The following is a 57,671-nucleotide window of genomic DNA, read 5'->3' as shown; positions in this document are numbered from 1 at the left end:
GTCTGTTCAGTTTTTATTGGCTCCTGATCAAAGAACGCGGGCTACTCGGCAAATCGCGCTGGAATTCCGTCTATGCGTGGGTGATCCGTGTCATCGACAACGATATAACTCCCCTTTTTGATCCGGTTGTAGTTGAGCGCGAGAAACACCGAGCCCTCGCTACCCCTCATCCAATGTGGCGAGATAGGACTTTGCTTGGAGGTGATGAGTGAACGGTGCTAATGCAACTGTAGCCAGGCCGCCCTGTGCAGTCCTGAGAAAGATCGCTGTTGATGATCGAAATGATCTTGCAGTTACATACATAACCGGCGAAAACGGTAAATCAATGCCGCTTTCTAGGTATGAGGACAACATATGGGACTTTTCCCCGTATGTTCTCAACAAAAATACGTCAAACCTCTATGTGAATTTTGACCATCCACTTTCCGATGAAGTGAGATCCATCGACAAATCAGAGACTAGTTTGCTAATAGCCGCTAAGTCTTTTATATATACTCGTTGGCTCGCCAAGTCACCGCGATCAACCAAGCACATAAAAGCAGCAACACTAATTTCGTGCTGGACGAACGTGAAGCCGCTTCTTCGTTGGATGTGCGGGCAATCCATCACGGGCTTTGATGAGCTGACTCCTGTGCGGTGTGCTGCGTATGCTTTATATGTAGGCGCGGATAAGTCTGTTAAGCAGAGACAAAAAGTTGCTCTATTAGAAGTTTTGGAATTGATATACGCTTTTAGAACTCATTTGCCAAAACCAATGAGTGAGCATCCGTGGCCAGAGGAAACTGCGTTCAGTCTTGCAGGGGCTCGACGTACAGGTGGTATGTATGATGTCCGGACTGAGATTATTCCAAAGCGCTTATATGCCGATCTCGGGCGAAAATCCTTAGAGTTCATAGAGCATGAGTCGGATCGAATTCTGCATATCTGGGATACATTCCACTCCTGTTATTCACAAGAGATGGAGCTTGCTGAGTATCATGCAAGGGTGAGACTGGAAAAAGGTGCGAAGAGCTCCTATCAGACGCTAGAGTCAGTGTCTTATGATATCGCGAGGGCAAGGGCACTTTCTAAAATGCAGTCTTTGCTTGACGCGAACGGACTGCGATTTTTAACGGATCTTGATGATGAGGTCAGGATTCTGCGTACGTGCTGCTACATCGTCGTTGCCATGTTTAGCGGTATGCGGGACTCCGAAATTATTTCGTTAAAACATAATTGCTTTGAGCGCTCATTCGATATGGATGGCGAAGAATTTTGCTGGATACATGGGCTCACATACAAGCTGGAGGAGCAGCCAAAACCTGCAAAATGGATGGTTCCACCTGTCGTCGAAAAGGCTGTGAATGTGGCAGCGGGGTTGCGGAGATCTCTTCTGCCCTACATCGGTAAAAGAAGATTGTATCTGTACGAACTAGCCAAAGATGAGGGACTAAAATCAAAAGTCGTCAATGATGCCACTCTCTTGGGTAGCAGCCTTTTTCTTGGCTGGAAAGCGCTTGGCACGCGGCCTGAATTTCTACAGAACGTACTAACAAATACGCTCCTCAAAAAGGTTGCAGAGCGTTTTGAGCTAGTGGTGTTGAATGATGACTTGGGTGAAGTTCTTGATCGTACTACGATAACTCCGGAGAAACTGTGGCCGCTCGCAACACACCAGTTTCGGAGAACATTTGCTGTTTTTGTCGCCAGGAACGTACTTGGCGATGTTCGGTATCTGCGACACCATTTCAAACATTGGTCAATGGATATGACTCTGCACTATGCAAAAGACCCGCTATTTGATGACACGCTTCTTGAATCTGTATTGTCAAAAAGGGACGAATTGCAGGTAAGTATCGTTTCTGGATGGCTGGCTCCGAGCCAGAAGCTTTCTGGCGGTAGGGCTGACCATATCGTGCGCTTCAGAGGGAGACCCGAGGTGAAGACAGCAAAAGACCCTAAAGCTCTGGTCAGGGCTGTTGGCGAAGGTGTTTTTATCCGTGGCACCGGCCACTCTTGGTGTTTGGCAACGACTAAGGGATGCGGCGGGGAGGGGCTTTACGATGCGATTCGTTGCGTTGGCTGCGGTGAGGGTGTCATCGACCAGGGACACTTGCTCATATGGCGGCGCATTAGAGATCAGCAGGCTGAGGTGCTCTCATGGCCAGATCTTGGCGATCCGGCCTGGGAGCGAGCCACAAGGCACTTGCGAGAGGCAGAGCGGGTGCTAGGCGAACTTGGAGACCCAGTTGAGCCGTATTCCTTACCAGAACGTCCATCGCGTCTCATACCAGCAGTAGAGGCGGTGTAGCATGGGAAATGACCAGACAAGGCGTGCAATCGAGTTGGCTATCTCAAGGATTACCAAGGGGCGTCCCAAGCAGGTTCAGCTGAGTCGTAAGCTAAGTATCGCCTCCGTCGCCGAAGAGGCAGGCATAAGCAATGCGACGATACACAACCGGTATCCAGACCTTGCAGAGTTAATTCGTCAAAAGACCAACAAGGAGTCGCGAGAAAAGCTCGTCAAGAAGGAGAAAGCCCTTCAGGGGGCAGATCTGCTGATTAAGGAGTTGCGTGACATACTGGCTGAGCGAGATGCAGATCTGAAGAGGATAGCCATCGTGAATCTGCGGCTTTGTACAGAGAAGAAAGCACTTCAGGAGCAAAACGCTCTGCTGGCCAAGGAGAACAAGCAATTGGAAGGTGTAAACCGTGATCTGCTATTTAAGATCAACAGTCCTAGAAGTCAGGTGAAGTCGATTCGATGAATGCCTAGACGGATCGTAACCGTCTGGCCAACTCACTTCTCAGCGCACAGGTCAGCTCGAACAAGAACGAATGGAGGGCAAAGCCTTGCCCGCAGGTATACCCATTGAATAAGCCAGTATCTGACGTAACTCATGTGGAGCTTGGCAGCGGGTCGCAATCGACGATGGCTTCATTGTATACTTCTGCTCCGCATACCCCTTGAGATACAGGAACATCAGCATGACTGTACTCCAAACGATCTACTGGCAGCCTACGCCGCCTTAGCGCTACGCCCCCCCGCAACACTCTGCTTCCGCTAGCCTCGCTCGCGGGTGCGTACTGCTGTACGCCTGGTTTTATACCTTAAGCACACAGCAAAAAATCCTCAAAATTTGAATTTGTATCGATTCGCTCGCCTTCCTTTGGCGTGCGCGATGCTTTGCCTTGGATATTTTCTATGCTGCAAAAACTTAGACAAACGTGGTTTTCCAACGTCCGTGGCGACGTGCTCGCGGGGCTGGTGGTCGCACTCGCGCTGATCCCGGAAGCCATCGCCTTTTCCATCATCGCCGGGGTAGATCCCAAAGTCGGTCTCTACGCCTCCTTCTGTATCTGTGCTGTCATCGCCTTTGTCGGCGGACGCCCCGGAATGATCTCGGCGGCGACAGGCGCCATGGCACTGCTGATGGTTACGCTGGTAAAAGAGCATGGACTCCAGTACCTGCTGGCCGCGACTCTACTATGTGGCGTACTTCAAATCCTTGCCGGCTACCTGAAGCTTGGCTCGTTGATGCGCTTTGTTTCACGCTCGGTAGTCACCGGCTTCGTAAACGCATTGGCGATTCTGATTTTTATGGCGCAATTGCCTGAGCTGACCAATGTCACCTGGCATGTCTATGCCATGACCGCTGCGGGCTTGGGAATCATCTACCTGTTTCCGTATGTGCCGAAAATCGGCAAGCTGATTCCCTCTCCATTGGTGTGCATTCTGACGCTGACGGCCATCGCCATTTACCTCGGTTTGGATATCCGCACCGTCGGTGACATGGGCCAACTGCCTGATACGCTCCCGATCTTCCTCTGGCCTGAAGTTCCGCTGAATTTTGAAACCCTGCGCATCATTTTCCCGTACTCGGCTGCGTTGGCAGTAGTGGGTCTACTCGAATCAATGATGACCGCGACCATCGTCGACGACCTTACCGATACCACCAGCAACAAGAACCGCGAGTGCAAAGGCCAGGGTGTGGCCAACATCGCTGCCGGCATGCTTGGCGGCATGGCAGGTTGCGCCATGATCGGCCAGTCGATCATCAACGTGAAATCTGGTGGCCGCACCCGTCTCTCGACATTGTGTGCCGGCGTTTTCCTGCTGCTGATGGTGGTATTTCTTGGCGAATGGCTCTCCAAAATCCCTATGGCGGCACTCGTGGCTGTGATGATCATGGTATCCATCGGCACCTTTAGCTGGGATTCTTTGCGTAATCTGAAAGAGCATCCGCTGTCGACCAACCTCGTCATGGTGGCGACCGTCGTTGTCGTCGTGGCCACTCACAACCTGGCCTACGGCGTACTGGTAGGTGTGCTGCTGGCCTCCCTGTTCTTCGCAAACAAGGTCGGGCACTACCTAGATATCAAGAGCACTCTGGAAGAGACGGAATCGCATCGGACTTACCACGTCGTGGGCCAGGTGTTCTTTAGCTCTGCGGACAAGTTCACTGAAGTTTTTGACTTCAAGGAAGCGCTCAACAAGGTCACCATCGATCTCACACAGGCGCATTTCTGGGATATCACCGCCGTCGCAGCCCTGGATAAGGTCGTGATCAAGTTCCGCCGCGAAGGCGCTGAGGTTGAAGTGCTCGGTCTCAATGAAGCCAGCGCAACAATCGTTGACCGCTTCGGTGTGCATGACAAACCCGGTGCCATCGACAAGCTCATGAGCCACTAAGGAGAACGACAATGACCCACGTAATGGCATGCATTGATAACTCACAATCCTCATTGGCGGTCTGCGATTACGCAGCATGGGCCTCGCAACGACTCAGCGCTCCCCTGACCTTGCTTCATGTGCTGGATAAGGAAAAATATCCTGCATCCGCTGACCTCAGCGGCAATATCGGCCTCGGTAGCAGAGAACATCTACTGGAAGAGTTGGCCACGCTGGATGCGCAGCGTGCAAAACTGGCCTTGGAACATGGACAGCACATGCTTGAAAAAGCTCGCGAGCGAACAGTCATCTCTGGCGCCATGTCACCTGATCTGAAGCAGCGCCATGGACATCTAGTCGAGAGCCTGAGCGATCTCCAAAACGATATTCGATTACTGGTGATCGGAAGAGTCGGAGAGGACAGCACGCGCAGTGCCCAAAGTCTTGGCAGCCAGATTGAAGCGGTAGTCCGAACTATCCACCGCCCCATCCTGATTACAACCAGCCATTTCAGGAAACCTGAAACGGTCATGGTGGCATTTGACGGCAGCGCTACAGGCCACAAGACCGTACAGATGCTTGCTTCAAGCCCGCTGTGCGAAGGCCTGCCAATTCATATCGTCATGGTTGGTACGGACTCTGAAGAAAATCAGAATGAGCTAGAGAAAGCACGAACCACACTCGCCAGTTCTGGCCCGCTAGTGCATGCCGAGATCCGCCCAGGCGAAGTAGAGTCGGTACTTCATGCGTATCAGGCAGAGCACTGCATTGACCTCTTGGTCATGGGGGCGTACGGGCACTCACGCATCAGGCAGTTTCTGGTGGGCAGCACGACCACGACGATGCTGCGAACATCCACTTTACCCGTATTGCTGCTTCGCTGAACCAGTTCCACTGGCCACAGTATTTCCAGAGCTGCGGAAATACCGTGGCCACCCTGGACGATGACTAACTGATCTTGCCGTAACGAGACCACATGCAACTCATAACTGAAATTGTTCACCCCGAGCTGAAATCCAAACAGGGCAGAGTATTCCGTCGACACGCAGCACGCGGCATCGTGATGCGGGATGAACAGATCCTGTTGCTGTTCACGGAGCGCTATAACGATTTCAGCTTTCCTGGAGGCGGCCTTGATGGTGACGAAGACATTGTCGCAGGCCTGAAGCGTGAGCTTGAGGAAGAGACTGGTGCTCGTCAAATACAGGTGCTCCAGCACTACGGTTACATCGAGGAGTACCGGCCCTACTGGAAACCAGAATATGACCTGATGCACATGACCTCGCATTTTTATCTATGCGAAATCGCTCCCCAGCTAGCGCCCGTGAGAATGGAAAGCCACGAAATCGCGAATGGTATGCGGCCTGTGTGGATCAACCTGCATGAAGCCATCGTGCACAATGAGGCCGTTATGCAGCGTCACGAGTCTTCGATGGGGCAATCAATTCTGCGCGAAACCTACATGCTGAGAAAAGTCGCTTCCGAATTGTTGATGCCAATCAGCCTTTGAGCTGACTATTTGGCGAAGTCCACTTAGCGGTCTCAGGCAAGCATCCAATGCTGCGGGAGTTATTGCGTGATTGCGCTCGCCCGCTGTGTCGGCACCTAACCACCGTGCGGTCTATGAGTATCAGAATGAATAATTTTTATTCTGAAACGTGAACGTCCTGTAACAGAAAAACAGTTACCTGCCGTTTCGCGCAATATTTATTGGGGATAGAGGGGTGTAACAATAAATATGATTACCTTTTTCACGGAAAATTCCACAGGCTGTCGCAGTTATTACCGACAGAACCTAGGGCAGTCGCATTAATTTCCATCAGCAGTCGGAGGTATTATGAAAATCTGGAGCGCCGATTGGGGCCTTCGCCAGTCAGATGTCGCATCTATTTCAGAAACCGACACTGTGGGAGATGAAACCGCGTAAACCCAAGAGACAAATCGTTCGATATTCACGCCAGCCGCTACAGCTACGGCCCTGCAGTGGATGGAGCCGCGCAAGCCCAAGAGATAGATCCCCTGATATTCACACCAGCCGCTGCTGCAGAATCCCTGCAGTAGGTGGCACTGCGTATACCCAAGAGACAGATCGCCCGATATTCGCGCCAGCCGCTACAGAAGCAGCCCTGCAGGAGATGAAACCTCGTAAAACCAAGAGATAGATCGCACGATATTCGCGCCAGCCGCTACAGCAGCAGCCCTGCAGGAGGTGGCACTGCGTATACCCAAGAGACAGATCGCCCGATATTCGCGCCAGCCGCTACAGCAGCAGCCCTGCGGGAGATGAAACCTCGTAAAACCAAGAGATAGATCGCTCGATATTCGCGCCAGCCGCTACAGCAGCAGCCCTGCGGGAGATGAAACCTCGTAAAACCAAGAGATAGATCGCTCGATATTCGCGCCAGCCGCTACAGCAGCAGACCTGCGGGAGATGAAACCTCGTAAAACCAAGAGATAGATCGCTCGATATTCGCGCCAGCCGCTACAGCAGCAGCCCTGCAGGAGATGAAACCTCTTAAAACCAAGAGATAGATCGCTCGATATTCGCGCCAGCCGCTACAGCAGCAGCCCTGCAGGAGATGAAACCTCTTAAAACCAAGAGATAGATCGCTCGATATTCGCGCCAGCCGCTACAGCAGCAGCCCTGCAGGAGATGAAACCTCTTAAAACCAAGAGATAGATCGCTCGATATTCGCGCCAGCCGCTACAGCAGCAGCCCTGCAGGAGATGAAACCTCTTAAAACCAAGAGATAGATCGCTCGATATTCACGGCTGCAGCTGCTGCAGGGGCCCTGCGAGGATCAAACCCCGCAAACCCCAGAGACAAAACTCGCGATATTCAGTGCATGAACTAGGTGAGCCTGACCCAAGAGGCTTTACGCTCAATCTTGGCTTTTCACTTGCGCCACCGAGGCATGACGGCGCCAAGAGATGAAAACGGCAATAACCAAGAGATAGATCGCGACATATTCAAAAGTGTTCAGAATTCAACCAGTCGAAACCCACATATCCACAGGTAAAAGTGGGATGCCAAGAGATAAAAAGCCCCTTAATAGACCATGACCGAGAGATAGATCCGGCGATAATCGGTGGAGGGCACGCAACCATGACGTATTTTTCTAAAAAGCCGAGAGATAAATCAGCTGATATTCAGAACGTAAAAGAGACAAACCCCTGTTAAACCGAGAGATAAACCCAGCGATAACAAGGAGATAAATCACTTCTTATTCGGGTCCAGCCCCAATGAAGACTGGGGTTTTAAGAATCTCCCTTCTCTTCTTTTCTCCTTCTCCTTCAATTCTTTCATCTCACTGAAGCACACCAGCCTGGTCGCTGCTGCTGTCGAGATCATCGAGGTTGAAAGCCAGTTTGATTAGTTCGGAGTTTTGGGTCGCTGCGATCAGGGCGAGATCGCCAAAAACATCACAAACCGGCCAACAAATGAACCACAGGCGGAAAGTTTTTTTCAAGCAGGGTCTTTCGGCTATAACGCACGGCCCGCTGGGGGTTGAGGGCTATACGACGTATGGAGTCGCTCAGGAAAGCATGAATAACGCCTGATTCATCTCTTGATTAAACGCCGTTTTATCTCTTACCCCTGTTGCGAGCCTGCGCCAGGGACGTCTATCGTTCGCTTCAATTGCTACGAGCCATCCTCCCCCAAAGGAGTTACCGGATGTCGAATCCCTCTGTTGTCACGGAAGAGAAAATCAAACTCTTCGGTAAAGAAGGCGCTTTCACGCCTAAACCGACACCTCCGGTAAACCGTCCAACTGAAGCTCTGCGGCTGTTCCAAGGTTTCTTGTGTAACAGTGATCTGGAGCGCAATGGTCTGGGGAATGTGATTGCCTTGTGGGAGCAGATCCCCAAGTACAGCGGCGAGCACCTGAATACCAAAGACGGCACGGTTCCTAACGATCACGTTATTGATTTCAACATTGGTGACCAAGCAGCACGCATCACACTTTTCCCTGGCACCTACTACCCGAACCGGAAAAACTCCAAGCCGCAACGTCGGTATCCTGGTGTTAAAGAGCAAGCCGTTGAACAAGCCATCATTCACCATGCATGTCTTCAGGCCGAAACGCACTCGGTCAAGGGCGAAGTTGCTTACTACGTGAAGTTCTCCATCAGTGGCCTAGCCCGTACGCTGAAGGCGATGGGTAGCACCCTGAGCAACACGCAGATTCGCGAAGCGTTAGAGGTCTTGTCCAGCAGCATCATGACAATCGGTTCAGGCGAAAACCTGCTCAAAGACAACCGCGACCCCATCTTGCCCGGTTTTGAGCGCAACAAAGATGAGCTTGAGGTCTCGAATGGGGATGATGTGTGGAGGGTTAAACTCCATCCACTGATCGCTCACGCGATCCTAAACGTCACCTATCGTCAATTTCCAATGGGGATCATTAAGAACTACACCCCACCTGGTGCATACCTGATCAGGTACATGCACTACATTGCCCCCAACATTTCCACATCGACGCCATTCTCGTTCAGGTTGTGTGAGATGAAGCGTCTCACTGCAGGACTGAACCATGTGCGAATAGCGGGGAGCATGGCTGCGCTGACCAAAGAATTGAACAAAATGAAAGTCGATGGATTGCTTGAGGATTATGACATCGAGGAGATTTTTCCAGTTCGTCGACCACGTGGGCGCCCCACTCCAATTGACTTTGAAGTGACCTTGTATCCGGGCAAGGAATGGATCAAAAACGTAAAAGCCGCTTCTACGCGGGTTTCTGTGACTGAGCAATCTCTCGGATTGCGCAGGAGTGAGCGCGGCCAAAGGCAATTAACTTTGCCAAACTTCTGAAAATCCAAATGCCCGAGATCTATGATCTCGTCCCTTTTGCATTTGGATCGTACGATCCGCGCAGTGCGCTTTTAGATCATTGCTCTTTCTTTCACGCTGATTGCTCTACCCCGCCACCAAGGCGCTAGGAAGCAACGCTTCCCCTAGGTTGCACTAATGCACCTGGCACCTGGCACCTACCGTTTGGGTTCATCGCCAGTCTTGCGAAGTCTTCGGACTAGATCTTCGATCTGCTCTCGCATGTAACCCATATTGGTTTGAGCAGCGATCAGCTCTGTCTCCAGCTGAACATTGCGCCAGCGAATTTTCTGGTAGATGTCGACCACACGCACGACACTGGAGCGCTCAGGTTCATCGAAGCGTGATGCGACGTCTATTCGATTCTCCAGCCGATCCAAAATATCCGCAGGAATTTCAAACTCGTCATCAGATGTAAACCAAGACACGGCAAATGCCCCTACAGCTGTATAAAAACACAGCATGAGGAATTATGTTGTGCTTGCCAAGCCTATGGCATGGACATGCTGATTAACGGTTTTGCCATTGGTGGCAACTGGACGCTGGATTAGCTGGGGCTCGCCATCAGGCTCAACTCAGGCAGCAGAGAGCATGGCCTGATGTGTTCCATGGCTATTTCAGGGTATTACTGCTCGATTCCACGGTACTCCGCGTACCAGTTCCACCAGCGCTGCAGCATTAACAGCGCTTCGGGGTCTACAGGTTGGCTAGCTTCGGGGGTTTGCCCAGCTGTTGCTGTAAAATCCTGCTCGTTGTCGTCAGCAACCCGCCAATGAGTCACCCCTCCAATTCCCATCTGCATTCCCTGATGCCACCAGTTCGCGCCGCTGAGATGGAACCGACAGATGAACATATCGCCACCATACGCCGGGCTGTACACCACATAGCGCAGGTGGGAGCGGAAGTCATTCCAAGGCAGCGCATCGGTACAAGCCACCCACACCGGCCCCAATGCCAATACCAGCTCACCTGGGTTGATCTGCGCCATGTAGCGAAGGTCAGGCTTGCTCATCTGATCCCCGATAACTGAATCACCCTCGACTGCCATACCATCACGATTTATTCCGAATGCGAGACAGCAAATTGTACTTTCGCTTCTTACTTGAAGCAGTGAGACATCGACTTGTTGACGTCCTCAGCACGCGGGGTACCTCGCCATGAGTCTCTTGGTGCTCGAACGACTCTCTGTGGCCACGATTGAAGCCTTTGCGGTACCAAGACTTACCTACCTGCTCAAACGCCTCCAAAAGCTTCGCACGCAGCTCCACACGCTTTTTGGCGTTGTAATCCGGACTAAGCTCACCTCCGGTCAGCAACGCTTCGATGTCCTTAAGTGTTTTGTTGATAGAGGCGCCTGCTTTTGATCCACCATCATCAAACTCAATCTTACCGTCGTTCTTTTTGCCCACTCAGGGTTACCTCTACTCATCAGATTCAAGATTTAGCGTACGTATACGCACTAGGCCCAACGCGGAGCTGGGCTTGAGATGTAAGGGTCATGGCAGGAACAGCATAGTCACATGCCAGGGCCTTTCATGGTTGGAGCTGGTTTCTTATTCTCACCTAGGTCAACTGTGAGGGTCCGCTTATCCGACAGGAGACTGAGCGTCACACCTGCATTCCATGCTTCGCACATCTTGGCGCCAACAAGCTCAAATTGAGGGTTGTCCTCAATGTACTCAATCATTTCTTTACGAGCATCACTCACTCCGTCAGCGATCTCCTGCATCGTTCTCTCTACGACTCGTTCGGACATACCGCACATAACACGGCCATACTGTGAAAGCCTTTTGTGCTTCGGAAATGCCTTACTGCCTTCCATGAGCATCGCCATCATGTCCTGAGGCTTGTAGGGAGTAGTCGTCACGATGTCGTACGCTGGCGCCAACTTGATTATCGCGTCATCACCAGTGTGGTCGTATATGAGGGAGGCATTTTTTCCGTGAAAATCACCTCCTTTAACCGCTGCCGACAGCGCAACGTTTTTGAAGAACTGCAGCAGCGATTCTTGGATTAGTGGCGGGTCAACCAATTGCTTAATCTGGCGAGCGCAGCCCTCATAACTACCATCGTATTTACGGTTTGAGGACCAACCCGACAGGACACAAAAATCTTCCATGCCCAAGTAGCCTTCATCACTAACATCGAAGCGCTCTACGATTAGAAACTTACCGCCATCGCTCAGCTGCACATTCGGGATGTTCAACCCAGAGAGTTCCGCTGCCCTCATGCAAAAGAATTCATTCGCTGCCAGCTCAGGATAATCCTCTTCACGCCATGCCTTGATAATGTGCGTGGTGCCTTTGCGGGTTATCCGCTCAAAGTCATCCGCTGCTTCATCACGGACCAGAACTTTAGGTTGAACCCCACTTATGCCGCTGAAGATTGCATACCGTGAAAGAAGATCCTCAAATAGCCCCTGAGCACCATCATAGACCAGCAATTCGTTGATCGAGGTCCCTGGCACAGCCGCCTCTGACTCTCCCCCAACAACTACGCGCCCCAACTGGTGGGGGCCAACGATACCGAGCAGATCAAGGTCATCAAAGCCACGAATGACCTTGGAAAACATTTGCTGCAGTCTGGTCTTAAGCATCCCCTCTGGCAGGTGCATGTCGAACGGAGGATGCAATCCATACTCCCAGACGTAATCGTCTCGGCGCAGAGGCATCGTCAGTGATACGGCTTGGCTGTCCTCAGCAGAGTTGCGATACCTGAAAGAGGTACCTTGTTTGGCAGTATCCGCTCGGGACAACTCTCCAACCGAGACCCCACGCACAGAGACATTTAAAGCTTTATTGGTCATGTAAATTGCTCACCTTTAAATCGTCGAGCGTTGGACGTCGGCGCATTGGCACTGCCGCTAAGGTATGCCCAAGAAGGTTCAAAATGGCTTCCACCTTTCGTATTCCGATCTCGGCAATCGTGTTGTTCTCGATGCTTGAAATCGTCGAACGGCTCATGCCCAACTGGCCTGCCAGTTCCGCCTGACTAAGGCCCTTCTCTTTGCGAAGGTTTTTGATAGTGCTGCCGATTGCTTCCATGTTGCACCGTATAGAATGCATTTATGGTCATAGACTAGCATATGCATCGGATACAGTGCATTTTTAGGCATTATAAGAGGTGAGCTGCTGTATGCGAAGGGCGGTACGCCGCATTGCATTGGCCGTTTTGCGGAAGGCGTGAGTGTGATTCGATTGTGAAAGCCACACCCTGGTAAGACCCAAGCCCGAAGCATGGCGGGCTTGTTGATCCAGCGAAGCGTCCTGTCACTGCCTAATGGTGCGCTGGGGCCTTCCATTCGCTGGCTTCATCGGCGATTTCATCGCCTGCCCCACGCGGGTATTCACCTCGTGTCTGCCTCCAGCAAAGGTAGCTCAGGTAGTTATCATTACGCTCTCCTATCTGGTGCCAAGAATTCATCCAGCAATCTTGGGAATACGCGTTCCACGAGAAGAAAATGGCGAGATCGCCCCAATGCTTGATCTCTGGGTGTAGGGTTCTCAGCTGTTCAAGCTCGACCCGAGTGTCGGCGTCGTAGTCGCCGTTAGCTGTTTCAGCTGCCGTGTTATTCACGAACGTTGATGCTTCAAAACGGAATGGCAGTCGAATTTCCTATGTGAGCACAAAGATTTTCTGTAGCTCGTTTATGACAGCCTGCATTGCGAGCGCGTAGACGTCTGGATGCTGTTTATCGAACGGTGGGAGATGCTCGGTTTCTACCCATTGACCTCGAATATCACCCTTAGCGAGCCAAGCGTTTTTACCCGTCTGTGCCTGCGTCCAAGCGTGAGCGCTGATGCCCCTTGCCGCTATTTGCTTACTCGTGATGAAGCCTTGTTTACGCAACAGAGCAACCACGATCAACGCTGATTCTTTCCACGGTGTCAGCTTTATCGGCGAAGGGACACCTGCTGGAAGGTTGGTTGCGAGTATAGGTACCCGGCATCTTTCACTAGGGTTCCAATCGAACAGAAACGGCTCTGCGCAATGAACGCGGTTACGGTTCTCAGTGGCCACCAATTGATGTTCCAACTGAAAGGTGAATTCGTCACCCCTAACTGTTCTGCTAATGCGCGGCTGTATGACCCTCACACCCTGCCGCTCCAGCATCTTCGCGATACCTGCACTTGCATCTGTAATTCTACTGACGATTACGAGCCGATGGTCTGGGCCTGGGCGCTCGTAATAATCGTTTCCGTGCCAAGGCAGTATTTGATCTGCCACTTTAGCGTTAAGCGCTATCTTAGCCTCCACGCCGATCTGGCGGCCATCCTGGTGCACTGCCAACACGTCGAAACCAGCAGCCTCTGGGTAGCAGATCCAACCATCTAAGTTGTTGAACTCACGAATGAAGATGTCGCAGAGTTCTGACTCTTTCTTAATATTTTCCAGCACGTCCTTGCGCGCACTCTCAATGTTGCGCACTTGAATACTGCGATTTTTCTGTTCTTGCTTGAGAATGGTCGCCATCGTGAATTTCCCTATGTTGAGCCAAGCTCAGCCTCTAAATCATCGAGCTTGGCTGCAGTAGACACGTCTGGCTCCGAGTCCGGGGCTATAGAAAGCCTCACAGCGATGTAAGCCAGAGCCTTGATCCGAGCTGATCGAGGTCACCCCACTTTGTCGAAGATACATGGCGCCTCCAACTTGTTTGGGTGATCCGCAATAGGAACCGATACGGTCTCATCCTTCAGTATGAACCTCACCCAAAGCCTTGGGTTTAAAGCAATCTTGAAAAGCTAGGCACCCAATGGCTACGCCTACACATGACTAAAATTATCACGTACAGTATTACGATACATTTTTTTTGGTGCAGAGCGCATTCATGAGCCAGTCCAATTACCCCTTCGACACCTTCAGGCGGTTTTCAGAGGTGCTCGAATTCAGAGCCGGTCAAATGGGCGCAAAAGCGTTTTCGTTGGGTAGTGAAATCGTTAACGCCGCAGCGGCTGTGGATGAGGCTGGTCCGTTGACCTGGGCGTTAGCAATTCACGCTGATGCATTGGCTCGGCTTGGAGGACTGTCACCCCATGGGGCGAACATGTTGCCCTTCACCATGGTGGAAGATGACAGCTCTCCTTACGGCAATCTTTGTGTAATGCAGAGTGGGTCAATCAATGCCAGTAAGGGTATGGCTCTGCTTGATTCAGCTCTGGAACACTGTATCTGCGTCGGTATGAAAGACCTCGGATACACGCCAGAAGAATGGCTAGCGCTACCAAGTCATCAACAAGTCATTCCTATTGAACCCTATCTAGAAAACCTCCAAACGCAGTGGGTAACCGAGGCACTAGAGTCGAATGACCGAGTGCAACTCGTGATAAATCTGCCGAATCTCTACACAAAAACCTTGCTTCAACAAACCATGCTTGATCAAAGAATGGGGACCGTTGAGCAACCTGAAAAACCACAAATTAGCAGGGCCGTTTCTTTCGGCTCTATGCGATAAGGATTACACACTCTTATGGATGAAAATTCCCGTAATAACCACGGCCTATCTGATGCTGAATTGGATGCTCAACTAACGGCCTTAAACATGGAAGACGCTCTAACAAGCCGACAAACAGGGAGGACACCGGAAGGCGGTTTCAAGGCCAACGTGAACGATGTGATTGCAAATGCTTTTTTGCAAATCGAGCAGCGGTCAGAGCGGGACGAAACCGTCGATGCCGCAGTGAAAGCTGCAGCCCATGGCGTTAAGGTGCTCGCCCCTATTTTGCAAGCAGTAAGCAAACACGGTGCCTCTCCCGAGCAAGCGAACACGCTGATGGGGAAAGTGCTGATGCGCACAAATGTAGGCACGAACAAAGTGCTGGAGGCATATGGGCTGCGAGAAGGCGAGGCGCCAGCATGGCTTTCAGCCACAGTCTCGGGCCAAGTGATCAAGCTGATCACCAACAGTCTTGTTGAGGGGAATACGTCAGTCCTGGACAAGCCAGATGACAGCTTTATTCAGCCCCTGATCGACTACGCGCAAGCGGCAACCAAACTCGGCGCCGTCGCTTACCCTTCAGCGAGCCCTGACCTTGAAATAGCCAACGCTCTGATGATGGCCACATGTAACGTCATGGCCGAGTATCAGTGCTTCAACTACTTTCACGCCGACTCGAAGAAAATTGCTCAGGAAATAAGCACTTACTTCAATGAGCGTGTAGTTCAAGGCACCCTCGACGACTTGACTGATCGCTTCACCCTCAAGCCTACCGAGCGCTCCTACATGGCGAATAGCCTGCTCAGTAGTGCCGGGGAAATGATGGCGCAGTCATGGAAAGCCGGTATCACAGATACGATTGCAAACCTGCGAGAAATGCCAAAAGAAGCACGACAAGAAGCAACCGTAAACGGGTATCCGTTATCTGCTGTCATTGAGCGCTTTGAATCCGTGTATCAGGGTATCGAGCTTTCCTGTGAAAGTGCCATTCGCACCCTGAATCCTGGCCGCGAGTTGTCGAAAGCAGCCATGGATCAAAACAAAGAACAGCGCCTTGGCTAAATACCCTCTACGCGCCTGTCTCATCGCTTGCGTAGCGGCTCTATGGGTTGGCAGCTCTTTCGGTGCCGACCGCATTCGCCCGCTAAGCACTCAATGCATTGAGCGGGCGTCTGCCAAATATGGAATTCACACTGACATTCTTTTTGCAATTTTGATGGTAGAAGGCGGAACTGTGGGGAGGGACAGTAGGGCGAACAGCAATGGCACCTATGATATAGGGCTATTTCAAATTAACTCGATGCACCGCAAAGAACTCGCATCAATTGGAGTTGATGAACAGCGACTACGTAATGATGGTTGCGTCAACGCAATGGTAGCTGCGCGCCACTTAAGAAGTGTTATCACGCCAAGTATATTGGCTAACGTTCGAAATCAAGATGATTATCTTCGAATGATTGCCAATTATCATTCAGCAACTCCAAAATTCAACAAAATCTACGCTGATAAATTATTGAAAGCGTTTACCAAGCTCTATGCGAGTGATCAAAAATGAAGAACGAACAGAATCCAGCGAGCGGGCTAATCGAATTTGGCGTATTTCTAGTTCTCACAATTGCTCTCGTATATGGATTATGGTGGGCATTGCGCCCAATCATAATGTGGTTCAGTTTTTACTCCTCTTTTTTTGTTTTCAAGTATGTGTATGCGCACCTTTCTTTTTTAATGACAGATGCTGAATACAGCTCGCTGATTAACTCGCTTAAAAATATTCCAAAAATCAAACCTTCTGGTTATGGGATAGAAGCGCTTTACAAACTCTTCTTGTTGCATGGCTATGTCCTCAGGTGGCCCGTCGCGGCATTGATGATTTACTTTGGCTGGAAGACCCGTAAAGGTATCAAACGGTTTAAATACCGTAGGCAGATTAACAACGTATATGACCTTATAGAAATTCAAGCTGAGCACTTCCCCGCTAGCGCGATCATTAAAGGCAAAAACTTGCTGGACATGCATCTCTATGATGGGCCATGGCGTACTTATGCCATACCAATCGACTTTGGATTAGACAACCAACTTCTTTGGACGCACGCTAAAGGAAAAACAGGGGTTTTGGACCCAAAGGCAAGTGTGGATGAGGAAAAGATGATCCCCATTCCGCCTTTCAGCAAAGATGAAAAGCTTCAAGAGTTTAAATATAAGCGGTCAAAACTACCCCACTATCGGTATACCGCGCTCAACCTCCCTCGCGCCAACAAGGCATTTTCTGCGCAGTTAGGACCACTGTGGACAGGGTCAAAATCACTGCCACCGATGGAGAGGGGGCTTTACGCAGCGTTCTGCGCTCAGGCGGCTGGTAACGCAGGCGAAGCTATGAAGCTGATTAACCAAATGGCTTTTTCGTTCGTCGAGGCAAAATACGATAAGGCTTGGAACCCGACTACGCCCCATCACTGCGACATTACAGGCGCCGATGAGTTAATCGCCAAGTATGAAAGCCGTGAAGACATAAAGGCAGTCACGGACATACACGCCCATCGCTACAACGTCTTGTATGGCGTTCTGGATCTTGCCCGCTCCAATGGGCGGTTGTTCCACTCAAACTTCTTATGGTTGCGCCCCGTCAACCGCACCTTATTCATCCTTCTCTGCTCCCATGGTGGCCAGTGTCCTTACTGGGAGGTTGCTGGTCTATGGGCTCACTATCAGGTCGAGCACCTGATGAAGAAGAAACTGCTTAAACCAGCGGTGGCCAGCGCTGTATATGCGTACCTGGACACCATGATGAAAGAGCATTGGATTGATCCTGGCGATTACAGCGAAGACGCACAGCGCCGCATGGTAGAAGACGCAAACAAAACCATCAGGGATGCTAATGAGGCCTCAACCGGCCCTGTTAATTCGACTGGATTCGTAGCCCCTCAGAAGCAACAACGCACACAAAGCGCGCAAGCACGGAAGCCGCAAGAGGACGATGAACCATGAGTGCGAAAAGCTCAATTATTCAAAAAAGCCAAGAGATCAATCTTGAAAAGGTTGTAGTCGATCATCGATCTTTTTACGGGAAAATTTGGGACGCTTTTCAACAGCCCAACATTCCTTTTATTTATGCGTGCCTAGTGGCGCCTATTCTGATCATTTTCCCTGCTTGGTTTTTTCTGTTTGCAGTCGTTTACGCAATCTTGCAATTGGCCGTGAACATCAAGCCTGATGTGTTGCCAATTCACTTGCCACTGGGTGCTGACATACCAGACAAGCACGACCCCAAACCCGGCGTTAATCGTGGATGGTATACATCACGTGGCAGCTTTTATATTGGTTTCTGCCGAATTACCATGCTCGAAATATGGGCAAACTTTAAATCGTTAACGCAGCACTTCATTTTATTCGGCACAACAGGCGCGGGAAAAACTGAAAGCATAGTTTCTTATATAGTCAATTATCTAAGCGTCGGGAGCGGCGTAGCGTTCCAGGACGCAAAAGCTGCACCTAAAGCAATGTTTCAAGTTGCAACTTTCTGCCGGATTTTTGGCCGCGACTTCGACTTCCGTGTCACGAACTATATCAAAAGCCAAAATCCAGAAAACGTTGACCCAGCATCAAGAAGCTCGAACGATGCTGGTATTTTTGCTAGAGGCACACCCGACTCCAATACGCAGCTCCTGGTATCGCTTATGCCGCCAAGTGGCGGCGATAACAAGATCTTCTCAGAGCGAGCCATTGCACTAGTTGCCGCAATCATGCCTGGACTGAATGACCTGCGGAATATGGGCAAGCTCCAGATTGACCCTGCTGTCATTCGTCGATTCATGGGATTCAAAGATTTCGTAGGACTCTGTCACAACAACTTCATCGGTAAGAGTTCCCGCGATGCGTTGGTAGGTTACCTGAGTTCACTTTCTGGCTACGACGAAAAGAAGCCTATTGATAAGCAAAACGAAGAGGTCACCCGTCAATTCGGTTTTGCTCAGGCATATTTCACACGAGCACTGGCATCTCTCTCGGACACCTACGGCCACATCTACCTAACTGGTCAAGGTGAGATCGACTATCAGGACGCAGTCTTGAATGGCCGAATTATCATGACGCTTCTGCCTAGTATGGAAAAGTCAGGCGACGAGCTGGCAAACCTCGGCAAAATCGTTTTGACCGCAACACGTAACGGTATGGTTGTCGGACTCGGGACCGTGTTTGAAGGCAGCGCTGAGAAGGTTGTTCACAACCTACCTACAAACTCAGACATCCCTTACGGGATCATGAATGATGAAAATGCGTACATGCTGGTTGAGGGTCAGGAGATGATCAACGCCCAAGCTCGTGGCCTCGGGTTTGGCGTGCTTACTGGGACGCAAGATGCGCCTGGCATGCTTCTCAACATTGAAAAAACAACCAAACAAATCCTCGCTAACTCGGCATTCAAGCAAATCATGTACTTGGATGACGACGACACCACAAAGCTCGCGTGTGAGCTATCTGGGGAAGCCACTGTTCTCGAACGAGGGCATTACAGCATTGAGGGCTCCCTCGGAAATATTTACGCCTCTCAGCAAGTGAATGTTGGAAAGCGCTATCGCTTGAACCCCACCGCTATCCGTAAACAGGGGCTTGGCCAAGCCTTCATCATGTACCAAGGTGACATTCACCAAGCTCAAGTTTTCAACCACGGGATTCAGGAAAAGAGCGATGACCCAAAGATGTGCTACCTGAAGCATTGGTGGCCCGTACGCATGGCGAAAGTTCACATCCCATCCCAGCTGGAAATTGGCAAGCTTGTGGAGATATGCCCGCTGCCTGAGTGGGTTGAACTCGGTGAAATGATTAGCGACGAGTCGCGGTCACTCCTACGCGAGATGACCATTTACTTCGGCTCGATGATTGCCATACGTGACATTCAGGCACGAGTAGCAACAAGCCCTGAACTGAAAGCCGTCAATGACGAGATGATGGCGTCTGAGATGTCTGTCCAGCACTTGGATGTGCTGGGTAACCTCGATGCTGGGCTCGATTTGGAAGATGAAAATGAGGAGCTGAGTGGTGTCCTGGGGGCTATCCATGGCGCGACCATAAAAAACCCGAACGATGTCGTGAGCCTATTCATCAAGTTGGCCGAAGACAGGGATGCCCCAGAGAACATGATTCGCATCGCCGCCAGCCAATCCGGCATTGGCGACTTCCTCAACAGTAACCAAGGGCTTGATCTCTCCAAATCCGATGATGATTCCTCTGGATCAGGATCTGCAGGTGGTGGCGGTTCGAATATGCCGCATGCATCGACCGATGAGTCAGTGGACCAGATGCTCGACTCCTACTTTGATGACATGCCGGAGTCCATACCACTTGAGGCCTATCAACAAGGCGAACCAACCCACGATTTCAACATCAGGCATGGCAACAACTCAGCCGTTGATGCTGAGGGTTTCGATGACAACTTCGCCGATGAAGTAGGGTCTGGCTTCGCATCTCGTGAAGACAAGTCGGAGATGGCTTTGGTTGTAGAGCGCAATTTAGCCCTCATGCCGTGGATGGCGAATGTGGTCGACTACAGTGCAACCCGAAACGATCTAATTGAGACCGAGGCGTTCTTCAATGGTGATGACCTCGAAGCTGCGCAAGAAAGTGTCGATACCGGCCTGGATCTCCTCGCCACCCGAATGAGTTACCCAACAACACGGATGGACGACATGACCACGCCAAATCTGAGTTTGATTCGGTCGCTGCTGGAAAAGCCTAATTGACGCCGATAGCCCCTCAAAGCGAACGACCTTTGGGTCTGTTCGCTTTTTAACGTATCGCTCCTCACGCACCCCTCACAGCTCCTCTACGGCGGTTCATTCCTATGACAGATCAAACATCGAACGCACCCTTGCTCTATAAACCAGAAATGCATTGGATTGGAATAGCTCTGGCCATAGTGCCATTTTTAGTGGTTGCCATTGTCATCAGCCTTGGCCCGCCCTACCCGTTTCTCTGGCTTTTATTTGTGCCTTGCTTTCCTGCTTTGGGGAGTGCGCTGATCACTTTCTTCTCCACCAGAATCGAGCTGCACCCAAAGCACTTGACGTATGCCAGCGGTGTTTTTAGACGCCTGACATTTGATTTGCCCATTACTCGGGTCGAATCGGTTGTCATGGATCAGTCGCTGCTGGGTCGTTATCTTGGTTATGGGCAGGTAACCGTCATTGCCATTGGCAGCACGCCGGTTACAACGCCATGTATCAAACAACCAGCCAAATTTCTCGAAGCCATGCAGTCGGCCATGGCTCAGCGTGTTGAGTGAGGCTGACTGGCAGAGTGTCTTTGCTCGTACCCTGCATGCAATGCAGCGGCTGTTTTCGGATTGCGGCTATCGCCCCAGTGGGTTGTGAATCTGTGTTGGACCGCCCATTGCTGGTAGGCAGTAAAGCTGGGGGGATATGCTTAGTCTGTCTGCCTGGTGCCACTCACACCGCCTACAGACAAAACCAATTGTGTGGGTCCAATCGAGTGAACGCTATGACCCCAGAAAACTTGGAAGAAATGTGGAAAGCAATTGAGCCCGTAGCGAAGCAAAACTTCTTTGAAGGCTTCAGGGCGGGAGAAGCCAGCGGGTATCTCAAAGGGTTGGAGGCTGGCTATTTGGTAGGCCATCAAGAAGGTAAGCAAGAGGGTTTTGAGTTAGCTCTGGACGTCTGTAAGACTGCAGTATCAGACGGTCTGCGTCACGGGTCTCCTGTGTGTGGATACCTGATGCAGACCTTCAAACAAGACTTGCCTGATTATGTGACCGACGAAGAGTTCGCGGAAGAGCTTCTGAAAGAGATGTAACCGGCGCCAAAGATAGGCCAGTGCAATGCTGGCCTATTCATCCTCCCCGAGCCGAATAAGCCCAGTTCACCAAACAGCTATGTGACCTGTTTGCAAAGCTACAACGACCTAGGGTCAAAACCAGTTGAACGACTCAAGCAACGTACCGAGCACCAAAAGGAACCCTTCGCGCTTTCGAATCTTCTTACTGCCGTCATCATGCTTTCTCGTAGTGGTTGGCGTTGGCACTGCCACTTTGATGAACACTTTGGCAGACGGCTCCATATCGATTGGGACATCATAGAAAGCGTGCTGGGCTGTTACACCGTCAACTTTAATCCACGGTTGATCATCCATCTCGAAGCGTGCCTGGGGCTCAAGACTACGAAAAGTGACACGTTTCACTCATGCTCCTTTGAGGTGTTGCGATACGGGGCTGATGACGGAGGACTCAATACGGATGATGTGGGCCGGAAAACTGGTGGCCACATGAGCAGCGATAATTTCGTGTCGTGCCAGAGATAGGGGGCCAGCCAATCCAGTGCATTTTCTGCATGACACAGAGTGATCCTTGTACCTTTGGGCTGCCTTCTTGTCCGCTTCCTCCTTGCCTAAGGAAGCAATACCGACTTCAATCAGACCACCTACGATGCTCCATAAGCTCATTTGTGTTGCTCCCTTCACGCATAGACCAGTGAGATAGAGTTTTTTCTATCTCAAGCAAAATCAATTTATTTTCCTGAGTACAGCTGTCTCATGGTTTCGTCGGCTTTGGCGTAACGCTTCACTGTATTACTCACTGCCGTTCGATCTGCTCCCGCCGCACGCATTGCATCGGCCTGGGACATACCTTCTACGAGAACCAAGCGTGCGGCACGATTGGAGGCGCTTTTAGGGTCGCCGCGCATTAGCTTTACCAAAGTGTCGAACTGCTCGCCTGTCATTGCATCATTCTCCGAATATGTCGCCATTGGCGCTGGGTCACCTGATGACCCGGCTCCACGTTCAAAACGAGGCTGAAAGTACCTGGTCTATGGCCTCACAATCTCAGTTGAGAGCCCAGAGTGGATTATCACAAAGTGCAATGTATACCCCTAGGCGTATACCTGCAAGAGCCGTGGCGCCAACCTGGGATGAATGTAGGTTCACAGAATAGCTGCGCTTTTAACGACATAAACGAGACGAGGCTAAATCGTATTAGCAAAATAAAAGATTGCTTTCTCCTAAACCTTCCGGACACCGGGCCAACCGCCCATAAGTAAGAGTGTCAATCCGGTCGTGAATGGCGCAACCACGCAAGCAAGTACGGGTGCGCGTCGATGGCGGGGGAGAGAGCCAACGTTCGCCGCCCCAACAATCAGGACAAACATGGCCCAGAAGAGAAATGCTAATGCCACCCCAGCTAGAACGCCCTGTGCCCTGTCGTTGGCCGAAGACAGGACACCCGCAAGCATTGATCCAAAAAGGACACTGATTTCCATTTTCCCCGGTCTCATTACCATTTCCTCTACTTTTCCTACAGTTCCGTGTGTTCGTTGCGTTCTCGCTGCTCACAATCAGCGATGACCGCGTTTGTTGCCTGGATGACCTCATCCAACCGGCGCCGAACGATCTGCAAGTCAGATGGTTCCAGAAGGTCACCAATAGCCAATAACGCGCTTAACTCCTTTGCGGCTTGTGAAGCCACTTGTTCCAACGAGGTAGGCCCTTGTCTGTCTGCCATGCCCTTACCTGCCTGAGTTCTGTTGATTTATGTCCACTTTTATCTGTTGCGTATCAGTTTTGCTTTTCCATTCCTCAAAGCGCTTCCTAAATTCTGCTATTCCCTTTTGAGTTTTTTTTTCAAGCTCTGCCCTAGTGTCGGGATCAACTTCTTGACTCATGGGATTTCCTTGGTGAGAGTTACATTGGTTGCCGGTCCAGCGTGCTAGGGCATTTGACTTGCCCTCTCCCGCAGCGCGGCTTCTGTCAGCAAGCTGCTAGACGGTTTCCACCGCGAGGGAATGCTTTAGGTGCCACTCGAAGGCCTCCCGCTTCTCTTGCAAATCTTGGCCACATTGAGGATTGCTGGCGTGGTGATTGATATGTGTTGAGATTGCCTGGTTGAGCAGGCTCCATGCATCGATGAGGGTCTGCCGCGACGGTGTCGTCATCAGCATTAGCCGACCAACAATTTCCTGATTGAAACTGCGATCTTTGTCTACGCCATGAGCTGCGATTGTTAGGCTGTGTTGTAGTTCGTTAGTAATGCGAATGCCGAAGGATGTATTCGCCTGCTGAAGTACAACTGGAAGGCAATCAAGAGTTGGATAACGAATGAGGCTCTCACAAAGCAGGTGGGCAATATAAGAGTTGATGCTTCGGCCTTGAGCTACTGCTCCAGATTTCACGACACTGTGAAGTTCCGACGTGTACCTCACAGGGTATGCGTACTTTTCGACTCGCTTCATACCCACCTTAGTCAGATTATCCATTGAAGCGCTGCCCTTTCGAGCAGCACAGATGGAGGATTAGTCAGCTTTTAGCCAGCTTTGAACAACATCTTTACCGTACTGAGCGTTCCATGCTTTCAGAGTTTTGTTATTGCCACCCTTGGTTTCCACAATTGAACCATCGTGTGGATTTACATAGGTCAACAAGGCACGAGGCTTACGTGTCTTAGGCTCTGCAGTTCTGAATGCTGCCGGACGGGTCGATTGAGGATCAAGAATATTAATGATATCGCGAAGTGATTTATGATTCTCGTCCAGTAAAATGCGTAGCTTAGATTCGAACTCATTGTCCCGCGCAAACTCTGGATCTTCCTCAATAGCAGCCATCCGCTCCATAGCCGACTTAACTGTTTGTTCGAGTTCTTTATATTCTCTGATCAAGCTCATTTTAGCACCTAATTAATCTTTGCAACTCGGTAGTTGCAATTCAATTCTTCGAGGTATTGATTTATCAATTCAGGGGAGGATGCTTTTAGCGAGTCCCTTCCCTTGCCACCAGCTAGGATGTAAGGCAACGCTTGTGACAGGAACAGGTTGCTTTCATACAGAAACTGACTGGCTACCCCAGCGTTTTTTACAAAAGGTATTACATCATCACAGTTGCCGCCCTTACAAGCTCTCAACCATGGGTCTAGCCTCGGATCTCTTGGCGCGATGAAATACAGTGCGCGAATAGCCCGCGTCATCGCAACGTAAAACAGACGCCGCTCATCTTGGAGATGGGATTCGATTTTACTCTTGTCGATGGATCTCGGGATGATGGGGAACGAGCCCTGCCAAAGGCTAGGCATTATCACGCAAAGCCATTCCATCCCTTTAGCTCGATGACAGCTGGTAATTAAGAGGGCAGTCGTCTCTTGCTTTGCTTTGTCAGACGTATCGAGCAGGTCCTGTAGGTGATTCATGAACTCGGGTAGAGATTTGCCCTTTGAGTTCACTTTCACGTATTCGATGAACGCCTCGACAAGACTGATGATCTCGTCGGCCTCCTCCCGCTTCCCAGCCTCTTGGACTATGCACTTTTCAATGTCCAAGAAATACAGCAGCTCCTTCAACAGGATTGCCGCCTTTGGAAAGCTTCGACCTTTGCCGATTGCTCGCAGCTTTCGCCATAGTTTTCCGCGATAAACAACCCGCTCGGCCTGAGCCTGGTTTTGAGCAGCAACGTGATTGGAGACAAATCTACTGAAACCCAAACCATCTTCAGGTTCCTGTAGAACGAGCTTGGTCAGAATACCGCTTTTCTCCCAGCCCAAGTTCAAGGATGGGACATCAATGAATTTTCGAGCCTCGATAATCGAGCCGATGTCTGGCTCGCCAGCATAGGGGTTTATCGCTGCCTGGCCAGCGGCCAGTTTCATCCAGCCTATGAGGGACGCTACCCATTTGTTTTCAAGAACTGAAGCCTCATCTCCTCCTTCAATTCTGAACGGGATACCGTGCTGCAACAGGTCAAACTGACTGGCCGCTGATTTCGAGTATGAGCGCACCAGCACAACCATCTCAGTAAGACTCCCTCCATCGGCAAGCCACTTCTCAACAATGCTGACAATCTTTGGCTTACCGCTTACGGGCTGGTCATATTCGAGAAAGAGCTTTGTGTCAGGTGCCTTTTCGCCCGAAACACACATTTTGTCAGCACGGTCTGAGTTACCAGCAATCACGTAATTTGAGGCGCATGACAGGGCGTGGCCATAACGCCATGTACGGTTCAGCGTGTAGGTGGTAGCACCTGGGAAGTCATCGTGGAACCGGCGAAGGATGTATTCAGCTTTTGCGCCGCGCCAGCCGTAAATAGTTTGATCATCGTCGCCCACAGCCATTACTTTGGCCTGCATACCTGCAGATACTAAGCCCGCCGTAAAACGAATCAGGGCTTGCTGGCTCTCGCAGATGTCCTGGTACTCATCAATGATGATGTGGTCGAACCCGCCCCGAAGATAAGCTGCAGCTGCGGGGTTTTCCAACATGATGGTTACCGGGTCGTAGATCAGGTCAGAGAAGAACCTGACCTTCTTCTGATGACGCTCTTTCTCGAACTGGCGGTACCACTGGACGAACCAGTCATACCGAGCTGGCCAGTCCCCATCAGCGAAAACCTCAGCCGGAGGTTTTAGATCGCTTTTGACTCGGTCAACGAAGCTCAAAAAGTCACGAGCCACAATACGCGGGTATTTGTGGCCATGCTTCTTACATGCGGTCTCGATCACTTCTACAGTGAACTTGATGGCTTTGGACGGCTCACCACTGAACGCCCATTGCTCAGCGTATCCACCAAGGATCAGTCTACGAAGGGTGATTGTTCCAAGACTATGGAATGTTACCGATTGAGGTGCGTTGCGCTTGCCTAGCCGTCTTTCTAGGCTGGCGCGTAGGTTCTTTGCAGCCCCAAGATTAAACATGACCGCAATGACTCGGGTAGGATCAAATCGTCCCGCTTCAACCAGTCGAGCAATGCGCTCCACCATGGTTGTGGATTTTCCAGAGCCTGCCACAGCCAGAACTAAAGCGGGCTCTTCAAATGGATGGTGAACAATTTCTTGCTGCTGCGGGGAAAGAGCCAAGGCAAATCATTCCAAACGAATCTTAAGAGGGCTATCGGAGTTAGGCGCGAAGCCTGGACCTCACCGCACACCCCTACGGCATTTAGTCCATCAATCTTTCGGGCAGATGCTCAAAAAGTTACCGCGATATTTTTTCTTCATGTTGTAGTACTTTTTGAGGGGATTGACGCACTCGGCTAGATTTCCCCCGCCAGCCAAGCAGAGAACTGCTTCGCAAGACTCAGTTTGATCTTTCGATAGTTCCTTCGGTACCAAGACGGGAGCCGGGAGTGGAGATGAACTCTTTTTCGAGTCATCTGCAGAAACTGACATCGATGTGGCAAGCGCCGCAAAAAGCGAATACGCAATTAGTATTTTCATGTGATCACCGTCCGGTGGTGCTAAACGATTTACCGCCCTGCGCATCTTTGTAAGCAATGATGATCTGGCGTAGGTTTGCGATGACGCGCACGTCTGCCGATGATCCTGCTTGGTAGCCTGCGTCGGCAACCCAAAGCACTGGCGGTCGGCGCTGTTCGGTGAAAGCGACCATCAGTGGTAAAGCTGGTCGTGTACCGATGATTACTGGGGCAGGCCAACCGACAGTGCTTGCGATGCTTTTTAAGAAAATTTCCAGCTCGCCATTGAAGCCACCCTCAAGCAAGAGCGGTGCCCGCATCTCAGGAGGTACTTTTGTCAGATCGATCTTTAACTCCTGCGTGACGCGGTTTCGTTGACTGCGAACTGACTGAGCCAGCGACGCCTGCTCTGCTGCACGCGCAACACGCTGAGCCGCATCATTCAATTCTTGAACTGCTGGGTCGCCCTCGGTCATCAAAGGTCGCGGTTCTTTGTTAGCACAACTTGCCAACGTCATTGCCGAGACCAGCACGCATAGCTTTAAAGTGAATTTGATCTGCACCTGCTTGCTCCATTTACTATATTTAATGATATTGCACGTAGCAAAAACGAAAGATACCGAAATTTTGGCGACTTGTCATGGACACAAAAAACCCGCCGAAGCGGGTTTTGTGTTGCTACGTGTTATCAACCAAATCGCATGCTGGTCCGACTCCCCTCCTCTTGACTATCCGAGTGATCAAAGTCAGCCACATGGTTGCGCTCAAACCCCATAGGTTCATCTGCGAGATCACGATCACCGTTTGCCGCAATCTCCTGTTCCAGCTCTGACAGCTGAACCCTGCGATCTTCCTCGGCACGCAAGATAGACATTCGGGCTTCAAAGGGGTCAGTGGTATCGGTTGAGTTGAAGTCTTGAGCGGCAAACCAGCTGTTCAACTCTCGTTGCCGGTCTTTCATGTCAACAAATTCCGCCTCTTGAGGCCACTCCGCGTCGAGCCTGAAATCCTTCACAAGCTCGTAACTGGCTTCGAGCTTCTTCTTCTCGTGTAGCAAGTTTTGAGAACGGAACTCTGTATCGTAGATCTCCCGGATGATTTGACCCATGGATTGAGGGCTTTTCGAAATACCAAATCGCCCTGGTAGTAAAGCATCGTCCACTACTGCACGAATGAAGCTTTGCTTGGTGACAAGGTCGTTTTGTACGACGTACTCGATCTTTCCGATTGAGATTCCCAGTCTCTCGTAATCTTTGTTGAATTTCATGAGCCTGGCCTCGGCAATCGGAAGGCGCTGAAGAATTGCCTCTCCTGCCTCCGTTGCCCTGAGCACCGTTGTGGAACCATCATGACCCAGCTTCGTTACGGCTCCAGTGACCGTAACTACTTTGCGCCCACCCGTGTCCTTAGGCAGTGCCTCGGCAACTATCAACTCAGATGCAATACGTTTTCCGCAATTGTTGATCGCTTGACTCAAGCGCCGTGCTTCACTCGACTTGGTGTACAAATCGCTTTGCCATGCTCGGCGCCTGCGCTCGGCCTTGTTGACCTGGTCGTCCAATTCAACTTTTTCGCGGATCTTCGGATTCCCAGTTGTAACAGCCATTACCTCGGCATAGCCAAGATCGATCTCCTCGCTAACTTCGCGGCCAGCCTTGGTTGGATCGCCTAAAGCCTGCGCAATGAAATTGGCCTTACGCTGATTCCCACCCCACATGAACAGGTCGAACGAATCCTTGGTGGTGTAACGGTAGTTGCGAACATTTTCAAAAAACTTGTTGCCCTGGCGCTCGATCCGCCCCCGTCGCTGCGCTATGTCAGATGGCCTCCATGGACAATCGACATCATGCATCGCAACTAGCCGCTCCTGGATGTTGGTCCCTACACCCATTTTTTCAGTCGAACCAATGATTACTCGGATCTCGCCTTTGCGGACTTTCTCGAACAGGGTCTCTTTTTCAACATCGTTTTTGGCTTCATGAACAAAAGCAATTTCATTGTCCGGAACCCCTCTTGCCACCAGCAGGTCCCGAAGCTTTTGGTAGGTCGTGAACGAACCGTCTGCTTTAGGAGTGCCCTGATCCATGAACACGATCTGAGCGGCATTCACATCTCCGTGAGCTTCCCACTCGAAGTGGACGTTCTTGGCTACCTCGCCCAGCTTGAGGCTGGCGTCGTCTGGAATGAGTGGGCTCACCAGTCGCATGTCCAGCGCAGCTTTACGTCCAGCAGTCGCAATGGCCAGCATGTTGTCTTCATGAGGTTTCACCTTGCCTGTACGCACCTTCGTTGCACGTATGGCCAGATGCTTCATAAAGTCTTTCTGAAAATCACTCTGATCGACAGAGATGATTATCAGCTCAACATCAGGTACAGGGAGGTTCAAATCATTTGGATTTTTTACGTCTGCGAATGAGCGGAACAGCTTGATCATTTCCGGCAGGTTGACGAACCTTGCGAAGCGCTCGTTCACTCTGAACCCGCCACCCTCAGGTAAGGGCTCAAGGGCTGTTACAACATCACCAAAGCGCTTAGCCCACTCATCAAAGTCATGGATACCCTGGTCGATGAAGAGGTCAGGGCGAAGCACGGAGCCGTGCACGTACAATTCGCAAATGGTGTTGGCGACTGGTGTACCTGTAAAGGCATTAATTCCAAAGCTGCGACCATGCAAATCACGCATGTACTCGGCCAGCATTTTGTAGTTTTCCGCTCGTTGAGAGCCCCCACGCGTGACACCAAGCACATCCATGTTGGAGTTGATGGCAAGGTTTTTAAACAGGTGCGTCTCATCGACGTTGATCAGGTCGATACCCAACTTGTCGATGGTAAGAACGCCTGTCTTGCGCTGTGCGTCTTCGAAGACCCTTTTAACGTTGTCGAGCTTAGATACCTGTGTCTTCAGATGGGCTTCCAGTTGACGCTTAATACGGCCATCAGTCCCCTCGATCTTTGCACTGATTTTGTCGATGTTCTTCAGTAGCTCCCGTGATTGGATTTCGAGTGGTGCCTGGAGACGATTCATCATCCCGTGAGTGAACACGACCAGATCCCAATCGTTGTTTCGGGTGCGGGCAAGGAACCGCTGGCGAGCAGCCCCCTTCAAGTCATCAGCGGTGACCTGCAGTATGCGTGCAGACGGGAACATCTGTTTCGCTTCACGGGTGATCTGTCCAAGCATGTGGTTAGGTACCGCAATCGCGGGCTTGTTGCACATGCCTACTTGCTTGAGTTTGATTCCGATGGCGACCATTTCAAAAGTCTTACCCGCTCCAACGCAATGAGCTGCCATGCAGTTTTTGCCCATCAGGGCCATGGCTGCAGCATCTCTCTGGTGATCTCGCGGGTGCCATGTAGCAGCTAGACCTGGGAACGTCAGACGTGAGCCATCTATCTTAGGTAGCGCAATAGTGTTGCAGTTGGCGTTGTACATCTCGGTGTAACGATGGATTCGATCTACATCGCGGCCTACCCACGTTCTGAACGCAGACTCGATGTCTTCCTGCTTGGTGCGGGAAGCCATGGTGCGTTCGTCATTAACTGAAGATTTGCCATCAGCGCTTTTATCGTAATGCGTTGGCTTCTGTGCGTTGAGCTGCATTTCCAGCAGCTTTTCGAAAGAGCAATCTTTTGTACCGTGTAGGGTGCTACGACGGGTTTCATGGTTGGTCTTGAATGAGCTTGAAACCTCAACAGTCCACAAACCGACCTCAGCGGTGTGGCTCACGCTAAAATCCCGAGGTGACAGCTCTTGACCGAACAGCTCGCTAACAAATGCTTCAATGTCGCGCTCTGGAATCCAGCCGACGCCTAAGCGAAGCGAGATGTCCTCGAAGGGAATTGGAGAGGGTTGAGCTTCACGCAACTTTTCAACGTTGACATGGAGTTCTGGCATTGTCTCCAGCGCTTGCTCGGCATCAGCTAACTTGCGCACGACGTTGCCGCTCAGATACTGGTGCTGCGCTTCGTACTCGTGAGTTTGCGGATTCAGGAATACCAGATCCCCAAGCAACTTCTGCTTGATCTGATCAACATCTTGTCCGAGTGCTTCGGACATGAACTCGAAGTCGATACGCCCCTTGATGTCCAAGGAGTGGAAATAGGCGTCCTCTGCCGTCTCAATGTTAGGGACCAGCTCAGCACCTATGACACGCTTATCGAACGTATCTGCCAGCGCCAACACCTGCTCTTCTTCATCATCCCAAATCTCAAGCGCGCAGACTTCAGCAGACCCTGCGTCATCACCATAAATGCGAACGTTCTTATTGGTGTTTACGGCACCATGTTTTTTGGTGAACGCGTCGTACAGACCTTTCGTCTTTTCCTGAGCTGCACCCAAAACCACATCGCTGCCATTGAGTTGGGCTGAGATCAACTCACGGCATGCATCACGCAATTCGATGTACGCAACCATGGTGGCCGCTCGTTTCCCGGAAAATTTCGTTTCCGCGACAACATGCTCAAAGCCCAGCAGTACACCTTCCTCATCGAATTTGTGAGCGATGTCTACTATTTCAAGAATGCGTCCATCGTCGACAATGATGTTGTCGCCAACAAAATTGGATTGCCGTTGTTCAATGCGGGCAAAACTGCTCCAGTCCTCATCTTGATATTCTTTTTGATTGGTGGAAATGCTCTGCTCGGTAGGCTCCCAAGCTGCTTTGTGGGCGATGCCTTCCGGCATAAACGCAGTGACTCGCGCATCGATCTGCACTTGCAATGCGTCGAAGCGATCAACAATGGTCTGTGCCTGGAGTTGCTTGTTGTGCAGGACTGGCTTTGGTCCAAAAGCAGTTCCGACCATTTCGTACTTACCAAGCACATTTTGGGGGTTGTCCAAAAAATACCGGTTGATGGACTCGCTACCCTCCTCATCCGGATACATCAGGCCAGTTGACTCATCGAGGGACACCCTGACCGATTCGGTGAAGTCGTATGCTGGCTTAGTACCTTCGGGTCTGCGCTGAAGGAACAGAATGTCAGTCGCAACGCTCGCATTGAGGTGCATGAACGCTTCGCACGGTAAGCGTACGGCGCCGATTAAGTCGGCCCGGTTGAGCATCTCTTTTCGGACAGTGTCGTCGAGCTTGTCCAACGAACCAGCTGACGTAATGACTGCCGAAATCCCACCTGGCTTAAGCTGATCAAGGCTTCGCAGGTTGAAATAGTCATGGATATGGTGAGCGTCGGGGTAATTCGAATCATGAATTTTGGATGATCCGAAAGGGACGTTCCCAATCACTGCGTCGAAGTCACGCGCTAGGATTGCGTGCTCATATTTGGCGTTAATGATCCTGGCATCAGGCGCAACTGCAGAGGCAAGCCGCGCAGTGATTGGGTCACATTCGACACCTATCAACGTAGCGTGACATTGTACCTTGTCAGGAGCTGACGCAAAAAAGGCAGCTGAGCCGCAACCAGCGTCTAAAAACTTGCCGCCCGCGCTGACGCCAGCCCGCATAACACCGTTCCAGATTGCCGAGCACAATTGAGGTGGGGTGTAGTAGGACTCAAGTCGGTTATCCAAATATGACCGCTGAAAATCAGCCGGTGTCATTCCCAAAGATTGTGCAATTTGGTTACCAGCATAGTTGGCATGACTCTGGCGGTGGTCTACGCGAAGCTTCTCACCCTCCACGCCCCAGCCCCTGAACGATGACAAAACGCGCTTGCTCACATCCCCGTGTGCCTCTCCTGATTCAACTGATACCAGTGCGGCGAAGATCGCGTTGGTCGAAGGTGTATGACCCTGTGTATCGAGCATGTGCTGCAGCGTAGAGCCGCGCCAAACGCGATCAATCGCGAACGCTGGCACTTCACCATCGTCACTGAAGGAGGACGTGCTCGGTTCGGATGGGGAATTACCTTCAGGTCCGCTTACTGCACCGACAGCACTCACTACAGTTACAGGGTTCTCTATGTGCTCCGCAGAGCCATTTGAACGCTCTGGTGCGGCGTCTATCGCTTGAGCACCCTGTTCGGCCTGTACGCGCTTCAGGAGCGCCTTCATTTGCCCATAAGGGGTGTGTTGCATACGAGTAATAAGCGGAGTGACCAAAAGCTTACGCTCGATGTCGTTCAGCTCTTGTTCGTACTCTTTGCGGTACCGACTATCAGCAATCGCCATACGCATCTGTTCATCGACACTGGCTGTGACGATGACCGAAGCATTCAGCTTTCGATTTTCTTCGATGTAGGCGCTTGCAAGGCTGTCTTGAGGGTCTATTCCCGCGTAGTAGATGCCATCAAGGAATTTACCATTCTCATTCGCATGACCCAGCAAGGGCCGAGAGGCATTCATAACAAGCCACCCTTCGGGGAAGCTTGGTTGAGACTCAGCTGTAGCTACTACGGATTTCAGGCTTTGCAGCTGATCATCCAACGCAGACTTCGCTGGTTCAATAGCGGGAATTGGCTCAACCGCGTCTGACGCCACCTTCGCTGGTGCCTGCTCCTGTGCCTGAGACTCAGAAGATTTAGCCGTCGCTACCGTTTCAGGATTACGACCAGTGATTAAGTGCGGCCAAATGGCAGCTACTTCTTCGAGTAACTGCATCCCCACAAAGGCGATAGGGGTGGATAGAGTGTCGCGCACCTCGAAGATCGGTAGAACCTGGCCCTTACCGTGGCCAGTAATGTGTAAACCCCCATTGCCTACGCCGATTACTACTGACTCACCAAACGGAGAGCGGTAGAGATACTCAGGGGCTCCGGTGCTTGGCTCTTCATCCGCAACAAACTCAAAGCCTGAACTGGTCAGCAGGCCGCCAAGGCCTTCATCTCCAGTCATGCGCCGAGTAATGGATGCAGCCAGCACTGAGTCATTTTGAGAGGCGAAGTTGAAGGCATGAGCTAAATTGGCCTCCTCCCCCGCGTAATGGGTAGCAAAGTGCTCGACGATATTGTCGCGCATGCCCATATGATGCAGCTCTCGCCGCTGATCTTGGGTCAAATAGAGAGAGGCTGCTCGCCCACCTGACATGCCAGCGAGCGCATGCTCGAATGCTTCACGATCAACCCCATTGCCATTCATGCCAGTTTGATAAAGGGCGTAAGCGGTGTCGTATTCACGGCGGTTGAAAGCTTCGCGGGTATCCCAGTAATCGTCGGATTCTAGGTCTTGGCTTTTCTGTACCTGGGGCTCATCACTTAGCTCTAAAACAGGCGCAGCTATGTCCTGGTCAAACGGGTTTTCAAGATCTGATGCGCCACTCACCCCCGTGCCGTAGTTCTCACTAACAGCGTCGTACTCCAGCTGGCTGAAACCTTCGCTGGTGCGCGCTTCGGGTATTTGAATTGGCTCGGATTCTGGCGCAAGCAAAGGCTCAGAACTTTCAGCGGCAGGCAGAGCGGCTTTAATTGCCTCTGCCTCATTCGGTTGGGTTAGTGCTTCGCTTTTCCCTGATGTTCCTCGCGCAGCGTCTGTATCTGCAGGCTCAGATTGCTCAGCAGAGTCTCCGCCGCGAACGACTTCGCCTGGTTGTTCCACGCTGCTCGTACCAGATGCGTTGCTTCTCGATTGAGTGGATTCAGTTTCCGGTACTCCTTCTCCAGCTGCCGGGCTCTGTCGATCAGAATCTCCTCCTGTTCGTTCAGATAACTGGTCAACGTCCCCGACTGGTGTAGGGACAACATCATCTGAGGATTGCTTTCGTACATCAGGCTGTGGAGCGTCCTTGACCAGTACCCCATTGGCTCCAGCACCGCCATCATTGAGGCCTCTAGCGGTATTGCGAGCTGTAATTCCTGTAGGTCGGCTTCTTGGCTCTGTGTTTGTTTCATGCTTAACACCTGTTTCTTGGCGCTGTTTAATATCAAATTTGGCAGCTGGCGAAATTTCCTCAACAGGCAGATCCACTACCGAACAGTTGGGAAAGCTACTCCGAAGATCGGTCAATCGAAAACCAGTATGACTCCGCGTCCAGTACTGCTTGTTAGGGAACCTTAGATCACGAGAAAAACCAAGTTCGGTAAGTATGGCAAGCGTCTGCTGGTCCTGAAGGCCTGGGCCAGCGAAAAGAAGAGTGTGATTCTTTTTGGGTGATCTATCTCGACCAAGTACGAGCTTCATCCCGTAGCTTTTGAAGTCGAGCCATTTCATTGTTTGACTCATATACACCATCCAACACAGGACAAGCCGAGGGGCAATGCCGCTCGGCTAGATAACATTGAGAGTGAATGGGCTTAGCCCATGCGGGGTGCATGGCGCTGGGCAGAAAGCGCTTCAGCTTGCTTAAGCAAATCGTCAACGTCGTCAAATTCATCAAGACCGCTGCCTAATTGCTCGATGATTTGCACATCCATATCCAGCCCCTCCAAGTCATATTCGGCTGGGTTGAATTCTTGGCTCGCGTTTTCTGGGGCACTTTTTACGACTGCTGCTTGTTGAGATTTCTCGGCAATCAACGGTTGTTGCGGTGCTTTCTCCTCAGGGAAATCGTTCAACTCAAGCGCTTTCTCACGGGACATCGCCGGACTTTGAGAGGCTTGCGAGCTTGGCGCGGCTATGGCTTGGTCAGGCGCAGCATTTGGCACACCAGCAGCTAAGTTTTTACGGGCCTCGATGCGCTCGATTTCGTTGGAGAAAAGAGGGACCTTCGCGGAGGCCTTGCCCCCTGGAACAGGGACAGTATCAACAACAGCGAATTTGTTGGTGCGCGTCATTTTTACATGAAGAAACGTCTCGCGATGACCTGCAAATGAACCTCCTCCATCCTTTTGGATTTCATAGGCTTGCGGAACGCTGTAGTACTCGCGGGAGATTTTTTCGTTGGATGTGACTTTGTCGCGACCGACATTGATGACTAAACCCGGCACCACAGCGATGTCTACTTTCTGCAGTTCTTGGATGGGCGTTCCTGCGCCTATCAGGTTCTTCATCACCGTATTTAATGTGATCACACCCTGGGTTTTTTCAATACGCTCTAGCAATTCTTTATCTGTTGGGAAGCGGACACCCTTCTGCTTATCGTTGGGGTCAACAAACATCGCTCCGACGCCAAAAACCTTGAAGCTTTGGTCTGCAAAGCGAACCGTTACCATGGGGGTCAGGCCGCGATTAGCACCATTACCCCAGATTGGCTTACCTACCATGTCGTGGGTAATACCAGATGACTCCTCGGCATCCCACTGCTTGAGGTGGTGCAAGATTGATGCTGACAGACCTGTTTGTACTTCAGAACCATTCAAAATGGTGCCAGAGCTTTTTGGGTCGTATGCAATAACTTGAGCACCCACCATGTTTGATCCCGGCGTAGTTCTCACTGGAAGCGGTTGCATTACAGCATTCAAGCAAAAGCTGTTCTGATCATAAGTGTGAAAGTACTTCGCCTTAAACACCGGGGCACCGGGATGCTGTGGGCTGCGCTCCACCTTGTCTGCACGCATAAGGTCGCCTGCCTTTGGCACGGCTTGGCCAGCAGATGACTTAACCGCAATTACTGCAACACGCTCATTGGTATCCATACGAACCCCAACGACCTTGAACACATCATGGTTGGTTGGCGAGTGAACCGGGTCATGCTGAACCTGGATCATGAAGACCTTCGGGTCTGAAGCTTTTTGTTCCTTTTTCAGCGTCTCTTTAAATAGCGCATTGATGTCTACCATTTATTACTCCTAACGCAAGCCGGGTTGGGCTCTCATGGGGAAGTGGGATTCTTGCTCTTCGATGTTTACGGACGCTTGGAAGGCGTCCGCTAATGCCAAACTGAGATGCCCCGTCTCAATCTCAATTGGCATATTGGTTTCAACGGAAGGATCGTCGTCCCTAAAGTCCGACTCCTCTCCCTGATTGGAAATTAAGCTTTCGTCAATCCATGCGCCAAAGTGCTCAGCAGCACGCTCTTCGTAGTGCTGAGAGACCGCTTTATCGTCTTTTTTTGTGGAGATGCGGACGGCGATACCTGGCTTACGCAGCTTGGCCATGTCCACCCCCTGCTCTTTCAGGTATGCCTCTGCCTTTTCAGCATCAAGCCCTGCCTCATAAAGCTCTTTGTTGTCCAGTTGTCCGCCCAGTCGCTGAATTTCTTCCAGTAGTGCACTGACAGAATACGTGCGGGACTCGGACTGCAGCTCCTCCTCTGTCGCCCCGCGTAGCAGCGCTTCGTTGACGACCAGCTTCGAATCCAAACCATTTGGTTTTACGCCGACCACTGACAGCGGTAGAGATTTCCCCTCAAAATCGACATCTTCAAGTAGCTCAGCCATGCCGGAACTGGCTTGGCTGGCAATACTCGTGAGATAGGAGATCCCCGACTTAGCCATCACATACTGCTGCTGGTATCGCGCAAGGTTCAGCTCAACATCACCTTTCAATTCGAGTTTGCCGTACTGACCTGGAGTTGGAACCACCCCCTTCATGACAAAGTCATTCCAACAGTCTTTTCCTGCTGCAAGCAGCTCAGCCTGTAGGTTTGTTTTCAGTTCAACGGGTAGCAAAACAATCCGGCAACCTGGGAGGTCAACGCGAGATATAGAGTCGACCAGCTCTGCAAAGCGTTGAGGCTCGATCTGGGCCACATTCTTGGTGAGATGCTCAGCGAGCTGAGGAGGTATGTCGAGTTTTGCCAGAATCAGACCGTCAATTCGGATACCAGCGAATTTTGCGAGGGTTGCGTAATGATGCAGCTGAACCTCGTAGTCCAACTCGATTGAGTCAGAAAAGGTATTTGGGACCTTGTAATCAACAACAAACCGTTTGCCGTTCAAAATGACAATATCGTCAGGGTTACCGACCATGAACTCATAGCCCGGTAATTTTTTGGCAACCGACAACGCATTCATGGCCGCTAGATCGACCGAGCCAAATGATTTCTTCAGAAATACCTGACGTGCAAGGTCTTCAAGGGCGTTGCCCCTGCGCATGTGAAACGTTTCAAAGGAAGGCAAGCGTTTCATCAGCTTGCCTTCCACCACGTCTTTTATGGTGCTGAACCCTGAAGACGTTTCACCACGATAGAAACTGATTAGCGCGCCCATTTCTGAGCCGCCGATACCATGTAACCTTTTAGCGTGCCATGTGGCTCGGGGCCCGTGATACCGAGTGATGCCATCCACCCACCGATTAGCATCTGCCTGCGCAATAACAGGCAACTGAGGCAGGGCTTCAAGTATCTGTCTCATATAATATTATTAAACCTTGCTAAACGGCTCAAAAAAAAGGGCGCTTCCGCCACCATCTCCCATCGTGATGGTAGGCGCAAGGCCCTGCTGCGTCAATTATTTGGAGCCGCCAGTCGATAGCCTAACGGTTGCTCCCGTTGCTGGCCGTAAGCCCGGTGCAGAGGCCAAAGATTAATAAAATGGGGGGGGTGGGTGCAGTTAGTTACTGATCTGTTCAGTTTTATATTGCTTCACAGGTGATGTCGATGCCACTAAGCAGTTGCCCGCAAGTAACACCGTCGATAGCGCTTAGATTGAATAGCGTTGCTACCTGAAAGTCACCAGCTTCTTTCGTATTAATCGTGTAGGCGATAACACTCAAGTGTTTAAATTTTTCCATCAATATTACCTCGTCCATGAAGTTTGCAAATCGTGTTCCGCTCCTTTTAAAGTCTTCGTGACCTTCAGGGAGGTTGCGTTCCCAAACTGACTCAACAGCATCAGTCACTTCTTTTTTCGCTCTAGACATAGCCAAGAAACCGGTATGTTCAATACCTCGCTCTGGGTCATCCGGAGCAAACCCTGCTTTATTCCTTAACCAATTTCCAATATCCACTGGCACTTGGACAATAGCTGGGGTTAAATCATGTTTAGGCGCTTCTTTGAGGAGGTATGCCTCGCCTGGATTCCTATGACCGTATAAAAATGTCATTCCACTTGATGGAAATTTGACGCTGGGAAATCGACTTTCTATACCCTCCAAAGCAAGCGTTGGCATTATCGGCCTACGATCCTTGCCTGCCTGATACCACAGAACCGTGGTCAGATTGATTTTTGACATACCTACTCCACTAGACACACGGTAAAACCGGGCTTACTAAACGCAATGTACATCTATACTATACCTATTTCCACCGATTCAGGAATTGCGACGTGCGTAAGAAAACACTCAAATCCAGCGTCACTGAGGAGAACGGAGACCTTTCTCAACCAGTCATGCTGCGAGGGAGTAACCTTGACCAATTCGCTAGCACCCAGCAATTAGGTCTCATCGAACGAGCTACTGCTTTTGGCATGAATACGGCAGCGATGTACGGCCTTAAAAACGCTGATTTGCCGCTGAAAGCACCACTGGCCATTTTGCTGCGTCTGTATGCCGCATACCCAGAACATCTTCCTAAAATGTGGACGCCGTCTTTTACTGAGTTCATCTTGCTTGTACAGAAAGCTGAGCCGGGATTCAAAGAGTACTCTGCAGGGCCTCTATTAGGCATCGACAAGAATTCAATATATCGAATCCGAAATGAAGGATTTGATGTTTGTAAAGAGTCTACAAAGATTCTAGTTACTTTGATCTATAAATTACTGAAGGAAAACTTATCCAACTGGTCAGTTATTAAGGACACAGTGCAAGTTGAAGCTGAGTCACGCGGGTTAGACCCTGAACTAATCTGGAAGAAAGGGAAATGGAAAAGCTCATCGACGGAAGATGAAGAGTCAGAAGCTAAGACCACACCGACCAAAGTAACCAGTCCCCGAAAAAGCATGAAAACTGCGCAAGAGACTCCGGTTAAAGGTCAGGCGATTAACAAGAAAATTGTATGGACGGACTCAAAACGGAGTTAGATCATGACTGAAGGTGAAGGTATATGCTTTGCGTCTGATGCCCTTTCAGACCTGGTTGAATCCCTAAACCGCTGCAAAAGAGAAGCGCTGCGCCCTGGCTCGATAGGTCGTAGCGCTTTTTTCAGCTCAACAGGCATCCAAATTTTTGGCGATTCGTCAGAGCTTCTCATCAAGGCTCTATCAGACTGGGATGTGATGGAGAGCGCCGAGCACGGCAATGTGCCTCGCTACCCGGCTCTTATCGAGGCAGACGCAGGGTTGCTATCCGCAATTGATGACTTGAACTCCAGTAAGCTGGCGTTCAAAGCCGCTGCGACAAGCATTGAAGCGGCCACTGATAAGGACCGCCAACGCAAGTTGAGAGAAGTTTTTAAAAAACTACATCTGGGTCGTGCGCATTCACTGCAGTGTTGGCGGGAAGTCAGGGTTTTCCGCTGCCCGAGCCTACAAACTGTCGGTTTCACCACATCGACCAAATCATTCAGCAGCAAAGCAATGACCCGAGTTCAAGCCATCAGAGAGCTTGAGAAAAGAGATGCTGATCGCGAAATACGAGCAATTGAGCGAACAGCCTATCAGTCGGTACGGTGGGTCAACCCAGTGTCGCCATATATTCGGGTCAATCTGTCATACCGAGCGGAAAATAGAAATCTCATCAACGCTACCTTCCACGCTAGCTTACCCATCATCATTGAGAAAGGGGCATGGCCAGCAAAGCTGAATTTCAACCAACCTAAGGAAACACCACAGGACCGAAAAGGCGGCGCTCAAGCGGGAGAGGTAGTACAGCTCCTATTTAGAAAAGACGCTTACCTGGCACTCAGCTAAGTCTCAGCCCATGCGCATCGAGAACGACTTTTCTTCTTTGTATTCAGCGAGAGACCGGAGTATATCGCGGGGGCTGGGCATCAGATCCTGAATATCATTTGCCCGACAATCGTAGACGGGACGGTCCTTTGTGATAAAAGACCAGTCTTGGGATTCGACAAGAATATCAGCTGGAGAATCTCGACCGTTCAGGCGTAAAGCGGAGACCTGTCTCGGCCCGCATAGCAGAAATGCATCGAAGCTATCGATCATCTCTTGAATAGTTTTATCGGTACTTTCAGGTTGCATAATTTACCACGCCATTATCTAGTTCTACACCGCGAATGGGGTTAACTGTAGTGGTCTAATGAAACCGGACACCCATTTAGGCGAGAATGCTCGCCAGATCGAGGTGTCAGATGACCAAACAACGCCGCTCCTTTACTCCTGAATTCAAGCGCGAGGCTGCCGACCTTGTGCTCAAGCAAAACTACAGCTACATCGAAGCCAGCCGTTCACTCGGCATTGGTGAGTCGGCATTGCGCCGCTGGGTTGACCAGATTCAGAAAGAACATAAAGGCGTCACCCCGCAGAACAAAGCACTGACTCCTGAACAGCAAAAAATTCAGGAGCTGGAAGCTCGGATTGCTCGGCTTGAGCGAGAGAAATCAATATTAAAAAAGGCTACCGCGCTCTTGATGTCGGAAGATCACGAGCGTTCGCGCTGATTGACCAGTTGAGCGCACATGAGCCGGTTGATTGGCTGTGCAAGGTGTTTGACGTCACTCGCTCGTGTTACTACGCCCAGCGCCTGCGGCGCCGCTCACCCGCTGTTGAACGGCTTCGATTGCGTAGGCGTGTCAGTGAGCTGTTCTCACAAAGTCGCAGTGCTGCGGGCAGTCGCAGCATTTTGTCGCTGATGCGTGAAGACGGTGAGCAGATCGGTCGATTCAAAGTGCGCAGCTTGATGCGCGAGCTTGATTTAGTCAGCAAACAACCCGGCTCCCATGCCTACAAACGAGCAACAGTAGAAAGACTGGATATCCCGAACACATTGAACCGCGAGTTCGACGTGCCAGCGCCCAATCAAGTCTGGTGCGGCGATATCACCTACATTTGGGCGCAAGGAAAGTGGCATTACCTGGCTGTCGTCCTGGATCTTTGTACGCGTCGGATCGTGGGCTGGGCGCTGTCGGAAAAGCCAGACGCTGAGCTGGTGATCAAAGCGCTAGATATGGCTTACGAGCAGCGTGGCAGGCCTTCGGATCTGCTATTCCACTCGGACCAGGGATCGCAATATGCAAGCCGACTCTTTCGCCAGCGGTTGTGGCGATACCGCATGCGCCAGAGCATGAGTCGACGAGGAAACTGCTGGGATAACGCACCGATGGAGCGCGTATTTCGCAGCTTGAAAACAGAATGGATACCGACCGTGGGCTATCGAACTGCGCAGGAAGCACAGCGCGATATCAGCCATTTTTTGATGCATCGCTACAATTGGATTAGGCCTCATCAATTCAACGATGGGTTGGCTCCAGCGCGGGCCGAGGAAAAACTTAAAGTCGTGTCCGGGATAAGTTGACCACTACAAACCACCCCCAGACTACGCAGTCCATCGATTACCATTACGACCTTCCCTGCCTCTAAGAGTTCCGTGATCGTAGGTGGTAGCGCTACTAAGCCCACCCACTCACACGGCGCACCTTCCTCATCAACCAGTTCAAGGATGAGGTCTCTGCGCCCCATTCTGGCGATCAAGTCGCAACGCCCGAGAGTTAGATCATCACCAATGTAGCCTGCCTGACCATTTAAAATAATGGTTGGTGCATTGTTGCCCCCAACGCCTACCAGATATTCACACAAAATCAAAGCACCGTCTCCTGTCAATTCTTAAGCCACGACGTTACTACTTACGAAGCAGCTCTATCGCTATTTGCTCTGTTGCTTCCTGCCGACTCAAATTTTTGCCAGCGGCACTTTCCATCTTTGCCTTAATCGCTGCTTCAGTATCAGGCACATGCTTCGCAAGTGTTGCCCGAGCCCATGATGCAGATTTTCCATCTCGGTAAAGGATACCACGAAGTGCACGCTCATCTGGCTCTGTTGCATATGCCCAACGCTTGATGCCGCCCATCTGGAAGTGTAACAACAGGTTCTGAACACCATCAGAAGTCTTGAACTGAGCAAACACCATGGCACCCTTGATCGCGGTTGGTCTCGTAATACCATATATAGCATCACGCTCGTCGTCATTTAGGGTGAGGATCGTTTGAACTCTGTTGGCAGTATCCATATCCTGGCTTACTCCAAAGATAAGAATTGTAGAAGCCAATCTCAGCAGATCTTGTGGGAGATGCTCAGGTATTTGTGTGCCTAGCAAGATGCCGACCTGGTACTTACGCCCCTCAAAGCCCATAGAGTCGATAATGCTCAAAGCTCCTGCAACCTTACCGAGACGGTGAACCTCATCAGCCCAGAACAGCTTATCTACCTGATCCTGTGTTTCTAGGTAGGTCAAGTGATATTTGACCATTACAGGGGATAGACCAAGTTGTTTTTGATTAGCAATAATCTCTGGGCCCGTAAATTTCATGTTGACAAAAAGGTCCTCCGTCAGCAATCGCATTGCCACTGAGAAATATACTGTTCGTTCCCAATCGTTGAACGAGGCCGTTCCACGCCCGAAAACAGTTGTCATATCGAATACACAGACCCTAGATTCTGAAATATCAATGTTTGTCATACCACGCAAGCATGGGAACAATGAATTTGCCGATGACAGGCTGTTAGCAATCGCAGATGTCAGGGGTTGCCCCTTGTACTTCATGTCACCGAAGCGCTGTGATAAGGAATCCACCACTAGTACCAAGTCACCGAAAACAGGTACAGCCGACCTTTGAGCAATTCGAGCAGCATATAAAATTGAGTTATCTTTGTGTTTCACACCGTAGTGTGCAAGAGCGTCAACAATATCCCAGTAGCACTCATCTGGTTTGATTTCATATTCAATTTTATCCAGAGCTGCAATCACAATTGGATTTGCAGCAAGGGGTTGAAACATTGCTGGTTGAGACTGCCGCTCGTTTGGATCTTTGGCACTGTAAGCCAAATCAATGACGACTTTGAGAACGTTCATTACGTTCGCAATACCCGCATCCTCCAACAATTCTTCACACATAATGCTGAGGAAGCTCAACAGGTGTTGCTTATGGTCCTCAAGTGGATACCTAAGACAAAGTCGCGTATCTAGTTGATTCTTGACTATGCTCCCATTGTTAGTAAATTCAATAAATTGGGCTTCATGTTTTCGATCAGCAGGCAGAGAGTCTCTAACCATGTCAATTACGCCCGAGGATGATGAACCGAAGTCTATTCCTCGAATGTATGGCATTTCCCTGGCCAAAGGGTGATTAGCAAAGTAAAAGATATGCTCGGAAATACAGTTTGATTTACCGTATCCCATCCCGCCAGTGATAAGAGTAATCATGGCGTTTTGCTTTTTGCTCATTGGTTGGTACGGCATTAGTACCCCATCAGGGGTCCTGAACCACATACTTAATCGTGGGTCCCAAAGACTAGCTGGACGCATAATAGGTAATTGCGAGATTATATCAAATTCGGTTTGAGGGGCTTTAGGACAGATTGGGGGAATAGCGTAGCCCGCAGTTGCTGACATGGTTGCTTCGATTGAACAACCGTACATAGTGTCAACTTGCTGTCCACCCCATTGCTGAAGAAGAGTTTCGACATCGCGAGCACGGGACTGCAATTCTTTGATGTTGTAACGTGGTTCCCCATCTTTGGCATAGGTCACATCGACTTTTGACCAAGTGGTTACCGCAAGCCCGTAGCCTAGCACCGAACCTCCAGATTCGGTGTACTCGGATAGCGCTTGATCTGCTTTTGAAATTTGGCGATTGCTTTGAGATGCAAATGAAAAGACAGAAGCAAACAGGCGATTCCAATAATTCGCCTGGCTAGAATTTGTTGTAAGACTGAAGGCCATACGTACAGGAAGGCGTCTGGTATAGCAAGTTTCTAGAAAGCTCTCCAAATGCGTTGGATTTGTTGCAAGCTCAGAAACATACATAGGTGCGTAAATCCTATCACCCATAACAGCGTACTTCCCAAGATCAACCGCATCCTCAAGCATTTGATGAGAAAGTTTTGGTGGTAACTTGAAAGTCCAATCATTTGGTTTCCCAGTCGCTGTTTGGGAATCCTTAAACGACTGCTTTACTTCTTCAGTTGCGCGTGTGCGTACATCCTTGGGCTTGAGCAAAGCCTTCCACCCTGGACCAGTCCCATCAGGAAGGAGTGAATAACGCATTTCTTTCAACGCAGTGTAGCTATCCAAACGCTCAAACGAGTAACGACTTTCATCACTACTCATAAACATTTTTATCTTATTTACTTGTTGTTCATGAAGAACTTCAAGTGCCCGTACACCTGCCTTTAGGGTCATTCCATTTCGACCCTTAGCAGACTGTCTAATATCGCGCAGGCGCTCTGCAAGGGCGGTAGACTGATCTGACTTAGGCAATGAATCTAGATGCGTCACGATCAGCAGGTACTGACGCTCGCGGGCGCAGATGGACCCGTATACCCCCGCCTCTTCTCTTAGAACGTCTTCAGAACTTAATCCTCGGCGTTTGCCCGCATCGATCATGGGTTGACGACTATCCATGATCTCGTCTTTCATTCCATCAGGATCGTACTCATAAAACCAAAAAAGGTCACTGCCACTCGAACTTTTAGCAGACGTAGAGTTACGAATCAATGTCATCCACTGAGAGCGCAAATTTTTGAATTGTTCGGGAAAATATTGTCCCATGTAACCATTCACTCGAATAACACTCATGAGTGATCCGTTATATAGCGCAAGCACCATATCGTCATGGGGACACGCTATGGGAAAATATTGTGTGTGATCAGCTTTAGTCCAACCCCGGACTCCATCGTAAAGCTCTTCGATACCGTCGAATAGGCGATCTACAATATTAGTCAATTTGTCATTCCCATAGCTTTAGTTATTGCTTGACGAACGTCGTTGTAGGAACCGGGTAAAAAATCTGGTTCGTTGGAGTTCGAAGAAGTAAGAATATTTGAACAAGAGTAACCCATTTCACTTAGGAAGCGAGATGGTGCATATATTTTATCGTCATCACTGCCTGGGAATGCATAATGAGCTGAGTGAAAAAACTCGCAGCTAACTTTTGCACGCGTAATGCCTACATAACCTAGGCGTCGTTCTTCCTCCATGTGCGAGTAACCAGCATCTTCATCACTCACATCACTTCTTGCATCGAGAGGCATCAACCCCTCACTCATGCCGACAATCAGGACATAGGGATATTCCAAGCCCTTGGACCTATGTATGGTGCTCAAGGTTACCTGGTCAGAGCTGCCTTCAGTTTGACCCGCATCTCGCAAAGCAATCTCAACGGCAATATCGCGCCACGAGAGTGTTTCCCCGGATTCTTTTCGCTCACGAAGTTCATCTTCAATATTGTGAGCGAGCATCTTGATGTACTGCTCTTTTTTCTCACGAATTTGCTCGTCTTTTTCTCGATCCAGTATTGCCATTGGCCCGTTAACGGCCCAATCAACAAATTCCAAAGCGGAATGACATAGCAAAGCTTCCGACTGAAGGTCGCTCATGAATGTCCGCAGCGTTGAAAGGCCACGTTTCGGTACGTTATCCAGCGATTCTGGGAGTTCATATAGCGTTGCGCCTGGCGTATTCGCTAGCCAGTCACATACTGCATAGCAGGATGCTTCGCCAAAACTGTCGATGTATGGCGTAAGAGATTTTAACGCATATGTATCTTGGGGATTCCGCGCCAATCTAACCGCATTCGTGATTGCGGAAACCTCAGAACGATCAAACAAACTCATCCCGCCCACCACGTGATAGGAGATGCGCTCTCTTCTAAGGGCAGGTTCGAGCAAGCCCGCCATTCTATTCGTGCGATATAGAATGGCAATGTCTTTGGCAGGAACGCCGGATTCAATAAGCCTCGAAATCCCCTCTGCAATTTCGCGGACCATCTGCCAATGATCGGGATAAGAGTTCAAGGTTAGCTCTTCTCCTTCTTCTCCGTTTGAAAACGGAGTCTTATCTAGACGGCCTTCATTGTGTTTGATGAGATCGTGCGCCGTATTAACAATGGCTTTTGTAGATCTATAGTTTTGCTCTAGTCTAAGAGTGGTAGCATCAAAGTCGTGTTGGAATCTAGTGAGGTTTTTCACCTCAGCACCACGCCAACCATATATTGACTGGTCATCGTCGCCCACGCATGAAACTGAACAGTATCCTTTGGCGATTTTTGCTATCAAGCCGTATTGGATACGGTTTGTGTCCTGGTACTCATCCACAATTAACGCGCCTAATTCTTTTCTCACACTTTGGAGAAAATCAATATCACGAGTAACGCGCAAAAGCGGTAGGAAAATCAAATCATCAAAGTCGAGACAGTTTGTAACTTGTTTTTGGTTTTCATACCCAGTAAGGGTATTCCAAGCCAGTTCAGTTTCCATATCAGTTAATTTATGGCTGGATTGTAGTGCCTCACAAAGCACGCCCTTATTTTTGCTTTGATTCCTTACGTCGTAACCACTTTGCCGCTTTAGGCTCCAAGTGTTGAGCCAGTTCATCGGGTTAAGCCGTTTTTTATCAGTTGGATCGATTTTCTTAGGCAGACCTAACTCGTGTGCTAGAGCCCTTAGGGACCTTTTCACATCAGTTTCACTAAGCAAGCTGAACTCAGGTGCTAAGCCAAAACCTTGAGGGTCTGACTTGATAAGTTTCATTCCATAACTATGAAATGTGTCTATAAGCACATTATGAGGAATGATCCCATTCACGCGCTGAACGCGGGCCTTCATTTCTTTGGCTGCTTTGTTGCTGAACGTCAGCATCTGTAAATTCAGACCATCAGGTTGCAGCTTAGCCATTTTGATTGCTTTCTGAGCAATTACTGCAGTCTTGCCAGATCCTGCCCCTGCAATAACCAAGCACGACTGATCAGATGGAAGATCAACTATTTCACTTTGTTGTGGATTTAGCTGCATGCTGAGCAAGCTCCATCTCTTTGAGGCAACCCTGGTCGACCTGAATGTTTTTAACAAACTCAAGGGACGATATAAGCCGCTGCTGAACGCAAAGAGCGGACATGTTGTTCATTGGGTATGGCGTCAACCCTTCCAAACTGGCGGGGTATAGCAAACCGCTTTCGAGAGCTGCCTGCGGTATTAACATGCGTACGGATTTCGGACAGACCACACCGATACGTCCATTGCCGTAGGTGGTTATCTCCATTCCGGCTTTGTGCAGGGTGAGCGCCGTCTTCAGGCACCGCATACGGTCTTCAGCTTGAAGCCACGCGGTAGACAGCGTTTTGGATATTGCAAAATTACCGCTGTTTTTTCGAAGTGTTCCAACCCAGAGATTTTCCGCTGCGAGGCCGTAAGCATAAGAAATCGCTGAGCGTTTGGTATTGAATATGCGTAGGCCGGTGTTTTGCCATGAGTCGGCCACCGCTACATCTAACACTTCGACCTCACCAAAACTGCTGAGGAATGCTAATTCTGGTAATGCACACCACTCTCTGAAATTGCGCGCATCGTATGACTGCCCTCTCGCGGTCACCGAGTTAACTCCAAGCGCTCCTGCGCCGTAGTTCATCAACTTACCGACACGCTCTTCGATCTTGTGTAGTCGAATACGAGCAAAAAGTGGTTTTTTGGCATCGAAGGCCCAGTTCACCAGTGTGGCAGGTGATCGACCTAGATCAGGTAAATTGTGCTTGGCTATTTCCTTGAGCCCACCATGTGGTACTGGCAACTTAAGCATTTCATCTGCCCATGGCACCCTAGGAAACCAATAGCTAAAGACCTCAGCTTTTTCGTACCGCCGATTGCGCTCGCAAGCGGTGAATCTTTGACAAGATTGTTCTGCCACATGATGCAATATGCTGTTCTTTGGACCCTCTGCACTTCCATACAGCTGGCCTACTGCCTGGGCCATGCCGAATGCCGGGTACTGTGTAAGTCCAAGTTGCTTTTTTAACAATTCAGCAGCACACCCCAAAACCTCGGCAAGGATGACTACTTGTTGTTCAATCGATACAGTCTGGAGCCCTAGCTCTTGAACCATTTGGCTCAACCTGGTCCGGAAGTAACTATCACTCGCAATATGCGGGGTGCGGTTCAGTCCTGCCTGAAACAGATCGTCAGAGCTTGCGTTTGTAATCCAAAGCGTTTGGGAGGGAAGGTCTGTGGTAGCCGAAAAAGAGAATGGCTTGCCGCGATGTTCACATGCAATGTTGTCATCTCGGCTGAACGGAGATGCATTTCGAAAAAGCACAATTCCAATTTTCAGAGCCATCCCTAAACCTCGTCAAAAAAGTTATTCGCTTTTTCAAGCGGTAAATAAGTCGCCTGGAACCAATATTTAGCCTGACTAACCCAAAAGCTTGAATTTGGCCAAAAACGAACGCCACTCATTATTTCATCACGCGCCGAGTGAAACTCATTAGGTAGTAGCGCCAATGCCCGAGAAAAGTCCGAATCGCAGTCTTCTTTATATAATGGAATGTTACTTGCTAGATGGGCTCTGCGCCCTCGGAACGAGATGTCCGCGTGATTCAATGCCTCTGCAAGCGGGTGTGCCACATCCAAGCAATGCGTGCTAACGGCTATGTAGGAAGCAATCAGAGATAACTTACTCTGCTCAATTTCTGGCAGCCATATCAAACTCCCAGCCAACGGCGTCAGCTCTCCTTTTAATGCTGGATGCTCAACTACTGACCAATTGACTGCTAGCGCTGAAGCACAAAGAGGACACATACATTTAGCGTCTTTTAGTTGTAGTGCAGCAAGACCTGGGTGTTGTATATCAATAGGCACCATGTAGCCATGCGGTATTTTCTTACTAGTACGGCTAACAAACCCGCAGGAGTAGCATTTGAATCCAGCTTTATCAAGAACTTGCATGCCAACTTTCTGTAATCTTTCGTTGGCGAACCAAAATCCTTGAATTACTTTTCCAGCCAAATCGGGGTTGTCAACCGTACCAATCATTGAAGTTATTCCTTAGTAAGAAACACCAAGCTCATCGAAGCTGTTCGAGGCGTTGCCTGCACCTGAGGTCAACGAACCCGATGCGGCCAAAATGATGATAGGAATAACAACTGCTGCTGCACCCCCGCAAATCGAATATAACTGCCAAGTAAGCGGCTGCTGTTGTTTTTTGGTAGTGATGGAAGAAATTACTCCCCATGCAGCGAAAACGACCCCCGTCGCTGCAAAAAGCAAAAGAATGATAGGAAGCATGATCTTCGCTTCATCTTTCCAGCCCAGCCCAAAGTCCGAAATCATAGGACCTGCTGCAAACGCAACACCTGAGGCACTGAGAAGTGCAATTGTTGCTACTGCCATTACAGCGCGTGTAGCAATATTATTTTTCTGTTTCATAGGTAAAGCTCCTTCGATAGTTAACTAAAAAAACCCAAGCCTGTAGATGCCTGAATTGCTAAGGCTATATGAACTGTACAAACCAATGCCGAGCCTGCGAATATTCGGGCCATGATACTTCCCATCAAATCACCGCGTGATTCAATTGAAACCGTGCCTAGTTTAGAAGCCATCAAATAAGCGCGGCCCAGTGTCACATATCCTGTTAAAACCAAGATCCCGATTGCAGCCATGATGGCGGGATCGTATGACCCTCCTCCGCTATATTCTGAAATACCCATGGGGTCTGAGTTAGCCCACAGGGTACCGCTCCAAGCCTTTGTCCATAGAGCTAGATCTACCATCGATGAACCCGCAATCAGTTTCCAAGCGATATGGGCACCTGGAGTTACGAGTCCACTATCACGCTTGCCAAGTTTTATAATAGCGAAAACACCGTTCGCGGAAATCCAGATACCCATGACTGCAAAAATCATCAGGATTGTGTCCAGTATTACTGGATACTCGCCACTCAAATTTGTAAAGATAGTCGTGAAATCCACTGTTTATACCTTTTCAGCGAGCGATTAAACCGCTTGTGGTGCATACAGTTCGCGAGTTCGGATCAAAGCTTTTTACTCGGCCAAAGCCTGGAACCTCTGCATCTTCACGAAGCATTAATGCTTTGCCGTCATCGCGACGAACGTACGCGCCAGTTGCTGTTACACCTTTGACCTTCCAAATTTGGGATACTGTTCTTGCGCCACACTGAACAGCCTGATTACCTTCGTTAACCTTGACCTGTGGTTTAGCTTGGGCTTGAACCTTTGTTTGTGTCGCAACCAAATCATTTTTCTGAGGCGATTTTACTTCTACACGCTTGGCTGGTGTTTGAACTTTAGGATAGTCAGATTTAATTGCGCCACCAACAAGCACAAGTTTCCCACTCGATGGGGGGTTTTTCGCTGTCTCAAGTTTCATAGCTTTCATTGCAGCAGCCACTGCGGTTTTGGATATATCATTGAATCGCGCTTCGGTACTTTTCGAAAGCTCATTCATACTCAATGTCAATTGATTGAGCTTACCTTCAACCAAATCTGTTTTGGTTGAAGAGGCAGCGATTTGAGTTTTCAGAGCTGTGATTTCGCCACTGATGTTCCTGAGCGTTTCTAATACAGTAGTCATTTCTTTACCGCTGTTAGCGATTGCAACTGAAATTGCTGCAAACTTCTCATCGGTTCCTGCGCTTACTTCTGCTGGAGCGGCTTTACTGCCTGCTTTGTCATTGAGTGAATTACGCTCTGAGGCCTCAACAAGTGTGTCGTAGAACTTTTCATCTGGCTCCAGCTCGTTCCTGGGGATGATAGGCTGCACAGGTACACCGCCAGACTCAATCAAATGCTCATTGCTATTTGACTCACGAGTTTCTACGTTGGATGAGCTGTCGTCCCCAAATTGCAGTGGCTCAGTTGCCATGGTGTTCGCATGTGGCTGATCAATATGTTTGGACGCACCAAATGTTTCAATGCTGCTGACTCTTTCGATAGGCGTATGTGTCGGTTTCAGGACCTGTGAGGCTACCCAGCCCAGACCGCAAAGCATGATAAGAACTGCTCCACCGCCCAAAATATGCAACCGATACTTTGAGAAGAACGATGGCTTGGCAAGAGCCCCCTCGGGCTGAATCTCCTCGAATTCGTCTTCAGACTCATGCCCATGAGACTCGCCCGCCTCAGGTTCACGTGGCCCTCGAATATCGCGACGTATGACATCATCAGGTTCAGCGCGCAAGACCGAGTCGTCACGTATTTCAAGTGACTCGGTCAAGCCATCAGTTTGGAGGTCTTTTTCAGTGAAGCCATATTCTGTGTCGTTACTTTTTTGATCGTTAGACATGCCGAAATCCTAATTATTTATCGCCGCACACATCATCCATAAAGACGACGCCGACTAAGTCATTAACTTTAAGAGAAACTGTCAGGGGTCGATTAATACGATCCTGCATCACATCACCTATGGACTGACCAAGATCCCCTAGAGCCATTTTTAGTTCTCGGCTAGTATCTTTTGTGGTGTCCTGGACAACGTTGTCACCAACATAAATGGTTTTCGTATCGGCGTTTCGCTCCGAAGCTTTGCCGATTGCACTTAAAACGGTCCCGACACCCCACCATCCGTAGCGATACATTGTGTGATAGTTCACATCTCCGCTAACAGCGTTAAGAACGGTGTCCATGTCGAGCCCGATTGCATTAATCTTAACCGGATCATTTATGCCAACTAAACTGTTCAGCTGCATGCGCATCCATTCCTCTTTGCGCTCGAACTTACCAGTCATTCGATGTTTCCGCAGTGGGCCGTTCACCAGCTCAAGAATGACAGGCCCTCCAACATCACTATTCAAAGCCATCGTTGATCTAGCTACATACTGATGACCAGCCCTAATAAGAGGCTTTTCACACTTAGATGGCATCTCACCTGCTAGGGTGCCGTTGCTGTCATAGCGCTGACTCCCATTCGCCGCAGAACCATCATATTCTGCACTAGCATTTTGCTTTTTAGCAGGTTGCTGATATGTCCACGACACTGTCTGCAGTACAGGTACCTTTTCACCTTCAGCCGCAATCAATCGTTTAACCATATCTATTTGCTCCGAGGACGGAGGAGCAACTTGTTGCACTTGCTGACGAGTACCAGATTGTTGGTTCCCATTAGAGCCAAGACCGGGTTGCCCCTCTGGCTCTGTATTGCCAACCTTTGAGACCCTGTCGGGTCTCCCAAAGTCTCGCTGTCTTCCAAACTCGCCATTATCTTCAGTCACAACAATGGGATGTTCACTTGGGTTTATTTCTTGGAGCTTTGGCAGTTCTTCCTCGTTATAACGTGTGGCTTCTTCCTGCTGCATGTTAGTCGGACGCGTATTTTTCTGTGTTTTGATTGAGCCGCCGTTGGTCACACCCGCTCCACCTTGTAGTACTGGAGCTTTGACCGACATGTAGCTCCAAGCTGCCCCACCGATAACGATAGCCGCCACAACCCCAAGGAATATCAGCTTCCCTTTATTCGCTGGGTTGAAAATTCCTTTGACTGCACTAAATCCGCCAACCCGTGGAAGGTCAACATTATGCTTTGCTGAAATTCTGTCTCTTGGGTCTGCGTCGATGTGCCCCAAGTCCAACTCATTAATATCCTGGCTCATCAGTGTCCACTTCCATTAGCTACTTCTGCCATCACATCTGATTGAGCTATGCGCTTTACCTTCAGCGTCACAGTTTTACCTTCACCATTACTGGCCATAACTACTGTACTTGCAGGAAGTTTGTAGGCACGGTAACGGCCATTGGCATGGCTAGCTCCAACAACTTTAGGTGAAAAGACTGATAATGGCGTTTGCATATACATAACATTACCTTTAACCCATACCCGCCCTTCACCGCCCTCGACTACCATCGCGGTACTTCCAATGGGCCCAACTCCATACAGAGCGTTATTCAAATCAGAATCTGCTTTTGTTCCGACTACCACTTCATCAGATCGATTAATTTTCGCTAAATCCGTTTGAGGGCCGACTTCTGTGAGTTTAACGGTAGCTTCTTTGTGAAATACCCCTGACTTGCCCTCCAGCATGATTGTTACCGGAGTAGAGCGATTAACTAGGTACACGGTTAAGTTACCTGTAGCACCGTGCTTACTTGATGTCAGAGCAAACGATCCTGCTTGAGGATCGAGGGGATCTATTCCACCACTTCCACCTTTGCCAGATTCTCCTTCAGCAGTAGGAGTTGCATCTGAAATTCTTTCGACTTGTACCAAACCTTCAAGAAAGTTTACTACCTTACGTATTGGCCATGGATTACCGTAAGCATCAACAAAATTCACGCTTGTGCTCATATATCGCGCAATATTAATTGTCGGCGTTTTACTGGACGGTTCGCTTGTTATTTCGAACGTCTCTTCAATGTCTAGCAATGGCTCAGCAATATCGTCGAATGTCTCAAGCACAGGTACGCGTTGTGCTGCACTGTTTCTGATGATTTGCTTACGCACATTGATGATCGCCTCTGGACTCGCAGTCAAAATCGTATCTGCAATATCTGGGATACTGGCTGGAGGAAGCGGCTCACCTTGCTGGGATTCACTGCCAGCAGCATAAGCTGACTGGTTGAACAAAACAGAAACGATAGACACGGCTAGTACTAACTTTTTCATAATCAACGCCCTTGAGCTGATCGAGGAACTATTCGATACGATTCAACCCAAAGGCCGTCTTCTCGCAGTACAAGTGAAGTTCGACGAACCTTCATAGTCATCACTACATCCATCGTGCCCCGCTCCCGCCCATCAATATTCACTGTATATGGAACATCGACTATCCACTCGTAGTAGCCTTTCGAGTTAAGCTGATATGAGCGCATCACAGGAGTCATGCTTCTCGCGTACAAGTTTCCCTGTAATTCAGGAGTTAAGTACTTCAACAAACCTATTTTCTTCAGGCTGTCTGAGAAATTACTCCGGCTTTTATCTGAAAAACAGAAAGTGTTGTTGCTGAGCGAAGTATTCCAATCTACCCAAGAAAGTCGATATGCGCTTTCAACACATTTCTGGGACCAAGCCAAGATCTCTTTCTGCGAGTACATCGGATCATTCAACAACGGCAGTGGTCGAATTCGGCCATCAGTTGTTTCTGCTAATAACTTTGGCTCAGGTTGAAATTTGTACTGCACGAAATTACCTGAAATCGAGCAACCCAAGGCAATAAAAAGACCAAAAATGATTCGATTCTTTATTGTCTTTTCTGCACGCGCATCGAGGCCCGCCTGGATCATGGAGACTAAGCCATTGGCATCGAGAATTTCTTTTGCCGCCTCTGGCGTCAGTTTCTTGGGGTTCTGAGGCGCTTTTTTGCCCTTAGCGCTTTCAGATGCGGGGGGGGGATTTCCAGTAGACACGTCCGGCTCCATCGATGCCTGGCACCCTCTCGACGCCAGCTTTCGCGTATCCTAGCAGGAAACCATTACTCCGTGTAGTATCACTATACGATGTTAAATCGCTGATTACACCTCGCACCCTTCTGATTCAATTGTTCATCTTTCAACTTCAACCGCCATCAATGCTGGAGCACATGCATGACCTCTATCCATGAAAGGAAAACCCAATTTTTTACGCCCTCTAGGCTCAAATTCGGCGCTTTGGGCTTCGCCATTTTCGTTGGGCTTGGGGTCGGTGGCTATGTCCTTTACGGCAGTAAATCTGGTTTGGTTAATGCAGCTACGTCTGTTGACGCAACATCTAATGATATTGAGCATAGCGTTTCAGTGCCGGTTTCAACCCCGACTGGACCCGACACATCGCTCATTCAGCGCCTGATGCCAGACGCGCAAATTCGCGGTACCGAAAAAATCGATTTCGGCCTGGGTACTTATGTTTGGGAGGTCGACATGCTCGCGGATAAAGCGAACCTGCAATCGTCAGGGTTCGCTTACCTTTCTGCAGACGGCACCAAATTACTCAATGGGCCAATGATGGATAAACGCAGCCGCGTAATGGCTCTTAATCAGGCTCCAGTGGTACCCGATTTGCCTACAGCGCCAATTCGGCCTGATGTGAGTCAGATGCCTACTCAGGCTGCCCAAGATTTCAATCAGGAGCAGGCTTTCAACCCTCAGCCTGCCATTGAGGCCCAAGTAAAGAAGGCTGCATATCAACGTGAGCAGTTCTATGCAGGCATATCCCAGCTGAACTACATCAGCTCCACCACAGGCTCCAACATTGCTTACGTCTTATTTGATCCGTTGTGCTCTGCTTGCGCCAAGCTGTACAAACAGTCATCGGCTATAGCTGCTGCTTACGATGTAGAGTTCCGCTGGATTCCCATCGTTATCACTGAGCAGAGCTACCCTATCTCTGCACTGCTGCAGAAAACCTTCATGGCCGACAAGGGTAAAGGCCTTGAGGTTCTGGATCAGATCCTAACCAAGCAGTGGAAGGCTGAAGATCATTTGCTGGAAATTTCTGCGCTGACGGAGGCTGACTATGAACAGGTTAAGCCTGCAGTGACTGTCTTTGTTGAGATCGCACGCGCAGTACCTGGTATCGGTACACCTTTCGTGATGTTCAAAAATGCATCTAATCAGGTTGAGGCTTTTGGTGGCGTTCCGCTGTCAACTGACTGGGGTAGCTTGCAAGTTAAAAAGTAATTTGGTGTTGTTGAAACCCGCTTGCATTGCGCCAAGCGGGTGATGATGATTTGCGGCTTAGCCCATTCTCATCGAGGGCTGACTGGCAACCGATGTCTCCCTTATTTCCCTGACTTCTGGTGGTAGGGGTAAATGCAGCGTAATACCCCTGCCTTCTGCTAGCCCTGACACTGCACCATTTCGGATAGCTAGCTCTCCAGTCATGAATGCGGAGAAAAGTGACTTCGCCTTCTCCCCTCCCAGTAGCGCAGCTACCTCTGTTACGCCGTCCACAAAGCCCCGCACTTTATAAAACTCCGTGAGTCTTTGCTCACTTAGGTCCAGCTTTCCTGCAGACCACATTTGGAAAGCGTACGCCTGCATCTCAGACGGACTTTCCATCGCGGCATTGATACCTACTTCCGAGAGGCCATGCATGCGCATGGTCTCTGTGACATACAGAGAGAGAGGTCCATCATTTCTAAACACTGTCTGTAGGGATAGACGTTCATCAGCGGTCAGTAGCTTAGCCTCGCACGCATGCCAAGCCTCGTGATAGAAGGTCTCGCGGTCAGCGTATTGCTCATTGAGCGCTAATACGTCGAGTGCCGAGCTGTAAAAGCCTGCCTTTGCGCCCTCTTCATTGAAGAGCATGAATTTTGGCGTCGAACGTTCAAACAATCGGTTCAACTCGTTCATACCCAGATCGACAATGTCTTGTGCCGATAAAGGGAATGAACTCCGCTCTTCACTGTGCAGTACAGGCATCTCAATGTCCCCAAGGATCGGATGAGTCACCTTACGGACCTCAAGCTCTACAGCTTCCAACAGAGGCGAAACCCATTTATTGATACGCTCAAGGTGTTCCTTGTTTGGGTAGGAAGCTCCACCTTTACCATCAGCTACCAAGTAATCATTTCTCTTGCCCTGATATTGGAGTTGGTCGGCGAACCATACCTCCATTGCCCTAGCAAACATTTCTGCTGGTTGCGCCAGATAGTCGTCGTCCTTCGAGGACGCCATCATGTCGGATAGTTCTACGTAGTTTCCAATTACTCCGGGGTCAGTACCTGGTGCGGGTTTACGCATGATGGCCACCTGCAAATCCCTGAATGCAGACCGTACTGGTTCACGCAGACTGGATTCATTGATTATTGGTAAAGCACCTGGTCGCTGTAACGAATAAGAAAAGGTATCGAGCAGGTCTTGCGGCTTACCCGTGTGGATATGGCCGAAGTGGTTGGCAAGAGCATGGAAGTATTCGTGGGCTAGAGAGCCATCTCCGGACATTCTCGTGAGATTGATCGCATAGTTGGCGGGCTCAAAGTGAGCAGCTGCTGAACGGCTCCCCCCCTCGCCACGTGAACCAATGCACAATCCAAGTCTACCCCCCAAACTAAGAGCCATTGG

The 57,671-nt window shown here is 50.0% G+C and carries 49 protein-coding genes (2 of these 49 only partly in view); 18 read left to right on the top strand and 31 right to left on the bottom strand.

All coding sequences use genetic code 11. The features are described from left to right. From VSQ83_RS25230 to VSQ83_RS25205, 6 genes are all read left to right on the top strand, one after another. Positions 1-212, top strand: the final stretch of a protein-coding gene (locus VSQ83_RS25230) for a hypothetical protein (RefSeq protein WP_077750515.1). It extends 1,480 nt beyond the left edge of the window; the window shows 212 of its 1,692 coding nt (coding positions 1,481-1,692); the start codon falls outside the window, past its left edge; its stop codon occupies positions 210-212. Then, entirely contained in the window at positions 209-2,290 is a 2,082-nt protein-coding gene (locus tag VSQ83_RS25225; protein WP_326427383.1) for a hypothetical protein, read from the top strand. Before VSQ83_RS25230 ends, VSQ83_RS25225 begins: the two co-directional genes overlap by 4 nt. Before the next feature lies 1 nt (position 2,291). Beyond that, positions 2,292-2,747 (top strand): hypothetical protein, encoded by a 456-nt coding sequence (locus VSQ83_RS25220; protein WP_077750517.1) that lies wholly within the window; start codon positions 2,292-2,294, stop codon positions 2,745-2,747. Positions 2,748-3,184: 437 nt separating this feature from the next. Next, on the top strand, positions 3,185-4,672 hold the full coding sequence (locus tag VSQ83_RS25215) for a SulP family inorganic anion transporter (RefSeq protein WP_077750518.1): 1,488 nt from the start codon (positions 3,185-3,187) through the stop codon (positions 4,670-4,672). An 11-nt stretch (positions 4,673-4,683) separates the two neighbouring features. Then, complete coding sequence (locus tag VSQ83_RS25210; RefSeq protein ID WP_077750519.1) at positions 4,684-5,535, top strand: universal stress protein; 852 nt, start codon at positions 4,684-4,686, stop codon at positions 5,533-5,535. 92 nt (positions 5,536-5,627) lie between these two features. Further along, positions 5,628-6,161, top strand: a complete 534-nt coding sequence (locus VSQ83_RS25205) for an NUDIX domain-containing protein (RefSeq protein WP_077750520.1) — start codon at positions 5,628-5,630, stop codon at positions 6,159-6,161. A gap of 1,798 nt (positions 6,162-7,959) precedes the next feature. Here VSQ83_RS25205 and VSQ83_RS25200 read toward each other — a convergent pair. Further along, positions 7,960-8,121: a hypothetical protein gene (locus tag VSQ83_RS25200; protein ID WP_326427848.1), complete on the bottom strand. Its 162-nt coding sequence runs from the start codon at positions 8,119-8,121 to the stop codon at positions 7,960-7,962. Positions 8,122-8,327: 206 nt separating this feature from the next. Between VSQ83_RS25200 and VSQ83_RS25195 the strand changes: the two genes are divergently transcribed. Beyond that, complete coding sequence (locus VSQ83_RS25195; protein WP_169873070.1) at positions 8,328-9,464, top strand: hypothetical protein; 1,137 nt, start codon at positions 8,328-8,330, stop codon at positions 9,462-9,464. Positions 9,465-9,640: 176 nt separating this feature from the next. Here the strand turns inward: VSQ83_RS25195 and VSQ83_RS25190 are convergent, their stop codons facing one another. The 6 genes from VSQ83_RS25190 to VSQ83_RS25165 form a co-directional block, all read right to left on the bottom strand. Beyond that, positions 9,641-9,910, bottom strand: coding sequence for a hypothetical protein (locus VSQ83_RS25190; protein ID WP_169873069.1), 270 nt, complete (start codon positions 9,908-9,910; stop codon positions 9,641-9,643). Between the two features lie 197 nt (positions 9,911-10,107). Then, a complete protein-coding gene (locus VSQ83_RS25185) occupies positions 10,108-10,494 on the bottom strand; it encodes a hypothetical protein (protein WP_169873068.1) in 387 nt (128 codons plus the stop codon). 40 nt (positions 10,495-10,534) lie between these two features. Beyond that, positions 10,535-10,891, bottom strand: a complete 357-nt coding sequence (locus tag VSQ83_RS25180) for a hypothetical protein (protein ID WP_169873067.1) — start codon at positions 10,889-10,891, stop codon at positions 10,535-10,537. Positions 10,892-10,998: 107 nt separating this feature from the next. Next, complete coding sequence (locus VSQ83_RS25175; protein WP_326427847.1) at positions 10,999-12,288, bottom strand: type II toxin-antitoxin system HipA family toxin; 1,290 nt, start codon at positions 12,286-12,288, stop codon at positions 10,999-11,001. Further along, positions 12,278-12,526 carry a helix-turn-helix domain-containing protein gene (locus VSQ83_RS25170; RefSeq protein ID WP_169873065.1) on the bottom strand — a complete coding sequence of 83 codons (249 nt, stop codon included), beginning with the start codon at positions 12,524-12,526 and terminating at the stop codon, positions 12,278-12,280. Before VSQ83_RS25170 ends, VSQ83_RS25175 begins: the two co-directional genes overlap by 11 nt. 571 nt (positions 12,527-13,097) lie before the next feature. Next, complete coding sequence (locus tag VSQ83_RS25165) at positions 13,098-13,955, bottom strand: hypothetical protein (protein WP_326427846.1); 858 nt, start codon at positions 13,953-13,955, stop codon at positions 13,098-13,100. Between the two features lie 355 nt (positions 13,956-14,310). Between VSQ83_RS25165 and VSQ83_RS25160 the strand changes: the two genes are divergently transcribed. The 7 genes from VSQ83_RS25160 to VSQ83_RS25130 all read left to right on the top strand — a co-directional run bounded on the left by VSQ83_RS25160 (position 14,311) and on the right by VSQ83_RS25130 (position 21,720). Next, on the top strand, positions 14,311-14,934 hold the full coding sequence (locus VSQ83_RS25160) for a hypothetical protein (RefSeq protein ID WP_326427845.1): 624 nt from the start codon (positions 14,311-14,313) through the stop codon (positions 14,932-14,934). A 15-nt stretch (positions 14,935-14,949) separates the two neighbouring features. Then, positions 14,950-15,978 carry a hypothetical protein gene (locus VSQ83_RS25155; protein ID WP_169873062.1) on the top strand — a complete coding sequence of 343 codons (1,029 nt, stop codon included), beginning with the start codon at positions 14,950-14,952 and terminating at the stop codon, positions 15,976-15,978. Beyond that, complete coding sequence (locus VSQ83_RS25150; RefSeq protein WP_169873061.1) at positions 15,971-16,471, top strand: lytic transglycosylase domain-containing protein; 501 nt, start codon at positions 15,971-15,973, stop codon at positions 16,469-16,471. The genes VSQ83_RS25155 and VSQ83_RS25150 overlap by 8 nt, the downstream gene beginning before the upstream one ends. Then, positions 16,468-17,901, top strand: a complete 1,434-nt coding sequence (locus tag VSQ83_RS25145) for a secretion/conjugation apparatus DotM-related subunit (protein WP_169873060.1) — start codon at positions 16,468-16,470, stop codon at positions 17,899-17,901. The genes VSQ83_RS25150 and VSQ83_RS25145 overlap by 4 nt, the downstream gene beginning before the upstream one ends. Continuing rightward, the gene (locus tag VSQ83_RS25140; protein WP_326427844.1) at positions 17,898-20,651 is read left to right on the top strand and encodes a hypothetical protein; all 2,754 of its coding nucleotides are present in this window, start codon (positions 17,898-17,900) and stop codon (positions 20,649-20,651) included. Before VSQ83_RS25145 ends, VSQ83_RS25140 begins: the two co-directional genes overlap by 4 nt. 101 nt (positions 20,652-20,752) lie before the next feature. Then, positions 20,753-21,193, top strand: coding sequence for a PH domain-containing protein (locus VSQ83_RS25135; RefSeq protein ID WP_169873058.1), 441 nt, complete (start codon positions 20,753-20,755; stop codon positions 21,191-21,193). A gap of 215 nt (positions 21,194-21,408) precedes the next feature. Beyond that, the gene (locus VSQ83_RS25130; protein ID WP_169873057.1) at positions 21,409-21,720 is read left to right on the top strand and encodes a hypothetical protein; all 312 of its coding nucleotides are present in this window, start codon (positions 21,409-21,411) and stop codon (positions 21,718-21,720) included. 114 nt (positions 21,721-21,834) lie between these two features. Here the strand turns inward: VSQ83_RS25130 and VSQ83_RS25125 are convergent, their stop codons facing one another. The 12 genes from VSQ83_RS25125 to VSQ83_RS25070 form a co-directional block, all read right to left on the bottom strand. Next, complete coding sequence (locus VSQ83_RS25125) at positions 21,835-22,104, bottom strand: hypothetical protein (RefSeq protein ID WP_326427843.1); 270 nt, start codon at positions 22,102-22,104, stop codon at positions 21,835-21,837. 326 nt (positions 22,105-22,430) lie between these two features. Then, entirely contained in the window at positions 22,431-22,670 is a 240-nt protein-coding gene (locus VSQ83_RS25120; RefSeq protein ID WP_262384475.1) for a transcriptional regulator KorA, read from the bottom strand. Positions 22,671-23,426: 756 nt separating this feature from the next. Beyond that, positions 23,427-23,582, bottom strand: coding sequence for a hypothetical protein (locus tag VSQ83_RS25115; protein WP_326427842.1), 156 nt, complete (start codon positions 23,580-23,582; stop codon positions 23,427-23,429). Positions 23,583-23,678: 96 nt separating this feature from the next. After that, positions 23,679-24,173: a hypothetical protein gene (locus tag VSQ83_RS25110; RefSeq protein ID WP_326427841.1), complete on the bottom strand. Its 495-nt coding sequence runs from the start codon at positions 24,171-24,173 to the stop codon at positions 23,679-23,681. A 36-nt stretch (positions 24,174-24,209) separates the two neighbouring features. After that, positions 24,210-24,578, bottom strand: coding sequence for a histone-like nucleoid-structuring protein, MvaT/MvaU family (locus tag VSQ83_RS25105; RefSeq protein WP_326427840.1), 369 nt, complete (start codon positions 24,576-24,578; stop codon positions 24,210-24,212). 8 nt (positions 24,579-24,586) lie between these two features. Next, positions 24,587-26,755, bottom strand: a complete 2,169-nt coding sequence (locus tag VSQ83_RS25100; protein ID WP_169873047.1) for an ATP-dependent helicase — start codon at positions 26,753-26,755, stop codon at positions 24,587-24,589. 90 nt (positions 26,756-26,845) lie between these two features. Then, complete coding sequence (locus VSQ83_RS25095; RefSeq protein ID WP_169873046.1) at positions 26,846-27,115, bottom strand: TrbM/KikA/MpfK family conjugal transfer protein; 270 nt, start codon at positions 27,113-27,115, stop codon at positions 26,846-26,848. 4 nt (positions 27,116-27,119) lie between these two features. Next, entirely contained in the window at positions 27,120-27,656 is a 537-nt protein-coding gene (locus VSQ83_RS25090; protein ID WP_169873045.1) for a DotD/TraH family lipoprotein, read from the bottom strand. Positions 27,657-27,781: 125 nt separating this feature from the next. Beyond that, positions 27,782-35,206 (bottom strand): helicase-related protein, encoded by a 7,425-nt coding sequence (locus VSQ83_RS25085; RefSeq protein ID WP_326427839.1) that lies wholly within the window; start codon positions 35,204-35,206, stop codon positions 27,782-27,784. A gap of 71 nt (positions 35,207-35,277) precedes the next feature. Further along, complete coding sequence (locus tag VSQ83_RS25080) at positions 35,278-36,702, bottom strand: hypothetical protein (protein WP_169873043.1); 1,425 nt, start codon at positions 36,700-36,702, stop codon at positions 35,278-35,280. A gap of 9 nt (positions 36,703-36,711) precedes the next feature. Beyond that, a complete protein-coding gene (locus tag VSQ83_RS25075) occupies positions 36,712-38,217 on the bottom strand; it encodes a YqaJ viral recombinase family protein (RefSeq protein ID WP_169873042.1) in 1,506 nt (501 codons plus the stop codon). 220 nt (positions 38,218-38,437) lie between these two features. Continuing rightward, positions 38,438-39,037 carry a hypothetical protein gene (locus tag VSQ83_RS25070; protein ID WP_169873041.1) on the bottom strand — a complete coding sequence of 200 codons (600 nt, stop codon included), beginning with the start codon at positions 39,035-39,037 and terminating at the stop codon, positions 38,438-38,440. Between the two features lie 92 nt (positions 39,038-39,129). On the opposite strand from VSQ83_RS25070, the gene VSQ83_RS25065 reads away from it, so the two are divergent. Further along, complete coding sequence (locus VSQ83_RS25065; protein ID WP_169873040.1) at positions 39,130-39,822, top strand: hypothetical protein; 693 nt, start codon at positions 39,130-39,132, stop codon at positions 39,820-39,822. A 3-nt stretch (positions 39,823-39,825) separates the two neighbouring features. Further along, the gene (locus VSQ83_RS25060; protein ID WP_169873039.1) at positions 39,826-40,650 is read left to right on the top strand and encodes a hypothetical protein; all 825 of its coding nucleotides are present in this window, start codon (positions 39,826-39,828) and stop codon (positions 40,648-40,650) included. Between the two features lie 3 nt (positions 40,651-40,653). On the opposite strand, the gene VSQ83_RS25055 is transcribed toward VSQ83_RS25060, so the two are convergent. Next, on the bottom strand, positions 40,654-40,938 hold the full coding sequence (locus VSQ83_RS25055) for a hypothetical protein (RefSeq protein WP_326427838.1): 285 nt from the start codon (positions 40,936-40,938) through the stop codon (positions 40,654-40,656). 110 nt (positions 40,939-41,048) lie between these two features. Here VSQ83_RS25055 and VSQ83_RS25050 point away from each other — a divergent pair. Then, positions 41,049-42,211 (top strand): IS3 family transposase gene (locus VSQ83_RS25050; RefSeq protein WP_094991569.1). Its coding sequence is split into 2 segments (ribosomal slippage): positions 41,049-41,304 and positions 41,304-42,211, totalling 1,164 coding nucleotides; the frame shifts between segments, so codons are not numbered across the junction. A 324-nt stretch (positions 42,212-42,535) separates the two neighbouring features. Here the strand turns inward: VSQ83_RS25050 and VSQ83_RS25045 are convergent. The 10 genes from VSQ83_RS25045 to VSQ83_RS25000 all read right to left on the bottom strand — a co-directional run bounded on the left by VSQ83_RS25045 (position 42,536) and on the right by VSQ83_RS25000 (position 55,034). Further along, a complete protein-coding gene (locus VSQ83_RS25045; RefSeq protein WP_326427836.1) occupies positions 42,536-45,490 on the bottom strand; it encodes a hypothetical protein in 2,955 nt (984 codons plus the stop codon). A gap of 143 nt (positions 45,491-45,633) precedes the next feature. Then, positions 45,634-47,703, bottom strand: a complete 2,070-nt coding sequence (locus tag VSQ83_RS25040; protein ID WP_169873035.1) for an ATP-dependent helicase — start codon at positions 47,701-47,703, stop codon at positions 45,634-45,636. Then, on the bottom strand, positions 47,678-49,018 hold the full coding sequence (locus VSQ83_RS25035) for a hypothetical protein (protein ID WP_169873034.1): 1,341 nt from the start codon (positions 49,016-49,018) through the stop codon (positions 47,678-47,680). The genes VSQ83_RS25040 and VSQ83_RS25035 overlap by 26 nt, the downstream gene beginning before the upstream one ends. Positions 49,019-49,020: 2 nt before the next feature. Continuing rightward, a complete protein-coding gene (locus VSQ83_RS25030; RefSeq protein WP_169873033.1) occupies positions 49,021-49,713 on the bottom strand; it encodes a hypothetical protein in 693 nt (230 codons plus the stop codon). A 12-nt stretch (positions 49,714-49,725) separates the two neighbouring features. Further along, positions 49,726-50,106: a hypothetical protein gene (locus VSQ83_RS25025; protein WP_169873032.1), complete on the bottom strand. Its 381-nt coding sequence runs from the start codon at positions 50,104-50,106 to the stop codon at positions 49,726-49,728. 20 nt (positions 50,107-50,126) lie between these two features. After that, positions 50,127-50,648: a hypothetical protein gene (locus VSQ83_RS25020; protein ID WP_169873031.1), complete on the bottom strand. Its 522-nt coding sequence runs from the start codon at positions 50,646-50,648 to the stop codon at positions 50,127-50,129. Positions 50,649-50,661: 13 nt separating this feature from the next. Next, positions 50,662-51,981, bottom strand: coding sequence for a hypothetical protein (locus VSQ83_RS25015; protein ID WP_169873030.1), 1,320 nt, complete (start codon positions 51,979-51,981; stop codon positions 50,662-50,664). Between the two features lie 13 nt (positions 51,982-51,994). Then, positions 51,995-53,284: a DotG/IcmE/VirB10 family protein gene (locus tag VSQ83_RS25010; protein WP_326427834.1), complete on the bottom strand. Its 1,290-nt coding sequence runs from the start codon at positions 53,282-53,284 to the stop codon at positions 51,995-51,997. Further along, on the bottom strand, positions 53,284-54,294 hold the full coding sequence (locus tag VSQ83_RS25005) for a DotH/IcmK family type IV secretion protein (protein WP_169873028.1): 1,011 nt from the start codon (positions 54,292-54,294) through the stop codon (positions 53,284-53,286). The genes VSQ83_RS25010 and VSQ83_RS25005 overlap by 1 nt, the downstream gene beginning before the upstream one ends. Positions 54,295-54,296: 2 nt before the next feature. Then, positions 54,297-55,034, bottom strand: coding sequence for a DotI/IcmL family type IV secretion protein (locus VSQ83_RS25000; protein ID WP_169873027.1), 738 nt, complete (start codon positions 55,032-55,034; stop codon positions 54,297-54,299). 177 nt (positions 55,035-55,211) lie between these two features. Here VSQ83_RS25000 and VSQ83_RS24995 point away from each other — a divergent pair, with 177 nt between their 5' ends. After that, positions 55,212-56,282: a DsbA family protein gene (locus tag VSQ83_RS24995; RefSeq protein WP_326427833.1), complete on the top strand. Its 1,071-nt coding sequence runs from the start codon at positions 55,212-55,214 to the stop codon at positions 56,280-56,282. A 57-nt stretch (positions 56,283-56,339) separates the two neighbouring features. Here VSQ83_RS24995 and VSQ83_RS24990 read toward each other — a convergent pair whose 3' ends face one another. Then, a protein-coding gene (locus VSQ83_RS24990; RefSeq protein ID WP_326427832.1) for an LPD1 domain-containing protein crosses the window boundary here: on the bottom strand, positions 56,340-57,671 show its 3' end. Its footprint extends 3,132 nt past the window's final position; the window shows 1,332 of its 4,464 coding nt (coding positions 3,133-4,464); the start codon falls outside the window, past its right edge — the gene reads right to left on this strand; it ends in the stop codon at positions 56,340-56,342.

It is taken from the genome of Pseudomonas sp. DSV-1 (assembly GCF_035830915.1).
GTDB lineage: Bacteria > Pseudomonadota > Gammaproteobacteria > Pseudomonadales > Pseudomonadaceae > Aquipseudomonas.
The sequence above is the reverse complement of the archived record's forward strand: the minus strand, read 5'-3'. Positions and strand labels throughout refer to the sequence as shown.

Excerpts from the sequence above, each read along its gene's own strand:
- VSQ83_RS25075 (WP_169873042.1), bottom strand. The coding sequence starts at position 38,217 with ATGAGACAGATACTTGAAGCCCTGCCTCAGTTGCCTGTTATTGCGCAG.
- VSQ83_RS25105 (WP_326427840.1), bottom strand. The coding sequence starts at position 24,578 with ATGAGCTTGATCAGAGAATATAAAGAACTCGAACAAACAGTTAAGTCG.
- VSQ83_RS25095 (WP_169873046.1), bottom strand. The coding sequence starts at position 27,115 with ATGAAAATACTAATTGCGTATTCGCTTTTTGCGGCGCTTGCCACATCG.
- VSQ83_RS25195 (WP_169873070.1), top strand. The coding sequence starts at position 8,328 with ATGTCGAATCCCTCTGTTGTCACGGAAGAGAAAATCAAACTCTTCGGT.
- VSQ83_RS25155 (WP_169873062.1), top strand. The coding sequence starts at position 14,950 with ATGGATGAAAATTCCCGTAATAACCACGGCCTATCTGATGCTGAATTG.
- VSQ83_RS24995 (WP_326427833.1), top strand. The coding sequence starts at position 55,212 with ATGACCTCTATCCATGAAAGGAAAACCCAATTTTTTACGCCCTCTAGG.
- VSQ83_RS25120 (WP_262384475.1), bottom strand. The coding sequence starts at position 22,670 with ATGGCGACATATTCGGAGAATGATGCAATGACAGGCGAGCAGTTCGAC.
- VSQ83_RS25205 (WP_077750520.1), top strand. The coding sequence starts at position 5,628 with ATGCAACTCATAACTGAAATTGTTCACCCCGAGCTGAAATCCAAACAG.
- VSQ83_RS25210 (WP_077750519.1), top strand. The coding sequence starts at position 4,684 with ATGACCCACGTAATGGCATGCATTGATAACTCACAATCCTCATTGGCG.
- VSQ83_RS25220 (WP_077750517.1), top strand. The coding sequence starts at position 2,292 with ATGGGAAATGACCAGACAAGGCGTGCAATCGAGTTGGCTATCTCAAGG.
- VSQ83_RS25140 (WP_326427844.1), top strand. The coding sequence starts at position 17,898 with ATGAGTGCGAAAAGCTCAATTATTCAAAAAAGCCAAGAGATCAATCTT.
- VSQ83_RS25060 (WP_169873039.1), top strand. The coding sequence starts at position 39,826 with ATGACTGAAGGTGAAGGTATATGCTTTGCGTCTGATGCCCTTTCAGAC.
- VSQ83_RS25085 (WP_326427839.1), bottom strand. The coding sequence starts at position 35,206 with ATGAGTCAAACAATGAAATGGCTCGACTTCAAAAGCTACGGGATGAAG.
- VSQ83_RS25005 (WP_169873028.1), bottom strand. The coding sequence starts at position 54,294 with ATGAAAAAGTTAGTACTAGCCGTGTCTATCGTTTCTGTTTTGTTCAAC.
- VSQ83_RS25170 (WP_169873065.1), bottom strand. The coding sequence starts at position 12,526 with ATGGAAGCAATCGGCAGCACTATCAAAAACCTTCGCAAAGAGAAGGGC.
- VSQ83_RS25145 (WP_169873060.1), top strand. The coding sequence starts at position 16,468 with ATGAAGAACGAACAGAATCCAGCGAGCGGGCTAATCGAATTTGGCGTA.
- VSQ83_RS25215 (WP_077750518.1), top strand. The coding sequence starts at position 3,185 with ATGCTGCAAAAACTTAGACAAACGTGGTTTTCCAACGTCCGTGGCGAC.
- VSQ83_RS25010 (WP_326427834.1), bottom strand. The coding sequence starts at position 53,284 with ATGAGCCAGGATATTAATGAGTTGGACTTGGGGCACATCGACGCAGAC.
- VSQ83_RS25025 (WP_169873032.1), bottom strand. The coding sequence starts at position 50,106 with ATGAAACAGAAAAATAATATTGCTACACGCGCTGTAATGGCAGTAGCA.
- VSQ83_RS25160 (WP_326427845.1), top strand. The coding sequence starts at position 14,311 with ATGAGCCAGTCCAATTACCCCTTCGACACCTTCAGGCGGTTTTCAGAG.
- VSQ83_RS25030 (WP_169873033.1), bottom strand. The coding sequence starts at position 49,713 with ATGATTGGTACGGTTGACAACCCCGATTTGGCTGGAAAAGTAATTCAA.
- VSQ83_RS25015 (WP_169873030.1), bottom strand. The coding sequence starts at position 51,981 with ATGTCTAACGATCAAAAAAGTAACGACACAGAATATGGCTTCACTGAA.
- VSQ83_RS25045 (WP_326427836.1), bottom strand. The coding sequence starts at position 45,490 with ATGAGTGTTATTCGAGTGAATGGTTACATGGGACAATATTTTCCCGAA.
- VSQ83_RS25055 (WP_326427838.1), bottom strand. The coding sequence starts at position 40,938 with ATGCAACCTGAAAGTACCGATAAAACTATTCAAGAGATGATCGATAGC.
- VSQ83_RS25165 (WP_326427846.1), bottom strand. The coding sequence starts at position 13,955 with ATGGCGACCATTCTCAAGCAAGAACAGAAAAATCGCAGTATTCAAGTG.
- VSQ83_RS25035 (WP_169873034.1), bottom strand. The coding sequence starts at position 49,018 with ATGGCTCTGAAAATTGGAATTGTGCTTTTTCGAAATGCATCTCCGTTC.
- VSQ83_RS25110 (WP_326427841.1), bottom strand. The coding sequence starts at position 24,173 with ATGGATAATCTGACTAAGGTGGGTATGAAGCGAGTCGAAAAGTACGCA.
- VSQ83_RS25130 (WP_169873057.1), top strand. The coding sequence starts at position 21,409 with ATGACCCCAGAAAACTTGGAAGAAATGTGGAAAGCAATTGAGCCCGTA.
- VSQ83_RS25135 (WP_169873058.1), top strand. The coding sequence starts at position 20,753 with ATGACAGATCAAACATCGAACGCACCCTTGCTCTATAAACCAGAAATG.
- VSQ83_RS25040 (WP_169873035.1), bottom strand. The coding sequence starts at position 47,703 with ATGCAGCTAAATCCACAACAAAGTGAAATAGTTGATCTTCCATCTGAT.
- VSQ83_RS25175 (WP_326427847.1), bottom strand. The coding sequence starts at position 12,288 with ATGACCAATAAAGCTTTAAATGTCTCTGTGCGTGGGGTCTCGGTTGGA.
- VSQ83_RS25185 (WP_169873068.1), bottom strand. The coding sequence starts at position 10,494 with ATGAGCAAGCCTGACCTTCGCTACATGGCGCAGATCAACCCAGGTGAG.
- VSQ83_RS25115 (WP_326427842.1), bottom strand. The coding sequence starts at position 23,582 with ATGAGTCAAGAAGTTGATCCCGACACTAGGGCAGAGCTTGAAAAAAAA.
- VSQ83_RS25080 (WP_169873043.1), bottom strand. The coding sequence starts at position 36,702 with ATGGTAGACATCAATGCGCTATTTAAAGAGACGCTGAAAAAGGAACAA.
- VSQ83_RS25070 (WP_169873041.1), bottom strand. The coding sequence starts at position 39,037 with ATGTCAAAAATCAATCTGACCACGGTTCTGTGGTATCAGGCAGGCAAG.